The organism is Bradyrhizobium zhengyangense (assembly GCF_022012435.1).
GTDB classification, from domain to species: Bacteria; Pseudomonadota; Alphaproteobacteria; order Rhizobiales; family Xanthobacteraceae; genus Bradyrhizobium; species Bradyrhizobium zhengyangense.
The window spans coordinates 55721-110246 of record NZ_JAKLUA010000012.1 but is presented as its reverse complement, the minus strand read 5'-3'; the positions used below and the strand labels follow the sequence as shown (position 1 = coordinate 110246).

58 protein-coding genes, 2 pseudogenes and 1 riboswitch (1 of these 61 only partly in view) are annotated in these 54526 nt (G+C 64.1%); of the genes and pseudogenes, 34 read left to right on the top strand and 26 right to left on the bottom strand.

The features are described 5' to 3' along the window. Positions 1-199 precede the first annotated feature (199 nt). Positions 200-523 (top strand): DUF1476 domain-containing protein, encoded by a 324-nt coding sequence (locus tag L6637_RS29585; RefSeq protein WP_237865694.1) that lies wholly within the window; start codon positions 200-202, stop codon positions 521-523. 85 nt (positions 524-608) lie between these two features. Then, on the top strand, positions 609-2048 hold the full coding sequence (gene purB, locus L6637_RS29580) for an adenylosuccinate lyase (protein WP_237872695.1): 1440 nt from the start codon (positions 609-611) through the stop codon (positions 2046-2048). A 51-nt stretch (positions 2049-2099) separates the two neighbouring features. On the opposite strand, the gene cynS is transcribed toward purB, so the two are convergent. After that, on the bottom strand, positions 2100-2582 hold the full coding sequence (gene cynS, locus L6637_RS29575; protein WP_237865692.1) for a cyanase: 483 nt from the start codon (positions 2580-2582) through the stop codon (positions 2100-2102). Between the two features lie 73 nt (positions 2583-2655). Continuing rightward, positions 2656-4200, bottom strand: a complete 1545-nt coding sequence (locus tag L6637_RS29570; protein WP_237865691.1) for a bifunctional AfsR/SARP family transcriptional regulator/alpha/beta hydrolase — start codon at positions 4198-4200, stop codon at positions 2656-2658. A 136-nt stretch (positions 4201-4336) separates the two neighbouring features. On the opposite strand from L6637_RS29570, the gene mddA reads away from it, so the two are divergent. Genes mddA through L6637_RS29545 form a run of 5 tightly spaced genes read left to right on the top strand, consistent with a single transcriptional unit; the run spans position 4337 to position 7509 of the window. Then, on the top strand, positions 4337-5104 hold the full coding sequence (gene mddA, locus L6637_RS29565; RefSeq protein WP_237865690.1) for a methanethiol S-methyltransferase: 768 nt from the start codon (positions 4337-4339) through the stop codon (positions 5102-5104). Continuing rightward, positions 5101-5739: a helix-turn-helix transcriptional regulator gene (locus L6637_RS29560; protein ID WP_237865689.1), complete on the top strand. Its 639-nt coding sequence runs from the start codon at positions 5101-5103 to the stop codon at positions 5737-5739. Before mddA ends, L6637_RS29560 begins: the two co-directional genes overlap by 4 nt. Further along, positions 5736-6566, top strand: a complete 831-nt coding sequence (locus L6637_RS29555) for an alcohol dehydrogenase catalytic domain-containing protein (protein WP_237872693.1) — start codon at positions 5736-5738, stop codon at positions 6564-6566. Before L6637_RS29560 ends, L6637_RS29555 begins: the two co-directional genes overlap by 4 nt. Next, positions 6448-6723, top strand: a complete 276-nt coding sequence (locus L6637_RS43045; protein ID WP_477021266.1) for a zinc-binding dehydrogenase — start codon at positions 6448-6450, stop codon at positions 6721-6723. The genes L6637_RS29555 and L6637_RS43045 overlap by 119 nt, the downstream gene beginning before the upstream one ends. Before the next feature lie 33 nt (positions 6724-6756). Continuing rightward, complete coding sequence (locus tag L6637_RS29545) at positions 6757-7509, top strand: PaaI family thioesterase (protein ID WP_237865687.1); 753 nt, start codon at positions 6757-6759, stop codon at positions 7507-7509. A gap of 2 nt (positions 7510-7511) precedes the next feature. Here the strand turns inward: L6637_RS29545 and L6637_RS29540 are convergent, their stop codons facing one another. Beyond that, the gene (locus L6637_RS29540; protein WP_237865686.1) at positions 7512-8405 is read right to left on the bottom strand and encodes a LysR family transcriptional regulator; all 894 of its coding nucleotides are present in this window, start codon (positions 8403-8405) and stop codon (positions 7512-7514) included. A 114-nt stretch (positions 8406-8519) separates the two neighbouring features. Here L6637_RS29540 and L6637_RS29535 point away from each other — a divergent pair, with 114 nt between their 5' ends. Together L6637_RS29535 and L6637_RS29530 are read left to right on the top strand one after the other, a co-directional pair. Further along, positions 8520-9272 carry an SDR family NAD(P)-dependent oxidoreductase gene (locus L6637_RS29535; RefSeq protein WP_237865685.1) on the top strand — a complete coding sequence of 251 codons (753 nt, stop codon included), beginning with the start codon at positions 8520-8522 and terminating at the stop codon, positions 9270-9272. Between the two features lie 70 nt (positions 9273-9342). After that, on the top strand, positions 9343-9726 hold the full coding sequence (locus L6637_RS29530; RefSeq protein ID WP_237865684.1) for a nuclear transport factor 2 family protein: 384 nt from the start codon (positions 9343-9345) through the stop codon (positions 9724-9726). A gap of 49 nt (positions 9727-9775) precedes the next feature. Here the strand turns inward: L6637_RS29530 and L6637_RS29525 are convergent, their stop codons facing one another. Further along, on the bottom strand, positions 9776-11518 hold the full coding sequence (locus L6637_RS29525; RefSeq protein ID WP_237865683.1) for a serine hydrolase: 1743 nt from the start codon (positions 11516-11518) through the stop codon (positions 9776-9778). 289 nt (positions 11519-11807) lie between these two features. After that, the gene (locus L6637_RS29520) at positions 11808-13007 is read right to left on the bottom strand and encodes a TrmJ/YjtD family RNA methyltransferase (RefSeq protein WP_237865682.1); all 1200 of its coding nucleotides are present in this window, start codon (positions 13005-13007) and stop codon (positions 11808-11810) included. Between the two features lie 300 nt (positions 13008-13307). Here L6637_RS29520 and L6637_RS29515 point away from each other — a divergent pair, with 300 nt between their 5' ends. The 3 genes from L6637_RS29515 (at position 13308) to L6637_RS29505 (ending at position 17058) form a co-directional block, all read left to right on the top strand. Continuing rightward, positions 13308-15035 (top strand): alpha/beta hydrolase family protein, encoded by a 1728-nt coding sequence (locus L6637_RS29515; RefSeq protein ID WP_237865681.1) that lies wholly within the window; start codon positions 13308-13310, stop codon positions 15033-15035. 204 nt (positions 15036-15239) lie between these two features. Beyond that, a complete protein-coding gene (locus tag L6637_RS29510; RefSeq protein ID WP_237865680.1) occupies positions 15240-16454 on the top strand; it encodes an NADP-dependent isocitrate dehydrogenase in 1215 nt (404 codons plus the stop codon). A 103-nt stretch (positions 16455-16557) separates the two neighbouring features. Beyond that, positions 16558-17058: a DUF3455 domain-containing protein gene (locus L6637_RS29505; RefSeq protein ID WP_237865679.1), complete on the top strand. Its 501-nt coding sequence runs from the start codon at positions 16558-16560 to the stop codon at positions 17056-17058. A 4-nt stretch (positions 17059-17062) separates the two neighbouring features. On the opposite strand, the gene L6637_RS29500 is transcribed toward L6637_RS29505, so the two are convergent. After that, the gene (locus L6637_RS29500) at positions 17063-18289 is read right to left on the bottom strand and encodes a cyclic nucleotide-gated ion channel (RefSeq protein ID WP_237865678.1); all 1227 of its coding nucleotides are present in this window, start codon (positions 18287-18289) and stop codon (positions 17063-17065) included. A gap of 5 nt (positions 18290-18294) precedes the next feature. Beyond that, positions 18295-20973, bottom strand: a complete 2679-nt coding sequence (gene alaS / locus L6637_RS29495; RefSeq protein ID WP_237865677.1) for an alanine--tRNA ligase — start codon at positions 20971-20973, stop codon at positions 18295-18297. A 234-nt stretch (positions 20974-21207) separates the two neighbouring features. Next, positions 21208-21298: riboswitch (glycine riboswitch) on the top strand. A gap of 146 nt (positions 21299-21444) precedes the next feature. Between alaS and gcvT the strand changes: the two genes are divergently transcribed. The 3 genes from gcvT to gcvP are packed head-to-tail and all read left to right on the top strand — an operon-like array spanning position 21445 to position 25856. Then, positions 21445-22593 carry a glycine cleavage system aminomethyltransferase GcvT gene (gene gcvT, locus L6637_RS29490; protein ID WP_237865793.1) on the top strand — a complete coding sequence of 383 codons (1149 nt, stop codon included), beginning with the start codon at positions 21445-21447 and terminating at the stop codon, positions 22591-22593. 9 nt (positions 22594-22602) lie between these two features. Then, a complete protein-coding gene (gene gcvH, locus L6637_RS29485) occupies positions 22603-22971 on the top strand; it encodes a glycine cleavage system protein GcvH (RefSeq protein WP_237865676.1) in 369 nt (122 codons plus the stop codon). Positions 22972-22988: 17 nt separating this feature from the next. Then, on the top strand, positions 22989-25856 hold the full coding sequence (gene gcvP, locus L6637_RS29480) for an aminomethyl-transferring glycine dehydrogenase (protein WP_237865675.1): 2868 nt from the start codon (positions 22989-22991) through the stop codon (positions 25854-25856). A 107-nt stretch (positions 25857-25963) separates the two neighbouring features. Here the strand turns inward: gcvP and L6637_RS29475 are convergent, their stop codons facing one another. From L6637_RS29475 to L6637_RS29460, 4 genes are all read right to left on the bottom strand, one after another. Next, positions 25964-26596, bottom strand: coding sequence for a hypothetical protein (locus L6637_RS29475; protein WP_237865674.1), 633 nt, complete (start codon positions 26594-26596; stop codon positions 25964-25966). Between the two features lie 82 nt (positions 26597-26678). Continuing rightward, a complete protein-coding gene (locus L6637_RS29470) occupies positions 26679-26978 on the bottom strand; it encodes a hypothetical protein (protein WP_237865673.1) in 300 nt (99 codons plus the stop codon). Positions 26979-27340: 362 nt separating this feature from the next. Further along, positions 27341-28429 (bottom strand): recombinase RecA, encoded by a 1089-nt coding sequence (gene recA / locus L6637_RS29465; RefSeq protein ID WP_237865672.1) that lies wholly within the window; start codon positions 28427-28429, stop codon positions 27341-27343. A gap of 715 nt (positions 28430-29144) precedes the next feature. Continuing rightward, a complete protein-coding gene (locus tag L6637_RS29460; protein WP_237865671.1) occupies positions 29145-29324 on the bottom strand; it encodes a hypothetical protein in 180 nt (59 codons plus the stop codon). A gap of 236 nt (positions 29325-29560) precedes the next feature. On the opposite strand from L6637_RS29460, the gene L6637_RS29455 reads away from it, so the two are divergent. Beyond that, positions 29561-29728 carry a hypothetical protein gene (locus tag L6637_RS29455; RefSeq protein WP_237865670.1) on the top strand — a complete coding sequence of 56 codons (168 nt, stop codon included), beginning with the start codon at positions 29561-29563 and terminating at the stop codon, positions 29726-29728. Positions 29729-30391: 663 nt separating this feature from the next. On the opposite strand, the gene L6637_RS29450 is transcribed toward L6637_RS29455, so the two are convergent. Further along, complete coding sequence (locus tag L6637_RS29450; protein ID WP_237865669.1) at positions 30392-30652, bottom strand: hypothetical protein; 261 nt, start codon at positions 30650-30652, stop codon at positions 30392-30394. A gap of 499 nt (positions 30653-31151) precedes the next feature. Between L6637_RS29450 and L6637_RS29445 the strand changes: the two genes are divergently transcribed. After that, the gene (locus L6637_RS29445; protein WP_148751438.1) at positions 31152-31340 is read left to right on the top strand and encodes a hypothetical protein; all 189 of its coding nucleotides are present in this window, start codon (positions 31152-31154) and stop codon (positions 31338-31340) included. Between the two features lie 29 nt (positions 31341-31369). On the opposite strand, the gene L6637_RS29440 is transcribed toward L6637_RS29445, so the two are convergent. Together L6637_RS29440 and L6637_RS29435 are read right to left on the bottom strand one after the other, a co-directional pair. Next, a complete protein-coding gene (locus tag L6637_RS29440) occupies positions 31370-31624 on the bottom strand; it encodes a hypothetical protein (protein WP_237865668.1) in 255 nt (84 codons plus the stop codon). 97 nt (positions 31625-31721) lie between these two features. After that, on the bottom strand, positions 31722-32018 hold the full coding sequence (locus L6637_RS29435; protein ID WP_237865667.1) for a hypothetical protein: 297 nt from the start codon (positions 32016-32018) through the stop codon (positions 31722-31724). 348 nt (positions 32019-32366) lie between these two features. Here L6637_RS29435 and L6637_RS29430 point away from each other — a divergent pair, with 348 nt between their 5' ends. Continuing rightward, positions 32367-32831, top strand: coding sequence for a PaaI family thioesterase (locus L6637_RS29430; RefSeq protein ID WP_237872689.1), 465 nt, complete (start codon positions 32367-32369; stop codon positions 32829-32831). A 137-nt stretch (positions 32832-32968) separates the two neighbouring features. Here L6637_RS29430 and L6637_RS29425 read toward each other — a convergent pair whose 3' ends face one another. Beyond that, positions 32969-33262: an HdeA family protein gene (locus L6637_RS29425; protein WP_237865665.1), complete on the bottom strand. Its 294-nt coding sequence runs from the start codon at positions 33260-33262 to the stop codon at positions 32969-32971. Between the two features lie 184 nt (positions 33263-33446). On the opposite strand from L6637_RS29425, the gene L6637_RS29420 reads away from it, so the two are divergent. Continuing rightward, a complete protein-coding gene (locus L6637_RS29420; RefSeq protein WP_237865664.1) occupies positions 33447-33689 on the top strand; it encodes a PilZ domain-containing protein in 243 nt (80 codons plus the stop codon). Between the two features lie 44 nt (positions 33690-33733). Here L6637_RS29420 and L6637_RS29415 read toward each other — a convergent pair. Further along, positions 33734-34879: pseudogene (locus L6637_RS29415) on the bottom strand (outer membrane protein assembly factor BamB family protein). After that, positions 34879-35110 (bottom strand): annotated as a pseudogene (locus tag L6637_RS29410) (hypothetical protein). The pseudogenes L6637_RS29415 and L6637_RS29410 overlap by 1 nt, the downstream one beginning before the upstream one ends. Before the next feature lie 153 nt (positions 35111-35263). Here L6637_RS29410 and L6637_RS29405 point away from each other — a divergent pair. Further along, entirely contained in the window at positions 35264-35668 is a 405-nt protein-coding gene (locus L6637_RS29405) for a hypothetical protein (protein ID WP_237865663.1), read from the top strand. Between the two features lie 113 nt (positions 35669-35781). After that, the gene (locus L6637_RS29400) at positions 35782-36114 is read left to right on the top strand and encodes a hypothetical protein (protein ID WP_237865662.1); all 333 of its coding nucleotides are present in this window, start codon (positions 35782-35784) and stop codon (positions 36112-36114) included. A gap of 57 nt (positions 36115-36171) precedes the next feature. On the opposite strand, the gene L6637_RS29395 is transcribed toward L6637_RS29400, so the two are convergent. The 4 genes from L6637_RS29395 to L6637_RS29380 all read right to left on the bottom strand — a co-directional run bounded on the left by L6637_RS29395 (position 36172) and on the right by L6637_RS29380 (position 41209). Next, positions 36172-36528 carry a carboxymuconolactone decarboxylase family protein gene (locus L6637_RS29395; protein WP_237865661.1) on the bottom strand — a complete coding sequence of 119 codons (357 nt, stop codon included), beginning with the start codon at positions 36526-36528 and terminating at the stop codon, positions 36172-36174. Positions 36529-36538: 10 nt separating this feature from the next. Then, positions 36539-39763, bottom strand: a complete 3225-nt coding sequence (locus L6637_RS29390) for an efflux RND transporter permease subunit (RefSeq protein ID WP_237865660.1) — start codon at positions 39761-39763, stop codon at positions 36539-36541. Further along, positions 39760-40764, bottom strand: a complete 1005-nt coding sequence (locus L6637_RS29385; RefSeq protein ID WP_237865792.1) for an efflux RND transporter periplasmic adaptor subunit — start codon at positions 40762-40764, stop codon at positions 39760-39762. The genes L6637_RS29390 and L6637_RS29385 overlap by 4 nt, the downstream gene beginning before the upstream one ends. Positions 40765-40888: 124 nt before the next feature. Continuing rightward, positions 40889-41209, bottom strand: coding sequence for an ArsR/SmtB family transcription factor (locus L6637_RS29380; RefSeq protein ID WP_237865659.1), 321 nt, complete (start codon positions 41207-41209; stop codon positions 40889-40891). A gap of 94 nt (positions 41210-41303) precedes the next feature. Between L6637_RS29380 and L6637_RS29375 the strand changes: the two genes are divergently transcribed. From L6637_RS29375 to L6637_RS29350, 6 genes are all read left to right on the top strand, one after another. Continuing rightward, complete coding sequence (locus L6637_RS29375) at positions 41304-42590, top strand: NAD(P)/FAD-dependent oxidoreductase (RefSeq protein WP_237872687.1); 1287 nt, start codon at positions 41304-41306, stop codon at positions 42588-42590. Then, entirely contained in the window at positions 42587-43027 is a 441-nt protein-coding gene (gene trxC, locus L6637_RS29370; RefSeq protein ID WP_237865657.1) for a thioredoxin TrxC, read from the top strand. The genes L6637_RS29375 and trxC overlap by 4 nt, the downstream gene beginning before the upstream one ends. 17 nt (positions 43028-43044) lie before the next feature. Beyond that, positions 43045-43248 (top strand): YgaP family membrane protein, encoded by a 204-nt coding sequence (locus tag L6637_RS29365; protein ID WP_237865656.1) that lies wholly within the window; start codon positions 43045-43047, stop codon positions 43246-43248. A 36-nt stretch (positions 43249-43284) separates the two neighbouring features. Then, entirely contained in the window at positions 43285-44724 is a 1440-nt protein-coding gene (gene ccoG, locus L6637_RS29360) for a cytochrome c oxidase accessory protein CcoG (protein WP_237872685.1), read from the top strand. 19 nt (positions 44725-44743) lie between these two features. After that, positions 44744-45232 carry a DUF6789 family protein gene (locus L6637_RS29355; RefSeq protein ID WP_237865654.1) on the top strand — a complete coding sequence of 163 codons (489 nt, stop codon included), beginning with the start codon at positions 44744-44746 and terminating at the stop codon, positions 45230-45232. Positions 45233-45337: 105 nt separating this feature from the next. Further along, positions 45338-46531 carry a GNAT family N-acetyltransferase gene (locus L6637_RS29350; RefSeq protein ID WP_237872683.1) on the top strand — a complete coding sequence of 398 codons (1194 nt, stop codon included), beginning with the start codon at positions 45338-45340 and terminating at the stop codon, positions 46529-46531. Here the strand turns inward: L6637_RS29350 and L6637_RS29345 are convergent. Further along, positions 46509-47174: a DsbA family oxidoreductase gene (locus L6637_RS29345; RefSeq protein ID WP_237865652.1), complete on the bottom strand. Its 666-nt coding sequence runs from the start codon at positions 47172-47174 to the stop codon at positions 46509-46511. The genes L6637_RS29350 and L6637_RS29345 overlap by 23 nt on opposite strands. A 79-nt stretch (positions 47175-47253) precedes the next feature. Beyond that, positions 47254-48075, bottom strand: a complete 822-nt coding sequence (locus tag L6637_RS29340; RefSeq protein WP_237865651.1) for a helix-turn-helix domain-containing protein — start codon at positions 48073-48075, stop codon at positions 47254-47256. 101 nt (positions 48076-48176) lie between these two features. Here L6637_RS29340 and L6637_RS29335 point away from each other — a divergent pair, with 101 nt between their 5' ends. Continuing rightward, positions 48177-48407, top strand: coding sequence for a hypothetical protein (locus L6637_RS29335; RefSeq protein ID WP_237865791.1), 231 nt, complete (start codon positions 48177-48179; stop codon positions 48405-48407). Positions 48408-48448: 41 nt separating this feature from the next. Further along, on the top strand, positions 48449-48847 hold the full coding sequence (locus L6637_RS29330) for a hypothetical protein (RefSeq protein ID WP_237872681.1): 399 nt from the start codon (positions 48449-48451) through the stop codon (positions 48845-48847). A gap of 178 nt (positions 48848-49025) precedes the next feature. On the opposite strand, the gene L6637_RS29325 is transcribed toward L6637_RS29330, so the two are convergent. Both L6637_RS29325 and L6637_RS29320 read right to left on the bottom strand, forming a co-directional pair. Further along, positions 49026-49592 (bottom strand): SET domain-containing protein, encoded by a 567-nt coding sequence (locus tag L6637_RS29325; protein ID WP_237865649.1) that lies wholly within the window; start codon positions 49590-49592, stop codon positions 49026-49028. A 167-nt stretch (positions 49593-49759) separates the two neighbouring features. Then, on the bottom strand, positions 49760-50488 hold the full coding sequence (locus L6637_RS29320) for a TetR/AcrR family transcriptional regulator (RefSeq protein ID WP_237865648.1): 729 nt from the start codon (positions 50486-50488) through the stop codon (positions 49760-49762). Positions 50489-50594: 106 nt separating this feature from the next. On the opposite strand from L6637_RS29320, the gene L6637_RS29315 reads away from it, so the two are divergent. The 5 genes from L6637_RS29315 (at position 50595) to L6637_RS29295 (ending at position 54151) form a co-directional block, all read left to right on the top strand. Beyond that, positions 50595-51992: a carotenoid oxygenase family protein gene (locus tag L6637_RS29315; protein ID WP_237872679.1), complete on the top strand. Its 1398-nt coding sequence runs from the start codon at positions 50595-50597 to the stop codon at positions 51990-51992. A 42-nt stretch (positions 51993-52034) separates the two neighbouring features. After that, a complete protein-coding gene (locus L6637_RS29310) occupies positions 52035-52517 on the top strand; it encodes an MAPEG family protein (RefSeq protein WP_237865646.1) in 483 nt (160 codons plus the stop codon). 75 nt (positions 52518-52592) lie between these two features. Beyond that, positions 52593-53165, top strand: coding sequence for a hypothetical protein (locus L6637_RS29305; RefSeq protein ID WP_237865645.1), 573 nt, complete (start codon positions 52593-52595; stop codon positions 53163-53165). A 13-nt stretch (positions 53166-53178) separates the two neighbouring features. Then, on the top strand, positions 53179-53733 hold the full coding sequence (locus L6637_RS29300; RefSeq protein WP_237865644.1) for an inner membrane-spanning protein YciB: 555 nt from the start codon (positions 53179-53181) through the stop codon (positions 53731-53733). A gap of 121 nt (positions 53734-53854) precedes the next feature. Beyond that, on the top strand, positions 53855-54151 hold the full coding sequence (locus L6637_RS29295; RefSeq protein ID WP_237865643.1) for a hypothetical protein: 297 nt from the start codon (positions 53855-53857) through the stop codon (positions 54149-54151). Positions 54152-54307: 156 nt separating this feature from the next. Here the strand turns inward: L6637_RS29295 and L6637_RS29290 are convergent, their stop codons facing one another. Then, positions 54308-54526 carry the 3' portion of a fumarate hydratase gene (locus tag L6637_RS29290; protein WP_237872677.1) on the bottom strand. The gene runs 1437 nt beyond the window's last position, so 219 of the gene's 1656 nt are visible here — the last part of the coding sequence; the start codon falls outside the window, past its right edge; the stop codon is at positions 54308-54310.

Here is a 54526-nt window from a genome sequence, read left to right as displayed (position 1 = left end):
GGGAACCAAGCCTTCAGGCAACCTATCCGATTGGCTGTCCCAGCACAATCGATCCGGCCCATCCGACGCTGACTTATACCGCCTTGCCTGCGGCTTTACGGCTCGTTGTTTCGCCGATCATGCCCTTTATCTAGGCATGCAGAGGGGCCCTCGCAACGAGGAGGGCCCACGTCCATAGCCCTGAGGAATCGGAAGACGCATGAGCGAATTCAACAAGCGCGAAGAAGGCTTTGAGAAGAAGTTTGCCCTCGACGAGGAGCAGAAGTTCAGGGCGGAGGCCCGCCGTAACCGTCTGCTGGGGCTGTGGGCGGCCGAAAAGCTCGGAATCACGGGCGAAGCCGCCACCGCCTATGCCAGGGAGGTGGTCGCAGCCGATTTCGAGGAGGCCGGCGATGGCGACGTCCTGCGCAAGGTCATGGCCGATTTCGCCGCCAGGAACGTGGCCGTCACCGAGCCGACGATTCGGGCCAAGATGAGCGAGCTGATTGCGGTCGCGGCGGCCGAGGTGAAGGGCGGCAAGTAATCCCAACAGCGCGCGGCGGATGGGCCATGGAAGGCCCGTGAGCCGCCCGCCTCCCGGGCTTGCAGCCAGCCCCCGGCAATGCCAAATGGGCGGCATGTCTCAGGATCACATCTCCAACGTCCTCGCCCAACGTTACGCCTCGCCTGCCATGCGCGCCATCTGGAGCGGCGAAGGCAAGGTCCGCCTCGAACGCGACTACTGGATCGCCGTGCTGAAAGGCCAGCGCGATCTCGGTATCCCGGTGCCCGATGGCGTGATCGAGGCTTACGAGCGCGTCAAGGACCGGGTTGACCTCGACTCCATCATGCGGCGCGAGCGCATCACCCGCCACGACGTCAAGGCGAGAATCGAGGAGTTCTGTGACCTCGCCGGTCACGAGCACCTGCACAAGGGCATGACCAGCCGCGACCTCACCGAGAACGTGGAGCAGTTGCAGGTCTATCGCGGCCTCCAGCTGATCGAGACCAAGAGCATCGCCGCGCTCATTCGCTTTGCCAAGCACGCCAAGCAATTGCGCGACATGCCGTTCACGGCGCGCACGCACAATGTGGCCGCGCAGGTCACGACGCTCGGCAAGCGCATCGCCATGTTCGGGGAGGAGATGCTGGTGTCGCACCAGAGCCTCGTCAGCGTGCTCGACAGCTATCCCGCGCGCGGCCTGAAGGGCGCGGTCGGCACGCGGCTCGACCAGATCACCCTGTTCAACGGCGATGCCGGCAAGGCACGCGCGCTCGAACAGCGCATTCTCGTCCATCTCGGCCTGCCCAAGAGCTTCGATGCGGTCGGCCAGGTCTATCCGCGCAGCCTCGACTTCCGCGCCGTCAGCGTGCTCACCGAGCTCGCCAGCGGTCCCGGCAATTTCGCCAAGACGCTGCGGCTGATGGCGGGCCACGAACTCGCCAGCGAAGGCTTTGCCAAGGGCCAGGTCGGCTCGTCCGCGATGCCGCACAAGATGAACAGCCGCTCCTGCGAGCGCATCAACGGCCTGCATGTGGTGTTGAAGGGTTATCTCGCGATGGCCGCTGGCCTTGCCGGCGATCAGTGGAACGAGGGCGACGTCTCCTGCTCCGTCGTGCGCCGCGTCATGCTGCCCGACGCCTTCCTCGCCATGGATGGCCTGCTCGAGACCCTGCTCTCGGTTCTCGACCAGATGGAAATATTTGACGCCGTCGTCGCGACCGAGCTCAACCGCTATCTGCCCTTCCTGCTCACCACCACGGTGATGATGGAGGCGGTGAAGAAGGGTGCGGGCCGCGAAGGCGCGCATGAAGCGATCAAGGAGCATGCGGTCGCCGCCATCAGAGACCTGCGCACCGGCAAGATCGTGCAGAACGATCTGCTCAAGCGCCTCGCCGCCGACCAGCGCCTCGGCCTCAGCGAAGCCGAGCTGAGCCAAGTGCTCGAGCACGGCCGCGCCAATTCCGGCGACGCCGGCGCCCAGGTCGATTATTTCGCCGAGCAGGTCGACGCGCTGGCCAGGGCGAAGCCCGAGGCGGCCAAATACACGCCGGGCGCGATCCTGTAAGCGAATAGCGACGTGCGAGTAGCGAACGGTTCGCTACTCGCCATTCGCCTCTTAGCCCTCCTTGAAGCCGTATTCCGGCACGTTGCCGCTAGCGCCGTAATATTTGTACGGCAGGAATTTGCCTGACATCGTGATCTTGACGCGATCGCCCTTCGGGTTGGGCAAACGCTCCATCACCATGTCGAAATCGATCGCCGACATGATGCCGTCGCCATATTCCTCCTCGATCAGCGCCTTCCAGGCCGGACCGTTGACCATCACCAGTTCGTAGAAGCGATAGATCAGGGGGTCGGTCGGCGGCATCGGCATGCCGCGCATCGGCGTCTCATTCAGCATCGCGGTCTCGGCTTTCGACAAGCCGAACAGCTCGGCGGCGTTGGCGGCCTGCGGCTTCGTCAGCTTCATCTGGCCGAGGATCGCGCCTGTTATCAGCACCTCGGAATAGCCGCCGATTTTTTCGCAGATGTGTTTCCAGCTCCAGCCCTTCTCGCGCTTGATGTCGAGCAGCTTTTCGGTGAGGTCTTCGCGTTTCATGCAGGTCTCCGTTGGTCAGGCATGTGATGGGCCTGCCGCTTTCGGAGGCACGAAACGTGCCAATAAATGAGGCTTATGGCTGCAAAGTTTCCGTAAACCGCCTGACCGCCTCCAGCACCGGCCGGTGATCGCCGGCAAAGAACCAGTGATCGTGACCGTCGAGCTCGACGAACTGCGCACCGGGAATCCGGCTCGCCACGTCACGGCCTGCCGCGATGCGCACGGCCTTGTCGCCCTGCCGGTGCAGCACCAGCGTCGGCACGGTGATTTGCGGCAGCAGGTGCCGCACGTCCGCATCCCGAAACGCTTCCAGCACCGCCGAGATGCCGCCGGGACTAGACGCCGCGCGCAATAGCCCCGCCCACCAGGCGCGCGCCTGCGGATCACCTGCAAGGCTCGGCGCAAAGGCTTCGATCCCGACCGGTCCGCCCCATTGCGCGACGAGTTGCCTGCGCCAGGCATCGTACTGGCTGGCGCGCAGCGCGTGCGGATAGTCCTCCGCCCAGCACCCCTTGGCCAGCGCGCCGAACAGAATAAGCCCGGCGACGCGGCTGGGCTGATCGACAGCAAACTTGACGCAGGCTGGACCGCATTCAGAGGCGCCGAACAGCACGACGCGGCGCGACTCCGCCGCGCGCAGCACGGTGCCGATATCCTCTGCCGTGACGTCGATGCCGGGGGCCGCTCCGACCCGATCTGACAATCCGATGCCGCGACGATCAAACACGATGAGGCGCCCAAGCTTCATCAATGACGCCAGGAACGTCCGGCTTGCAGGATGCTCCCAGACGCGCTCCACATGCGAGACGAAGCCGGGCATGACGAGGATGTCGAGCGCGCCACTGCCGTAAGTCTGATACGCCAGATGCACGCCCGAGCCCTTGACGTAGCGCGTCGTCGGCACCGCCTGCGCTGTAGCAGCAGGGCTCATCAGCGCTTCGGTCTCGGCTTCCGGCACGACGCCGAGCTCATCACGCAGCCGCTGCGTCAGCGCCGCATGGTGCCGTTCCGCCGCGCTGCGATCGCCTGACAGCAGCAGGCTGCGGATCAGATGCCGGCCATAGACTTCGCTGAGCGGATCGAGCTGGACGAGACGCCCCGCATACGCGGTCGCGGCGAAATGGTCGCCGGCCGCATTCTTGTCCTGCACCAGACGCTCGAGTGCATGCACAAGCCGTCCCCGTAGCGCCTCGCGACGAAAGAACGCCCAATCGTCAAACTCGGGAGAGTCCTCCGGCGAGAAGCCAGCGAGGAAGTCGCCGCGATAGATCTGGCAGGCCTCTTCAAACGCAGCACGGTCGCAGGCGGTCTCGAACTGATGCGAGTCAACCGTGAGCGCGACCGCCGGGGACCAACGCATGCTGGTACGGTCGGTCTCGAAAACCGGCTCGCCGAGCGCGAGCTCGATGCGATGAAGCAGCCGCCGCAAGCGCGCCAGCCCGGTCTCGCGGTCGGCCTCGGGCCACAGCCACGTGGCCATGACGTCCCGGCTGACGGCGCCCTTGGCCTCCGCAAGGTAGACCAGCAGCGCAAGCCCCTTGCGCAGGGCCAGCTTGATCGGGCGGCCATCGGCATGGACCTCGGGGAACCCGAACGTCCCAAGCGAGAAAGCCGTCATGGAATCCTTCCTCCGCTCGGGGGACGCACAGGGGACGGTCGAGCGGTAGCCATCGAACCAGATCGAGCCCCTTCGCCAGCGGGCGATCTAGGCTCCTGCATGCGGCACCGCCGTGTCTGGCACAATAGGAAAAAACATGGTCTCGCGCCTTCTGATCCTGCTCTACGCGCTCGTGAGTTACGCCCTGTTCACGGTCTCATTTCTCTATGCGCTCGGTTTCGTCGGCAATTATGTCGTGCCCAATTCAATCGACAAGTCGATCGATGTCGGCAGCACGGCGACCTTGAACGAAGCCATCATCCTCAACCTGTTGCTGATGGGTCTGTTTGCCGTCCAGCACAGCGTCATGGCACGCCCGGCGTTCAAACGATGGTCGGCCCAATTCCTTGCCCCGGCCTGCCAGCGCAGCACCTATGTGCTGCTGTCGAGCCTGATCCTCATTCTGTTGTTCTGGCAGTGGCGTCCGATCCCGACTGTGATCTGGCGGACTGACGGACCTGCGGCCTTCCTGCTGACATCAGTGCATTGGCTCGGCTGGCTGATCGCATTCGCATCCACTCACATGATCGATCATTTCGATCTGTTCGGCGTGCGCCAGGCGTTCGTCGCGTGGCGTGGAGCCAAGATACCAGGTCAATCGTTCCGAACGCCCCTGCTCTACAAGATCGTACGGCATCCGATCATGCTCGGCTTCCTGCTCGCATTCTGGGCCACGCCCGTGATGACTCTTGGCCATCTCCTGTTCGCGCTCGCAAACACCGCCTACATCCTGGTCGCGCTTCAGTTCGAGGAGCGGGATCTGATCGCCGAGTTCGGCGCGACTTACCAGGACTATCGCCGCCGCGTTCCCATGCTGCTGCCGCGCCTGTTCGCGCGCCGCCAGACGAAAGGAGCGCCGCGATGAACGCGATGTTTCCGATCCCTAACATGTCTGCAGAGGCCGCCACATTCGCCGATACGCTCGACGGGCTCGACGTCGGTGTCTATCTCCTCGACGTGGACGGGCGGCTCATTCACACCAATACGGCCGGCCAAGCTCTCCTCGACGCGCGTGACATCCTGCACGAGGCGCGCGGACAGCTCGCGGCCTGCGATCCCGTCGTCAACCACGCGCTGCGGCACGCCTTCACGTCCGCCCTCGACGCCGGCGGCGTAGCCGTGCCGATGACGGGGAGCGATGGGCAGCGCTATGTCGCACATGCCCTGCCGTTGGCCTCCGGCGCGCGGCGACGTGCGGGCGCAGCCTACGCCGCCGTCGCGGCCCTGTTCGTTCGCAAGGTCGCGCTGATGGTCCCGCCCCGATCCGAGGTGATCGGCAAGGCCTTCAGGCTGACGCCGACCGAATTGCGCGTGCTGCTCGCGATCGTCGAGCTCGGCGGCGTTCCGGAAGTGGCCGCGGCATTCGGCGTTGCCAACACGACGATCCGGACGCACGTCAATCGCCTGTTTGAAAAGACCGGCGCAGCGCGGCAGGCCGATTTCGTCAAGCTCGTCGCGGGATATGCGACGCCGCTCCGCGACATGGGAGATGTGCGATGAGGGCCGTGCTGTGCAGCTCCTTCACCGGTCCGCAGGATTTGCGGCTCGGTGAGATCGCCGAGCCGAAGCCGACGGGCGACGAGATCCTGATCGACGTCCATGCGGCCTCCGTCAGCTTCATGGACCAGTTGCTGGTCTCGGGCCTCTACCAGATGCGGCCACCCTTGCCCTTCGTGCCCGGCACGGAAGCCTCAGGTGTTGTCGTCGCTGTCGGCGACAAGGTCACGCGATTCGCGCCCGGCGATCGCGTGGCCTGCAGCAGCTGGACCGGCGGCTACGCCGAACGGATGGTCGCCAAGGAATCGAAGGCCGTGCATCTGCCTGACGGCGTTGCCTTTGACGCGGCAGCAACCGTGCTGCATGTCTACGGCACCGCCCATTATGCGCTGGTCGAGCGCGCGCGGGCGCAACGCGGCGAGACCGTGTTGATCACGGGCGCCGCCGGCGGTGTCGGTCTCGCCGCAGTCGATCTCAGCCGTCATCTGGGCCTGAACGTCATCGCCGGCGTCGGCTCTGACGACAAGGCCACGCTGGTGCGCCGCTACGGCGCCAGCGAGGTGGTCAACTATCGTAGCGAGGATCTGCGTGAGCGGATCAAGTCCATCACATCGGGCCAAGGCACCGATCAGGGCATCGATATCGGATTCGACAACGTCGGCGGTGCGATCCTCGAGCAGATGGCCGCTGATGAACTGGGGCGGCCGTCTCATGCCGATCGGCTTCACCAGCGGCACGATACCCTCGATCCCGATGAACCTGCCGCTCCTCAAGAACTACGCCATCCTCGGCGTCTTCGTCGGCGCCTGGGCCGAAAAGTTTTCCGTTGAGGCCGCGCGCATGAACGACACGCTGATGCAATGGCTGGCCGAGGGACACATCCGCCCGCATATCGACCGCGTCCTCCCTTTGGAGGACGCCAGCGAAGCCATGCGCGCGGTAGCGAACCGCACGGTTCAGGGAAGAATTGTGCTCAGGATCCGATAGAGTGCGCGCGGAACTTCAAGACAGGAAGAAAACTTGACCGAGATCGTCATCGACAAGCGCTTCTGCGGCCCGCCGAACTCCGGCAACGGCGGTTATGTTTGCGGCCGGCTGGCCCAGCACATTCCCGGGGCTGCCGAGGTGACGCTGCGCGCGCCGCCTCCCCTGGATACGCCCCTCGGTGCGATCGCGACCGATGACCGTACATGGGAGCTTCGCGACGGCATCAAGGTTGTCGCGACCGGTCGCGCGGTGAGCGTCGAGCTTCCGCGGCTGGAAACAGCCAGATTCGACGAAGCCTGCGCCGCCGAATTGCTGACGCCCGTCAAACCGCACGAGCATCCGCTACCGACCTGCTTCGTCTGCGGCCCCGCGAGGGCCAAGGGAGACGGCCTGCGCATCTTCGCCGGACCGCTCGGACTTCGTGCGCAGCCTCCCGTTCTCGCGGCGAGCTGGATTCCCGATCAGAACTTGACCGCCGACGACGGCCTCGTCGCCTCAGAATTTCTCTGGTCGGCGCTCGATTGTCCCACCGGCTTCGCCTGCAATTGCGATCCGCAAAGCAACGCCGTCGACAAGACGCCGCTCCTGCTGGGACGAATGTCAGCGCGCATCGAATCCCGCCCGCGTGCCGGCGACCGCTGCATCATCACCGCCTGGCCGACCGGCCGCGACGGCCGCAAGCGCATGGCGGAGGCCGCGCTGCATGATGAGGCCGGGAGGTTGCTGGCGGTGGCCCGCACCACATGGATTGCCGTCGAACGCGACGTGCAGCTCGGACGCGGGTGACGCTACACCAACGTCTTGGAAAATCCCGCCGCGAGATGATCGATCAGCGCGCGAACGGCGCGAGGCAGGCCGCGTCGAGTGGTGAACACGAGATGCACCATGCCGCGATGACCGCGCCATTCCGACACCACATGAACGAGCCTGCCTTGCTCCAGCGCGTCCCGGCAGAGATGATCGGGCAGTAGCGCGACACCGAGGCCCGCAACCGCTGCATCGCGCACCGCGCCAAAGTCGCCGCAGCCCATGCGCGGTTCGTGCTTGTGAATGCGGGCCTGCCCATCGTCGGTCTGCAGATGCCATTCGACCAACGTGTCGTCATCTGACGTTGCCAGTGTCGGAAGCACGGCCAGATCATCCAGCGTGCGCAACCGGCTCGCCAGCTGGGGGCTCGCGACAAGGATGCGCCTGGACGTGCCGAGCGACCGCATCGTGAGCGCTGCATCGCCCGTGAGCTCGGACCGCACGCGCAAGGCCACATCGATCCGCTCCTCGATCAGGTCGATAGGCCGGTCGATGGCGACGAGTTGCAGACGCACCTTGGGATAGCGGATCAGGAAGCTCGAGATCAGCGCGGAGATCTCCGCAACCATGCCGGTCGGGCAGCTGAAACGAACGCGGCCGTGAGGTTCGGCCTGCGCCTGCGTCACCAGCGCCTCGGCCTGCTCGGCTTCAGCAAGGATCGCGCGGCAGCGCTCGTAAAAGGCTTGCCCCACCTCGGTCACGCGGAAACGCCGGCTCGATCGCTCGATCAGGCGCAAGCCCAGGCGCTCCTCCAGCCCGGCAATCCGCCGGCTGAGCTTTGACTTGGGCTCCCGCAAGGCCCGCCCCGCAGCCGCGAACCCGCCATGGCCCACCACCTCGGCAAAATAGGCGAAGTCGTTCAAATCGGCCTTCATCGTTCTTCTCATGGAACGCTAAGTACCATATCAGGCGACTACTCGCATCATCGTTCTGAATACATCTACGTCGGGCAACGGCACTTTCGCCGCAGCTTCCAACGGAGACGGACGATGACGGATAGGTTCAACAACAAGGTCGTGGTGGTAACCGGCGGCACCAGCGGTATCGGCCTCGCCACCGCCAAGGCCTTCGCAGCCGAGGGTGCCTCGGTGTTCATCACCGGCCGTCGCAAGGATGCGCTCGAGGCGGCGATGAAATCGATCGGCGGTCGAGTCACCGGCGTGCAGGGCGACATGGCCAATCTCGCCGACATCGACCGGCTCTACGACGCCGTTCAGAAGAAGCACCAGCAGATCGACGTGATCTTCGCCAATGCCGGCGGCGGCGAGTTCGCGCCGCTCGGCGCGATTACCGAGGAGCACTACCAGCGCACGTTCGACACCAACGTGAAGGGCGTACTGTTCACGGTGCAGAAGGCGCTGCCCCTGCTCCGCGACGGCGCGTCCATCGTGTTGAACGCGTCGACCACCAGCGTCTCCGGCACGCCGGCCTTCAGCGTCTATTCCGCGACAAAGGCCGCCGTGCGCAACTTCGCACGCAACTGGATCCTCGATCTGAAGGACCGGCACATCCGCGTCAACGCAGTCAGCCCCGGCGTCACCGAGACGCACGGACTGAATCATCTGTTCGGCGGCGGTGAGCAAGCGGAGGGCACCAAGACCCAACTCGCCGCGCTCATCCCGGCCGGTCGGGTCGGCCAGCCCGAGGAGATCGCCAAGGCCGTGCTGTTCCTCGCCTCCGATGATGCAAGCTTCGTCAACGGCATCGAGCTCTTCGTCGATGGCGGTCTCGTTCAGATCTGACGCAGTTCGTTGGGTGGGCACGCTATCGCTTTGCCCACCCTACAAGACCAATGCAGTTTGGAGACAACCAATGACCCGAACCAACACATCGACCGATCGCATCCACGAGCTGCTTCACCGCAACCTTCAGGAGGTTTTCGGCGAGGGCGACGCGAAGCGCCGCCGTGCCGCAATCGACGAACTCTGGACCGAGAACGCCGCCCTGTATGTCCCGCCAGGTGTCATTGTCGGCCGCGACGCGATCGACAAGTTCGCCGGCGATCTGCGGGCCACGCATCCCCACTTCGTCTACACGCCGATTGGCGAGCCGCAGGCGCTTCACAACGCCGGACGGCTGGCCTGGTCATCAGGTCCGCGCGGCGAAGCCCCTGATTACACCGGCTGGGACGTCATCATCGTGGAGAACGACAGGATCGCTGCGCTATATGTGTTCCTCGATCCGCCAGGGAAGTGACGGCGCATACGCGGGGTGGATTGCGCCTTCGGCTAGCTGACCAATCACCCTACAGTTTGCGCTTCGCAATGAAGGTGCCGTTCGGCTGATGATAAACGAGTTCCTCGATCGCGCCGGACGGGCCGCGGCGGAATTCGGTGCGGTAGCCGTCGAGCTGGACGATGCTGAACGTCGCGCCCTGATAAGGCCGCAAACGGTAGAGCGGCACGAACGGAATTTTCAGCGTAAGCTCGCCCTCGGCATCCTCTGTGACGACGTGGGTCTGGTCGCCGCGAATATATTCGCCGACGCAGGCCGACCGGAACGCGGGGTCAATGCATTCGCCCGCGGCGGCGCGCGTGAAGACGATGTCCGGCACCAGCACCTCGAGCTGGGCCGAGAGACTCGCAATGCTGCCGTCGCGGTCGGTCGCAAAGGTGATCACGAGATCGTCCGGATTGAGGTCTCCCAACACGTAAGGCAACTGGAACGAATCGTAGTGCCGGTGTGCGAGCTTCGCCTTCGTGCGGCGCCAGGCCCAATGCAGGCTGTCGCCGTCTTGTGTGATGACAACCCGGCCATAGGCCGGGTGCTCATAGGCGCCGCAAAAATCCGCGAGATCATGGCTGGGATTCGTATTCAGCTTGCGCGCCGTCGGCTTCGCCGCATCGTCGCTTTTCTGCTGCGCCAGCGCTTTGCGGCGCATGTCGCGCAGGCGGTCCAGCCACGACACCGGTTCGTTGCCGGCGAGATGATCGTGAATGCGGTTGATCAGGATGCTGTGCACCGGATTGCCGCCGGTGTTGGTGAAGACGGCGATGCCGGTGTTTCGCGCCGGGATGAGGCGCATCAGCGTGCTCCAGCCGAGCCAGCCGCCGGAGTGTCCGACCACGCGCTCGCCGCGGTAGGCGGTGTTGTTGAAGCCCAGCCCGTAGTGCGAATGGCCGAACTCCTGCCACTCCGCAGCGCCTGAGAAGACGCGCGGCGATTGCATCTCCCGGATCAGCGTAGACGACAGCAGGCGTTCGCCGGCAAATTCGCCCTCGGCCAACAGGAATTTCATCCAGTTGGCGAGGGCGGCAACCGAGGTGACGATGGCGCCGGCGCCCGTCGTGGTGATGGGGAAGAACTTGCTGCGCGAGCGCACGTCGCCGCGTTCCACCAGATAGGGAACGGCGGCGTCAGCGGCAGCGGCGTACTCCTCTGCTGAAAAGCCGACCGACATTCGCAGTTTATCGGTCAGCCGGGTGCGGACGAAATCCTCATAGCTCTGACCGCTGATGCGCTCGACGACAAGGCCGGCGACGTTGTAGGCGAGATTGTTGTATTGAAACTCGGTGCGGATGTCCCGGGCCGGCTCGAGGTGACGCAGCGCGCTCATCATCTCGCCGCGCGAGAGATCGGCTGGAATCCATATCCAGTCGTGGCGAGGCAGGCCGGAGTGATGGCTGAGCAGGTCGCGCACGGTGACTCGATCGGTCGCGATCGCGTCATGCAGGCGGAATTCGGGAATGCTGTCGCGGACAGGTTTGGTCCAGTCGAGCCGTCCCTCGTCCACCAGCAGCGCCAACGCCGTGGCGGTGAACGTTTTGGTGATCGAGCAGATCAGGAATTGCGTCTCTGGCGTCGCGGGCAGCCCGGTCTCGACGTCGCGCTGGCCCCACGCCCTGAGCAAGACCGTCTCGCCGTTTTGCACGACGGCGAGCGTCGTGGCCGGCACCTGCCACTCCGCCATCACCTCCGCAGCCAGCGCGTCGAGCTCGGGGATGAGGGCTGTGATGGTCGTGTCGCTTCGGGCAGATCGGCTGGACATGGCACGCTCTTTCTTCCGTTCGCCGCCACAACCGCTGGATGACGACCCGCAATGTTACAAATCGTAGCATTGACAATCCACCGATTGCAAGCCGAGGGCGAAGCGACATGGGTCACCGCTTCCGCCTTTGCGCTTCGAGCTACGGCGGCGCGGATCGTAACCCTCGCTACAAGCGAGGTCTCGGGTGGGCAAAGCGCAAGCGTGCCCACGACTTCTATCTCGGCTTCGCGCGGGGCAATGGTGGGACGTTTCGCTTTGCTCACCCTACGAGACCTGTGCGTGACGAGACCTACGCGCTCTGCTCCACCATCCCCTGCAGCCGCACCAACTCCGCCTCCAGATCCCGCTCCACATCCGCGGCCCGGATCTCCAGCACGCGATAATCGCGCGCCTCCAGCCATGCCCGCCTTGACGCGCGGTCGGCAGCGATGGTCTCGCCCTCGCCCGGGTTGACCAGCTCGATCGCGATCCGATGCGGGAACGAGACGAAGTCCGGGATGTGCCGCCCCACCGGGGTCTGGCGCTTGAACCCACCGGCGAAGCGGCGGTCGCGCGTGAGCGCCTGCCAGAGCAGGCGTTCGGCATCTGTCGGGTTGCGGCGGAGCAGGCGCGCGAGGCCGCGCACGGTCGAGCCGCTGTCGGGCGTGCCGCCGGCCTGCCCATGCTCGGCCAGCAGCGCACGCAGGCGCGTGGCTTGCTCGCCGTCGAGCACGCCGCCCTTTGCCGGGCCCTTGCGTCCCTCCGCGATCGCCATGACGACTCCATGGAGGGTGTGCATGTCCTGCTTGGTCGGCTCCATCCGGCTGAAAATGTTGCGCAGGTTGACCAGCATGGTGTCGCGCTTCTCGGCCGGGCGCAAAAATTCGACGCGGTCGAGCTCGCGGATGAGGTTGTCGAAGAAGGCCTGCATCTGGTGCTGCGAGGCGCGCTCGGAACGTTCAGGCATGGCGTGCGGCAGCTCGCCCGCCGTCGCCTGCTTGAACCATTCGTAGCCGACCAGCAGCACGGCCTGGGCGAGGTTGAGTGAGGCAAAGCCCGGATTGACCGGGAAGGTGATGATGCGGTTGGAGAGTCCGACCTCCTCATTGGTCAGTCCCCAGCGCTCGCGCCCGAATAGGATGCCGGCCTTGCCGCCGGTCGCCACATGCCCGGCGATCTCGCTGGCTGCGGCTTCCGGCCCCACCACCGGCTTGGCCTGGTCATGCGGGCGCGCGGTGGTGGCGAACAACAGGTCGAGATCGGCGACCGCCTGCTCGACCGTGTCGAAGAGTTCGACCTTGTCCAGAATGTGGTCGGCCCCGGCGGCGGCCCGCTGCGCGGCGATGTTCGGCCAGCCGTCGCGCGGATTGACGATGCGCAAAGCGCTCAAGGCAAAATTGCCCATGGCGCGCGCGGCCATGCCGATGTTTTCCCCGAGCTGCGGCTCGACCAGGATCACGATCGGGCCGTCGAGGGCGAGCCCTGCCTTGGTCTTGTCGGTGCCGGACATTCTCAGTTCACTTTCTGGTTCAGCGTTCGTCTCGTTCAGCTTCCGAAGGAGGTTGAACTCCAGTCCGAAGACGCTGATCCAAGCCCTCATCCACGCAGTCGTGCCGCCTTCCGTGCGGCGCAATTTCTTAAGCCGAGATAACAGGGTTAGCGGCGTTTGCGAAACCGCAATCGCACCTCAATTGGGGACGATTTCGCCGCCCGGCTTGCGCGCGCTTTGCTTTCGGATATGGCTATCAACCACAACCAAAGCGAAGCCGAAAGGCCTGAGCTGAAGCAACAATTGAGTGGGGGGATGGCGATGCTGAGCCGATGGAAATTGGCGCTTCTGGGACTGGTCCTGATCGTGGTGGGCGGCCTCATCGCCCATCTGACGCAAACCGCCGGCGGCGTCCGGATCCAGGATGTCAGGTTCAAGGGCGCCAAGGGCAACACCATGAGTGCGCTGCTCTACATCCCCGCGAATGCCACCGCGAAGACCCCGGCACCCGGCATCCTCGCCGTCCACGGCTACATCAATTCGCGCGAGACCCAGGACGGCTTCGCCATCGAATTCGCCCGTCGCGGCTATGTCGTGCTGGCGCTGGACCAGACCGGCCATGGCTATAGCGACCCACCCGCCTTCGCCAACGGTTTTGGCGGCCCCGACGGCCTCGCCTATCTCCGAAGCCTCGACATGGTCGACAAGGCGAATATTGGCCTCGAGGGCCACTCCATGGGTGGCTGGACGGTCCTGGCCGCGGCAGCCGCGATGCCTGATGATTACAAGTCGATGGTGCTGGAAGGCTCCTCGACCGGCAAACCTTTCGCTGCGGACGGCACCACGAGCTGGCCGCGCAATGTGGCGCTCGTGTTCGCCCAGTACGAGGAATTCTCCACTTTGATGTGGGGCGTCGACCTTGCCCGCGATGTCACCAAGAGCCCGAAGCTGTGGGCGATGTTCGGCACGCAGGGGCCGGTCGAGCCAGGCAAGGTCTATGGCGATCCGGCGGCCGGCACCGCCCGGGTGTTGTACACGCCTGCTATCACGCACCCGGCCGAGCACATTTCGCATGAAGCGATCGGCTACAGCCTCGACTGGTTCGCCAAGACGTTGCAAGGCGGCACGCCCCGGCCGGCCGACGACCAGATCTGGTTCCGCAAGGAGTTCGGCACGTTGATCGCGCTCGTCGGTTTCGTCGTGCTGTTGATCGGCACCTTCGACGGCCTGCTGGAGGCGCCGATGTTCTCCCGCCTGCGCCTGCCCGCCGTCCCCGACGGCAGCATGCCGCCCCATCAGGCCGCCGCGGGCCGGCGCTGGACCACGGCGTTCATCCTGTCCGCCTTCATCCCGGCGCTGACCTATTACCCGGCCTTTGCGCTCGGCGGTACCTTCGTGACGCCGTCAGCATTCCTGCCGCAGGGCATCACCAACCAGATCCTGGTCTGGGCCATCATCAACGGCCTGATCACACTGGCGCTGATGGGCTTCGCCCCGAAGCGCAAGAGCCGGGCCGGGCTGCTCGGCCAGTCGCTCGTGATCGCTGTCGTCTCGGTCGCGGTTGGTTATGCCGCGCTGTGGCTCACCGACCTCGCCTTCAAGATCGACTTCCGCTTCTGGATCATCGCGCTGAAGCTGATGAACCCGAAGCAGGTTCTGATCTTCCTGATTTACCTCGCTCCGTTCACGGCATTTTTCGTCGTGGCACTGCACGTGCTGCACCGGAATTTCTCGACCATGGAGGCGCCGCGGCTCGCGCTTTATCTGACCAATATCCTGGCGCTCACGTTCGGCTTCATCGTGCTGCTGGCCCTGCAATACGGCACGCTCTGGCTGACCGGGAAGCTGTTCAACCCGCTGCCCGACCCCGGCTTCGTGCCGCTCTCGACCATCGTCGCCATCCAGTTCGTGCCGCTGCTCGCCATCGTCGCCGTGATCGCGACCTTCACCTGGCGACGGACCGGATCGAGCCTGCCGGGCGCCCTGATCTCGGGCCTGTTCGTGACCTGGTACATCGTAGCAGGCACGGCCACCCAGGCCGCCTTTTAGAGGCGCTCCGGAAGGGCCCCGGATCGCGTGCGGGATGGGTGCCCAAACAAGGTGCTGCATCAGTCATTCCGGCCTCGCCGGAATGACTGATCTCGGCGAAAAGATGGGCTGAAAGTGCATAACCGCTCCGCTTCCGCCCGCCCCCGGGCGGTGCTATAGCGCGGGAGATTTCCACCACCAGTTCCCAAGAAGGCTTCTCCGATCATGGCAAAAATCAAGGTATCCAATCCCGTCGTCGAACTCGATGGCGACGAGATGACCCGGATCATCTGGCAGTACATCAAGGACAAGCTGATCAACCCGTTCCTGGATGTCGAGCTGCAGTATTTCGACCTGGGCATGGAGTACCGCGACCACACCAACGATCAGGTGACCATCGACGCCGCCGAGGCGATCAAGAAGGTCGGCGTCGGCGTCAAGTGCGCCACCATCACCCCTGATGAAGCCCGGGTGAAGGAGTTCAACCTCAAGCAGATGTGGAAGTCGCCGAACGGCACCATCCGCAACATCCTCGGCGGCGTGATCTTCCGCGAGCCGATCATCTGCAAGAATGTGCCGCGCCTGGTTCCCGGCTGGACCAAGCCGATCATCATCGGCCGCCACGCCTATGGTGACCAGTACCGCGCGACCGACTTCAAGTTCCCCGGCAAGGGCACCCTGTCGATGAAGTTCGTCGGCGAGGACGGCACCGTGATCGAGAAGGAAGTGTTCAAGGCTCCGGGCGCCGGCGTGGCCATGGAGATGTACAATCTCGACGACTCCATCATCGACTTCGCCCGCGCTTCACTGAACTACGGCCTGCTGCGCAACTACCCGGTCTATCTGTCGACCAAGAACACGATTCTGAAGGTCTATGACGGCCGCTTCAAGGACATCTTCCAGGACATCTACGACCGCGAGTTCAAGAAGGAATTCGAGGCAAAGGGCCTGACCTACGAGCACCGCCTGATCGACGACATGGTCGCCTCGGCGCTGAAATGGTCCGGCGGCTATGTCTGGGCCTGTAAGAACTACGACGGCGACGTGCAGTCCGATACGGTCGCGCAGGGCTACGGCTCGCTCGGCCTGATGACCTCGGTGCTACTCACCCCGGACGGCAAGACCGTCGAAGCGGAAGCCGCCCACGGCACCGTGACCCGTCACTACCGCGAGCACCAGAAGGGCAAGGAGACCTCGACCAACTCGATCGCGTCGATCTTCGCCTGGACCCGTGGCCTGTCGCACCGCGCCAAGCTCGACAACAATGCCGAGCTAGCGAAGTTCGCAAGCACGCTGGAGAAGGTCTGCGTCGACACCGTCGAAGAGGGCTACATGACCAAGGACCTCGCGCTCCTGGTCGGTGCCGACCAGCGCTGGCTCTCGACCACAGGCTTCCTCGACAAGGTCGCTGACAATCTCGTGAAGGCGCTCGCGGCGTAATTCGCCCGCGCATTATTTTCGCCCGGTCGGGGTTAAACATCATGATGGGCCGCGCGCAGGCGCGGCCCATTCGTTTTTTGAGAGCCCTTTGCGGAGATAGACTATGTTCGTCAAGTTTGCCGTCCCCTGCCTGTTGTCACTTGCGGCCATGATTGGACCAGCAGGGGCTGCGGAGCTTCCCGACGCCATCGCCGCATCGGGCGAGACCACGGTCCTCAGCGTCCACGCCGAGGGCGCGCAGGTCTACGAGTGCAAGGCCGGTGCCGACGGCAAGCTCGCCTGGGCCTTCCGCGAGCCGATCGCGACGCTGCTCTCCGAGGGCAAGACCATCGGCCGTCACTATGCCGGGCCGAACTGGGAGCATGCCGACGGCAGCGCCGTGGTCGGCAAGGCCATCGGCAACGCACCGGGCGCAACGGCTGCCGATATCCCCTTGCTGAAGCTCGAGGTTGCCTCCCGCCGCGGCAGCGGCGTGTTGACGCCTGTGACCACCGTCCAGCGCATCAACACCCATGGCGGCAAGCTAGACGGGGCCTGCGACAAGGCCGGCGAGTTCAGAAGCGCGCCCTACTCGGCTGAATACGTCTTCCTGAAAAAGGGCTGATCGCTCAGCGGTCGCCGCCGTCGCGCTCGGCCTGCGCGAGCTCGGCTGCGGCGAGATCGCCGGTCTCTTCCAGCCGCGCTTTCGCTGTCTGGTGGACATGGGCGGCAAGCATGGGCATGCGCGCGATCAGGGCGTGAAAATCCTGCGCGTCGAGCACCAAGAGGCGCGTCTTGCGCGTCGCCGTCACCGTGCCGCTGCGTTTTGTCTTGTGTAGCAGCGCGATCTCGCCGAAGAAGGTGCCGTCGGTGAGCAGCACATGCTGGCTCGGCAGCGCGATCTCGACCTCGCCTGCGGTGATGAAATACATCGACGAGGCGGGATCCCCTCGCCGCACCAAAATCTCGCCCTGCTCGACGGTGCGTGCGCGCAAGAGCCGCATGATGTCGGCGATCTCCGCGGCCGCCAGATGCGAGAACAGCGGCACCCGGGCCAGCATGCCCCAGGTCACGACGAAGTCGCGCCGCTTCACCTCTTCGGCAAACGCGGTCGAGATGATGGCGACCGGCAGCGCGATCATGGCAAAACCTGAGATGATCGCGAACACCGAGACAAATTTTCCGAGCGCCGTCACCGGCACGACGTCTCCATAGCCGACGGTGCCGAGCGTCACGATCGCCCACCACATCGCCTGCGGGATGGTGCCGAGCTTGTCCGGCTGCACGTCGCGCTCGATGGCGTAGAGCAGCGAGGCGAAGGTCAGCACCACGCCGATCAGGATGACGACGCAGCCGATCAGCGCCCGCCGCTCGGCATGCACAGCCGCCAGCAGCGAGCGCATCGCCGGCGAGTAGCGGATCAGCTTGAAGAACGGCAGCACGCCGAGGGCTGCGAGCGTCGCGTGGCGCCCCGTGGTCAGCACGATCGCAGCCGGCAGGAATGCCATGAGGTCGATGATGCCGAGCGCCGAGAAGGCGTAGCCGAGCCGGTCGGCGAGCGCCGAGCCCTTGCGCGGCGTGTGGCCCGCCACCGTCCACAGCCGTGCCGCATATTCCAGCGCGAACACGATCACGGACAGGATCGTGATCGCCGAGAACAGCGTCCCGAATTGCGCGTCGAGATCCGGCACCGAGGCCAGAACCATCGCGGTCACGTTCAGCACGATGACGCCGATGATGATCTGGATGAAGCGCGATCCGGCCGAATAGGCCAGCGGATCGTGCTCCAGCAATTCGTAGAGGCGATCCCTTAAGTTCGGATCGCGAAGCCCACGTCCTCGCGGAACGAGGCGCATGGCGATTACGCAGCCCCCATCGCTTTCTCGATCGCCGCCAGCGCCTCGGACGCCTTGGCGCCATCGGGGCCGCCGGCCTGCGCCATGTCGGGCCGGCCGCCGCCGCCCTTGCCGCCGAGCGCTTCGGATGCGACGCGCACGAGGTTCACGGCGTTGAAGCGCGCGGTCAGGTCCGCGGTGACGCCGACCACGACGCCCGCCTTGCCGTCCTCGGTGACGCCGATGATGGCGACCACGCCGGAGCCGATCTGCTTCTTAGCCTCGTCCGCGAGGCTCTTGAGATCCTTCATCTCGATGCCCTCGACCGCACGCGCCATCAGCTTGACGCCGCCGACCTCGCGCACGCCAGCAGCTGCGCCGCCACCGGCGGACGCGCCGCCGCCCATCGCCAGCTTCTTGCGGGCGTCGGAGAGCTCGCGCTCGAGCTTCTTGCGCTCCTCCATCAGCGCGGTGATGCGCGCCGGGACGTCGTCGAGCGAGGTGCGCAGCTCGTTCGCCGCGGTCTTCGCCAGCGCCATGGTCTCGTTGGCATGCCGGCGCGCGAAATTGCCGGTCAGCGCCTCGATACGGCGGACGCCGGAGGCCACCGCGCTCTCGCCGGTCAGCGTGATCAGGCCGATATCGCCGGTGCGCCGCACATGCGTCCCGCCGCAGAGCTCGACCGACCAGCCGAGCGCATTGGCGCCGCGCTCGCGCGCGGTCTTGCCCATCGAGACGACACGAACCTCGTCGCCGTACTTCTCGCCGAACAGGGCGCGCGCCCCAGCCTCACGTGCTTCATCGACACCCATCACGCGGGTGGTGACCTCGTCGTTCTCCAGCACCACGTCGTTGGCGATGTCCTCGACGCGGGCAAGCTCCTCCGCCGTGATCGGTTTCGGATGCACGAAGTCGAAGCGCAGGCGATCCGGCGCGACCATCGAGCCGCGCTGGGCAATGTGATCGCCGAGCACCTGGCGCAGCGCCTCGTGAATGAGATGCGTCGCCGAGTGATGCGCACGGATCGACGAGCGCCGCGAATGGTCCACCTCGAGCTGCAGCGCCGTGCCGACCTTCAGCTCGCCGCTCTCGACGGTGCCGACATGCACGAAGAAATCGCCGAGCTTTTTCTGCGTGTCGGTGACGCGGAACTTGATGCCTCCCTCACCCGTGAGCACGCCGGTGTCGCCGACCTGGCCGCCGGATTCCGCGTAGAACGGCGTCTGGTTCAGCAGCAGCGCGCCGGTATCGCCGGCCTTCAGGCTGGCGACTTCAGCGCCGTCCTTTACCAAGGCCGAGACCACGCCTTCGGCGCTCTCGGTCTCATAGCCCAGGAATTCGGTCGCACCGAGCTTCTCGCGCAGCGGGAACCAGATCGCCTCGCTCGCCGCTTCGCCCGATCCCTTCCAGGACTCGCGCGCCTTGGCCTTCTGACGCTCCATCGCATCCGTGAACGACGCTTGATCCACGCCGATGCCGCGCGACTTCAGCGCGTCCTGGGTCAGGTCAAGCGGGAAGCCGTAGGTATCGTACAGCGTGAAGGCGACGTCGCCATCGAACATGTCGCCTTTCTTCAAGGACGCGCTCTTCTCGTCGAGGATGGCGAGGCCGCGCGAAAGCGTCTTGCGGAAGCGGGTCTCTTCCAGCCGCAGCGTTTCCTCGATCAGGTTTTCCGCGCGCATCAAATCGGGATAGGCCTGGCCCATCTCGCGGACCAGCGCCCAGACCAGGCGATGCATCAGCGGCTCCTTGGCGCCGAGCAGCTGCGCATGGCGCATCGCGCGGCGCATGATCCGGCGCAGCACATAGCCGCGGCCTTCGTTCGAAGGCAGCACGCCGTCAGAGACGAGGAAGGCCGAGGAGCGCAGATGATCGGCGATGACGCGGAACGAGGCAACCGTTTGCTCGTTCGGCCCGGCGCCGAGCGCCGACGACGTCGCATCGATCAAATGACGAAACAAGTCGGTCTCGAACACGCTGTCGACGCCCTGCATGATGCAAGCCATGCGCTCGAGGCCCATGCCGGTGTCGATCGAAGGACGCGGCAGATCCACGCGCTCCTCCTTCGTCACCTGCTCATATTGCATGAACACGAGATTCCAGAATTCGAGGAAGCGGTCACCGTCTTCTTCCGGAGAGCCGGGAGGGCCACCCCAGATGTGGTCGCCGCGATCGATGAAGATTTCCGAGCACGGACCGCACGGACCGGTGTCGCCCATCGCCCAGAAATTGTCCGAGGTCGGGATGCGGATGATGCGGTCGTCGGAGAAGCCGGCGATCTTCTTCCAGAGCCCGTGCGCCTCGTCGTCGGTGTGGTAGACAGTGACGAGCAGCTTGTCCTTCTTCAGCCCGAAATCCTTGGTGATGAGCTTCCAGGCGAGCTCGATCGCGCGCTCCTTGAAATAGTCGCCGAACGAGAAGTTGCCGAGCATCTCGAAGAAGGTGAGATGGCGCGCGGTGTAGCCGACATTGTCGAGATCGTTGTGCTTGCCGCCGGCGCGCACGCATTTCTGCGAGGTGGTCGCGCGCTGGTAAGGCCGCTTCTCGACGCCGGTGAAGACGTTCTTGAACTGCACCATGCCGGCATTGGTGAACATCAACGTCGGATCGTTGCGCGGCACCAATGGCGAGGACGACACGATCTCGTGGCCGTTCTCGGCAAAGAAGTTCAGAAAGGTCGACCTGATCTCGTTGACGCCGCTCATGTTCATCCAATCGGGTGTGCTTGGACCCGCCAATTTGCCATCCAAACCTGTCGATTTGGGCTGATATCTGCGGGCCAAAGCGCTTTTAGACAAGGCCAGCTTCGCTGTCCAGAAACTGTGCAAGCAGATCAGAGGGTTGCCGCAGTCGCGTCATCCCCCAGCAATCCCGTTGAAAGCCGCAATCCCTGCGTTGACAGGCTTGGCTGGCCTGTGGTCTGTACCCATCTGTATCGTACGGCCACGTCGGGAGAGACCGGCATCAGCTAGCCGGCGCCGAAGGAGCAACCGCCCCGGAAACTCTCAGGCAAAAGGACCGCGTGGCTTTGACGACATCTGGAAAGAGGCGCTGACGGGCTTAAGACCCGGATAGTGTCCGCCGACGGGATAATACTCTCAGGCACAGCGACAGATGGGGCTTCGACTGGTTTGTCTCGGGGAATCATCCCCGGGGAACCGCCGAGGGCCCCTGTGATGTCCGTGCGTGATGACAAAGACTCCCTGGAACGTACCCCCCTTTACGACCTGCATGTGTCTCTTGGCGGCAAGATGGTGCCGTTCGCGGGCTATGACATGCCCGTGCAGTACCCCGCCGGCGTGCTGAAAGAGCACCTCCATACCCGCACCTCCGCCGGCCTGTTCGACGTCTCCCATATGGGCCAGATCCGCGTCCTGCCGAAGTCCGGCAAGGTCGAGGATGCCGCCCGCGCGCTGGAGCGGTTGGTGCCGCAGGACATCGTGGCGATCGCACCGGGCCGCCAGCGCTACGCCCAGTTCACCAATGAAGCCGGCGGCATCCTCGACGATCTCATGGTCGCCAATTTCGGCGACCACCTGTTCCTGGTCGTCAACGCCGCCTGCAAGGCCGAGGACGAGGCGCATCTGCGCGCGAATCTGTCGGACACCTGCATCATCGATTCGCTTGCCGATCGGGCGCTGATTGCGCTGCAGGGCCCAAAGGCGGAGTCGGCGCTGGCGAAATTATGTGCAGCGGCGCCCACCATGAAGTTCATGGATGCGGGCGCGCATGAGGTCGCCGGCATCAAGTGCTTGGTCTCGCGCTCGGGCTACACCGGCGAGGACGGTTTTGAGATTTCTGTCCCGGCGGCCGACGCCGAACGTCTGGCGAAGATGCTGCTCGAAAATCCGGATGTGATGCCGGTCGGCCTTGGCGCCCGCGACAGCCTGCGGCTCGAGGCCGGGCTCTGCCTCTACGGCCACGATATCGACACCGAGACCACGCCGGTCGAAGCCGCGCTGGAATGGTCGGTGCAGAAGAGCCGCCGCACCGGCGGCGCCCGCGCCGGCGGATGTCCCGGGGCTGAAAAGATCCTCGCGCATTTCGATCACGGCGCGTCCCGCCGCCGCGTCGGCCTGCGTGCCGAGGGCCGCGCGCCGGTGCGCGAGGGCGCATTGCTGTTTGCAGATAGCGAAGGCGGCGAGGCAATCGGAAAGGTCACTTCAGGCGGCTTCGGCCCCAGCCTGAATGCGCCTGTTGCGATGGGCTACGTGCCCACTGCCTTAAGCGCATTCGGCACAAAACTCTTCGCCGAGGTGCGCGGGCAACGTCTGCCGCTCACCGTCGCCGCCATGCCCTTCGTGAAAAACACCTACAAACGCTGAGGATCGAAAATGACCACGACGCTGTACACCTCCGACCATGAATGGCTCGCGATCGACGGCGATGTCGCCACCGTCGGCATAACCGATTACGCGCAGTCGCAGCTCGGCGACGTCGTGTTCGTCGAATTGCCCAAGGTCGGCCGTACCTTGAAGAAGGCGGAAGCCGCCGCCGTCGTGGAATCGGTCAAGGCCGCCTCCGACGTCTACGCACCGATCTCGGGCGAAGTGCTCGAAACCAACGACGCGCTCGCCGCCGAGCCCGCACTGGTGAACTCGGACGCGCAAAGCAAAGCCTGGTTCTTCAAGATGAAAATTGCCGACAAGAGCGAGCTTGGCGGCCTTATGGATGAAGCCGCCTACAAGGCACATACGGCTTAAAGACGATGGAGCAAGCGATGACCGCGCACCGTAAATCCAGCGGCGAGACCGCCGCCAATTTCGCTCGCCGCCACATCGGCCCCTCCGCGCGCGATGTCACCGCAATGTTAGAGACGGTCGGCGCCAAAAGCGTCGACGCGCTGATGGCGGAAACGCTCCCCAGTTCGATCCGGCAGGCCGCCCCGCTCGATCTCGGCAAGCCGCTGAGCGAGACCGAGGCGATCGCGCATATGGCCGAGCTCGCACGGCAGAACCAGGTCTTCACCTCGCTGATCGGCCAAGGCTATTCCGGCACGATTTTGCCCGCGGTGATCCAGCGCAATATCCTGGAGAACCCGGCCTGGTACACGGCCTACACGCCCTACCAGCCCGAGATCAGCCAGGGCCGGCTGGAAGCGCTGTTCAATTTCCAGACCATGATCTGCGATCTCACCGGGCTCGACGTCGCCAACGCCTCGCTGCTTGACGAGGCGACCGCGGCGGCCGAAGCCATGGCGCTCGCCGAGCGGCATTCGAAGGTCGAAGCAAAGGCCTTCTTCGTCGACAAGGACGTGCATCCGCAGACGTTGGCTGTGATGCGCACCCGCGCCGAGCCGCTCGGCTGGACTCTGGTCGTCGGCGATCCGCTCACCGATCTCGACAAGGCGGACGTGCTCGGTGCGCTGCTGCAATATCCTGGAACTTCCGGCGCCTTGCGCGACCTCCGGCCCGCGATCGCGGCGCTGAAGGCCAAGGGCGCGCTTGCGATCGTTGCGGCCGATCTGCTGGCGCTGACGCTGATTGCTTCGCCCGGCGAGCTCGGTGCCGACATCGCTGTTGGTTCGGCGCAGCGCTTTGGCGTGCCGATGGGTTATGGCGGACCGCACGCGGCCTATATGGCGGTGCGCGATGCGCTGAAGCGCTCGCTGCCCGGCCGCATCGTCGGCCTCTCCGTGGATTCCCGCGGTGCCCCCGCCTATCGCCTCGCGCTGCAGACCCGCGAGCAGCACATCCGCCGCGAGAAGGCGACCTCCAACATCTGCACCGCGCAGGTGCTGCTCGCCGTGATCGCCGCGATGTATGCGACCTATCACGGCCCCGAGGGCCTCACGCAGATCGCGCGTACTGTCCATCGCCGCACCGCGGTGCTTGCCGCGGGCTTGCGCAAGCTCGGTTTTGCGCCTGATAGCGATACCTTCTTCGACACGCTCAGCGTCGATGCGGGCGCCAAGCGCACTGAGATCGTCGCGCGCGCAGCTGCCGAGAAGATCAATCTCGGTGTTGGTGACGCGAGCTTGCGCATCGCGCTCGACGAGACCACGACGCCGGCGACGGTCGAAGCCGTCTGGCGCGCCTTCGGCGGCACGCTTGCCTACGCCGAGTTAGATGCCACCACGCGCGAGGCGCTGCCGGACGATCTGAAGCGCACCACGACGTTCCTCACCCATCCGGTGTTCCACGCGCATCGCTCGGAGACCGAGATGCTGCGCTACATGCGCAAGCTCAGTGATCGCGACCTCGCGCTCGACCGCGCCATGATCCCGCTGGGCTCCTGCACGATGAAGCTGAACGCGACCACCGAGATGATGTCGCTGACCTGGCCGGAATTCGGCAACCTTCACCCGTTCGCCCCGCGCGAGCAGGCCGCCGGCTATCACGCGCTGTTCGCGCGGCTGGAAAAATGGCTGTGCGACATCACCGGTTATGACGCGATCTCGCTGCAGCCGAATTCGGGCGCGCAAGGCGAATATGCGGGCCTGCTCGCGATCCGCGCCTATCACGCGGCGCGTGGAGAGAGCCACCGCAAGATCTGCCTGATCCCCTCCTCTGCCCACGGCACCAACCCGGCCTCGGCCGCGATGGTCGGCATGGACGTGGTGGTGGTCGCCTGCGAGAAGAATGGCGACGTCGACGTCAACGATCTCCGTGCCAAGGCGGAACAGCATTCGAACGATCTTGCCGCTGTGATGATCACCTATCCCTCGACCCATGGTGTGTTCGAGGAGCATATCAAGGAGATCTGCGACATCGTCCACGGCCATGGCGGCCAGGTGTATCTCGACGGCGCCAACCTCAACGCACAGGTCGGCCTCAGCAGGCCTGGCGATTACGGCGCCGATGTCAGCCATCTCAACCTGCACAAGACCTTCTGCATCCCGCATGGCGGCGGCGGCCCCGGCATGGGCCCGATCGGCGTGAAGGCGCATCTGGCGCCGTTCCTGCCCGGTCATCCCGCAACTCAGGCTGACGCACCCGTGGGTCCGGTTTCAGCCGCGCCGTTCGGCTCAGCCTCGATCCTCACGATCTCCTACATCTACATCCTGATGATGGGCGGCGAAGGATTGAAGCGCGCCACCGAGATCGCGATCCTCAATGCCAATTACATCGCCGCGCGCCTCGATGCGCATTTCCCGGTGCTTTACAAGAACGAGAAGGGCCGCGTCGCGCATGAGTGCATCGTCGATCCCCGTCCGTTGAAGACGACCTCGGGCGTCACCGTCGACGACATCGCAAAGCGCCTGATCGATTACGGCTTCCATGCGCCCACCATGAGCTTCCCGGTGCCGGGCACGCTGATGATCGAGCCAACCGAGTCGGAATCGAAGGCGGAGTTGGATCGCTTCTGCGATGCCATGATCGCGATCCGGAAAGAAATCGCCGAGGTCGAGGCCGGCCGCTTCAAGATCGAGGCATCGCCGCTGCGTCACGCCCCGCACACCGTGCACGACATCGCAGACGACGATTGGAAGCGCGCCTACGCCCGCAGCGAGGGCTGCTTCCCCGATGGCGTCTCGCGCACCGACAAATATTGGTGCCCCGTCGGCCGCGTCGACAACGTCTATGGCGACCGCAACCTCGTGTGCTCCTGCCCGCCGGTGAGCGATTACGCGGAAGCTGCGGAGTAAGATGCGGCGTAGGTCTCTCAAGGGTCGGCAAAGCGGAGCGTGCCCACGACCTCTAGATTGTTGAAGTATGGTGGGCACGGCGCTTGCGCGCCTTTGCCCACCCGACGCTACGGTCTTGAATGCGCCTCTAAGGCGCAACCAAAACTTCGGCTTTCGCGATCCCACCGCCATAGCCGCTCGTTGGTCAGAAGCGTGCCGCCCCACCAGCGCCTGATCGGGTTGTGACGGCGAAAATCCTCCCGGCCATCCAGAACCGCGCGACCAAACTCCGTCAGCGACAGCCGGCTTCGGCGATAGGCGGCATTGCGACCTCTCGCATCGTGCCGTGGGAGGGTTGCAAGTTTCGGATCGAGACCGGCAATCGCTGGCATCGGGTCAGAGGCGAGCCCTTCAAGCAACGGACCGAGCTCCCACTGGTCGAATACGCGCGTGTCGAGCAGCCCGCCCGGCTCAAATAGCTCCTTGGTGCGATTGTGCCCCTTCGCGATTAAATCGAGCAGTTGCGTTTCCGTCGCGCCCAGCCCGGTGCCTGGAGACGGCAGCTCTGCCAACAATTCTTCCATCGCCGGCTTCAGGAAGGGGAGCGTGGGAAACTCCCGATTGAGCAACCCGAAACAGAGCTCCGGCGTTGGCGCACGGTAGGCCTCCCAGGCGATACGGGCGTCCTCGAAGTCGGGCTCTGCGATGTCCAATTGCCGGATGGTGTGATCGCGAAGCCTGTCGGCGTCTGCTCCGAGCAAATCGAAATCGACCAGTCGCAGCTTTGTACGCTCGGCCGCAGGGCTCGGAACGGAGATAGTCGAGGATCCAGATCAGTTGCAATTAATTGCTCGGGCTGGGATCAAACCACAGCTCGATCTCTTCGACGCCATAGGCCTCGCAGAACCAGACCAGTCCGAGCTCCTTGTGCGCGAGACCGCTCTTGGGCGACCGCGCGACAAGGTCGGACCAACGTACTTCCGGGTCGCCTCTGAAATAGCCTCCTGTGAGGTACTCCCCAAGGTGGTGCGACGTAGGCAGCGGGCCCCAGACAAATCGAAAGATCAGCGGGACGACCATGTCCGCGCGATCCGCGTAGGTGAGACCGACGCCGGACGGACTGGTCAGGATGACGCGTTTCATGGCCCCCGTGACCTACTCCAAAACGAGACGCAATCGCCTCTCAAAATCGATACTTAGAACCTCGAGCAATGCACATTAAGTCGGCGCGACCAACATGCGGCGTTGCGAGTCCCAGCGCCACGGTGGTTCGTTGGCGAGAACGCCTGGAGACGGTAGTGGTCCCCATGCAAAACGGAAGAAGAACGGAATCACGACGTCGGCACGATCTGCCAACATGAGGCAAAGGCCTGCCGAACTGGTCAAGATCAGACGCTTCATCGCACCATCCGACCGCTACATCACAAAACGAAACGGGCACTGACGACGTCGGCAACTCAACGTCCTCAGCGCCCGCTCCTCGCGAAAACTTTTCGGTCTAAGGCTTACTCGTCCGTCGGCTCTTCGCCGTCGGCGTCGCGCTCGGGCGTGCCGGCCAGGATCTGCTCGGCGATCAGGCCGGAGTTCTGGCGGATCGCGGTCTCGATCTTGGCGGTGATGTCGGGGTTGGCCTTCAAAAACGCTTTCGAGTTTTCGCGGCCCTGACCGAGACGCTGGCTGTCATAGGAGAACCAGGCACCGGATTTTTCCACGAGGCCGGCCTTGACGCCGAGGTCGAGAATCTCGCCCATCTTGGAGACGCCTTCGCCGTACATGATGTCGAACTCGACCTGCTTGAACGGCGGCGCCAGCTTGTTCTTCACCACCTTGACGCGGGTGGTGTTGCCAACCACTTCGTCGCGCTCCTTGATCGCGCCGATGCGGCGGATGTCGAGGCGGACGGAGGCATAGAATTTCAGCGCGTTGCCGCCGGTCGTGGTCTCGGGCGAGCCGTACATCACACCGATCTTCATGCGGATCTGGTTGATGAAGATCACCATGGTGTTGGACTTGTTGATCGAGGCCGTCAGCTTGCGCAGCGCCTGGCTCATCAGACGGGCCTGCAGGCCCGGCAGCGCATCGCCCATCTCGCCCTCGAGTTCGGCCTTCGGCACCAGCGCCGCGACCGAATCGATCACCAGCACGTCCACCGCACCCGAGCGCACCAGCGTGTCGCAGATTTCCAGCGCCTGCTCGCCGGTGTCAGGCTGGGAGATCAGCAGCTCGTCGATGTTGACCCCCAGCTTGCGGGCATAGACCGGGTCGAGCGCGTGCTCGGCGTCGATGAAGGCGCAGATGCCGCCCTTCTTCTGGGCTTCCGCCACCGTGTGCAGCGCCAGCGTCGTCTTGCCCGAGGATTCCGGACCGTAGATCTCGACGATACGCCCCTTCGGAAGGCCGCCGATGCCAAGTGCGATATCCAGCCCGAGCGAGCCTGACGACACCGCCTCGATGTCCATGGACCGGTCGTTCTTGCCGAGCTTCATCACCGAGCCCTTGCCGAACTGACGCTCGATCTGGGAGAGCGCGGCAGCCAGAGCTTTACTCTTGTCCATGGAGGATCCTTCGACGATACGCAGGGCAGTGGTGGACATTGGGTCGTGCTCCTTATGGCGAGGATTCGCGTGTGGGACAAACGATTGGCGCGGCGGGTCGTCGATAAAAATACCGTACACTATTTGTTCTCAGTTCGCAATATGTTCTTTTGTGAATCTGGGCGCTGGCCTGTCGGCCAGTACCTGAATCTGGGGCCTGCCCGTATTTGACCCCGGGTATCCGAAGTTAAATCTTGGGCAATGCCTTCCTGTTCACGGCCGGAATTGCGGTTGGCAAAAGCGCCAGCCCAAACGACCAGATCAATCCGCCTCTGCGGGTGTCGGAATCGAAAGGGGCCACCTCGCGGTAGCCCCTTGCCGGTTGCAATAATTGTTCGGGATAAAATGCCAGCCCCGGCCCACGTATTTCTACCGAGAACGCTGAGGATGTGGAGTCCGGGAAAATGCGGTGTTCCACTACCGGAACTTCGAGTGTCCTGATTTCCCGAATGACTGTTCGAATGAGGACAGCACCAGATTTGAGGCGATTTTGACCGCTGGGAATTCCCGGTTTCGGATTTGTGAGTGTTCCCAAGGCGAGACGCGACCCATACTGGGCGCATGGTCATGAACGCGCTGAAGGTAGTCACCTCTGCCGGCCTCGTGTTCGTCACGGGCGGGGCTTGGCCTTATGCCCGTTATGGAGCGGCCATCTCCATTGGCCTGTGCATCGCGGCGGCAGTCGTTCTACACGTCGTTGCGCCCTGACCCTCCCTCAATTGACGGCGGCCGGGCGCTTCGCATCCCCGAGAATCAACAGCAGCAGAGGCGCCAAGGGCCCGACCGCGACGGCAACCAAAAGCCACACCCGCGACGACCTGTTGCGCTCGCGCGCCATCGCGCCTGCGAGCGGGATCGATCCAAGCGAGATGATGATAAAAAGCCAGAAGCCCATGAACCGTCTCCGATGACCATCTCCATGATCGTCGCCGAGGCGACGCGATACGATAGCATGGAAGCAATGAGACGCTCCTGCCCCTCCGCAAAATGTGAGGTCACGCCTCCGCACCCGAGGATGATGCTCATCAAGGACGCAGCGCGGTTCTGCCGTCCGCAATCCTTCGGCACAGAACTTTTCCGTGGCCGCGGGCTTTCCTTGAGAACGGCGCCGCGACAGTTGGGGATCGGATCATGACGGAAGATGCGCACCGCGATGCGAGCAGGCGCAACCCACTGCTCGAGACCGCGCTCGAGGAGATGCTGAAGTTCGAGCGCAGGGAAAGCGAGTTCCGCAAGAAGGACCGCGAGGAACGCGCCGCCGATCTCCATCTGCCCCTGGACGAGATCAGGGTGCACTGAGGAAAGGCCAAGAAGCGGCCAAGCAACGGCCAAGACGAGACAGGCCGCGGCCTACTGTGCATGGGGGTTGTTTTCGCCAGTTCTGGCGACGCGTCCCGGCCGGGCCTCGCTACATCAGCGCCAGCAGCACGATGCCGATCACCAACACCACGAAGCCAGCCGCCGTCGCGGCGGCGAATGACCGCTCAACCTTGTCCATGATGCCACCCCGCTATCGGCGCGCCACGTATCCCCCATGGCTTCGCCGTGCGCGGAGAGTGTCGCCAACGCTTGTGTCTGAAGTTGTGCGCGGAGATGTCTGAATTGGGACGCGCGGGTCCGATCGCAAGGTTCGCGCAAGCCTCGCGTGAGGCAACTGTAAGCCGAATGCTCTAGCGTCGGTTTGCCCGGTGGACCAACACCGGGCCCCCATACCCAGTCGACCCCGCTCGGCCCGAGCGGGGTCTTCGTTTTTGGCGGACGCGTTGCGGTGCCGGCTCATGGCGGAAGTTCGGTGTGTGGAATTCGACTGTGCTCGGGGATGTCAGGCTGTCGTAAGCTGAGCGGGCTACGGTCATTCGGCTATGGTGTTGCAGCCCAGCACCTCAGCCTCCAATAACCTTCTGCCCGCCCGGCTCTCCCCTGGCGGGTTTTTTTTGCATGTGAGTCCATGTCGCGCGCGCTTCAGGCGACGTCGGCGCGGTGCGTTTGCCAGCCACGCCTGTCCTTGGCGGGGGTGCGATCGTCATGGCTTGCCAGGCCTTCGAAACGCCAGAAGGTGACGACGCTGGTCCCGCCACACTGCTCGCAGACGAGGTTCTCGTCACCGAGCTTGAAGCGTCCACGCTTGTACACATCCGAAGAAGCCGGCTGCTGGCATTGCGGACAGACCAAGGGGAGATGTCTTGCACCCCAACGCTGAGCGAGATGTCTGAGCCAGATCACGTCTTCCTCTTGCACGACACGCGGGTCCCGGTCGTCCAGACTCACCAGATCATAATCGCAGCGCACGCAAAAGTGGAAATGTGAGGCGCGTGCGCATTTGCTGCGAAGGTCGTAGACTTACACATTGTGCACAAGAAAGTTCTCACGGGGCCGGCCGCGGCGGTTCCGCGACCGCCTTGGCTCGCCCGCGATGGAACCGCGGATTCGCCGCCAATTCGGCGTCTTTTTCCGTGGTTCTCCTGCCGTGAACAGAGTTCCTGGCTGTAGGGCCGATATCGGCCCTGGTACGCGGGCACCCGGCCGGGACACGGTTCCGCCGTGCCTGCAACGCGATCATCGGCCCCGACTTTCGGAATCTGATTTCGCATGCTTCGAACTGCGCGCGCTTTCGGGATTTTCGTGAATTTTCCTCGACTTAACGGCAAATTTCGCTTGTCGGCGGAATATTCTCACGCCCAACATGTTTGCGGACATGGATGGGTGAATCGTGGAGGTGACCATGAATCACAGGGGCGTAGAGTTCACGGTTGCAAAGACGGCGATCCCGGGTGTCTGGCAATGGCAGTTCCGGATTGGCGACGAAACCAAGACGGGCAAGACCGAGACGAAGATCGACCTCCTGGCCATCCGTCGGGTGCAACTGCGCATCGACCGGGAACTGAAGGCCATCGGGCGGAAGACGGCCTGAACCGATCGGGTTGGCCACAACCGGGACGACTAGTCCGCGCTGGGCAACCGCCGCATGGTGAATTCGATCTCGCCGCCGGGCAATTCGCGCCAAGTCTCGACCTCGCTCATGTAACCGGCCTTCGGATAGCGCGCGAAAAAGGCCTTCGCCTTTGCCCGTGCCGCGTCGCGCGGCAGGGTGAACTTCTCGCGCAGATAGCCGTCGCCGGCCGGGTCGCCCGAGCCGGCCGCCGGTTTGCGCCGGCGCGCCATCCGCTCGGCGAGGTCCCGCGGGCGATCCGCCATATCCTGGCTCCTCAACGCAACACTGCGAAGGAATGTAGGATCCGTATCCGGCGAACGGGAGTCCCGCCGGACGGCCAGCCCGCCGTTGGCGCCAAGATCAATTGGCGGCCGTTCCGGCCTTGGGCTTCTTGGGTGCACCGGTAGCGGCCGCGGCCTTCGGTGCGGGTTGCTTCGGCGGGTCGGCGCGCATTCCGCCCCAGGGATCGCTGGACGCCTTGGCATCCGGAATCTTCCTCAGCGTTTCCTTGTAGGCCTTGTCGCGCGCGGCATCCGCGGCCTTTTCGTCATCGGTCTTGGAGGGGCCATCGGCCATCAGATTGATATGGGGCGCGTCCTGCGCGAAGGCCGGTCCAACCACCAGCGCCAGCACCGCCACCATACGGAAAAGCTTCATCACTCACTCCTTGATCATGGATCGAAGGGGCGGATACCACACCCTGCCCGTCTTCGCAGCTCCGAGCGCCGCTTCAACCCGCTAGAGCCGATCCGATCTGCACGATTTCGGCCCATGGAGCCAGTCGTCCCAAATCGGGCCGCACTTGGTGCAGCCGTTCAGTGCCAGACCAAGCGCGGCCAGGCAGAATATCAGGACACATCGACGCAACATCGTCCACCCGCTCCCAAGCATGGCATCATATCGGGCGAAGTCAGGCATTTTCAAGCCGACCGCCGCAGTGACTTTACCGCGCCCAAGCGCGCAGAGTGGACGAAACATCCGGCAACACAGGAGGGAACGACCGCAATGCCATCACAGCCAGAAGCCGAGTTCGGCATCGCCGAGGCCAGACGCATCCTCGGCGAGGTCTTTGCGCCCTGGGTCCAGGATCTCAACCTCTCCGTCGAGCGCATCGAGCACACGCCGCCAGCGGATGCGCCGGACTGGCAGCCCGGCGCGCTGCTCCGCATGCCGTTCTCGGAGAAGCTGTGCCGCAACGGTGGCGTTGTCTGCGGCCAGGCCTTGATGGCGCTGGCCGACACCGCGGTGGTGATCGCGAATCTCGCGGCCAACAGAGGCTATCGTCCGATGACGACGGTGGACCAGACCACGCATTTCATGCGCGCGGTCGCCTCCTCGGACGTGCTGGCTGATGCGCGCGTAGTGCGGCTCGGACGTACCATGAGCTTCGGCCGCGTCACCCTGCTATCCGCCACCGACAACAAGCAGGTTGCGATGGTGTCGAGCGCGTTCGCGATGCTGCCGGGCTGAGCATCATCCGAAACGAAGAGAGCCGCATGAGCGCGAAGCGTACGGCGGCTCTCGGTGACAGTGATGTCGAAGCGAGATGTCGAAGCGAGAGGCCGAGGTGAGATCGCAATCTTGCCTCGGCCAGCTCGCTTCAAGAACTACTTGCCGAGAATTTCGTCAGCCGCGGTGACGACGCTGACGGTCGGATTCTTTCCGCAATAGGCACCGAACTTCTTGGCGTTCTCGATGAACACGTCGGTGTCGATGATCGCGTTGTCCTCGTCACCCTTGTACCAGCCGTCCATCCAGGTCAGCACGACCCCGATGTTGTCCTCGCCGCTCTCGAGGAACTGCTTGCAGGTCATGGTCGAGAGATCCCACTTGACAGCGTGGGCGGGCATCGATGTCAGCGAGAGCGCTGCGGCGAACAAAAGCGAAAGCGTGGTCTTCATCGGAATCTCCATCGGCGCATAACGCCATAAAAGAAAGGCCTGGGGCAAAACTCGGCGGGAAGTGACTTGCCGCCTCAACGTCGTAAACGAAGTCTGAAGCGTTGTGCAAGTAGCGCCAGTATTGAATTCATATCAACGCAATTTCTATGCGCTATTTCACAATCATCGTTTTGGATTAACGCGGATGATCGAGAAGCGTGCAACTCAACGTCACCGGGTTTTCAAGGGTGGTACGGTCACCTTTGAAGGCAGCGGAGTGGCTTGCACGGTGCGCAACATCTCGGACAGCGGTGCCGCGATCGACCTTGAAAACCCTGGTTTATTGCCGCACGCGTTCACGCTGTCGATTTCATGCGACAATTTCGTGCGGAATTGCCGCGCGGTGTGGCGAAACGACAGGCGCGTCGGCCTCGCCTTCATGCAATAGCGCGCACGATGTGAATGACCGTTCGCACAATACGCACGCAAACATCACGTTGATCGGATACGGCGCCGTCGACGCCAGCGCAAAGCCACGATCGCCAGCGTGACGATCGCGAGCGCGGTCGCCAACGATCCCGAAAAAAATCGCCCGCCAGGGCGATCGATCGTGCGCGACCGCAATGACGGCGCCTCGCCCGGACGCGCCAGACGAAACGCCACGAGGCTGTCGCCGATCGAGGTACCGGCTTCGGAATGGCCGCCGGCGCCAATCGCGACATATTGCTCGCCCTTCCAGACATAGGTCATGGGATTGGCAACGCCGGGCACCGGCAGCCGTCCCTGCCACAGCTCGCATCCGCTGCGCGCATCGAAGGCACACAGATAGGGGTCCATCGCGCCAGTGAAAACAAGGCCAGCTGCAGTCACCGCGAGCCCGTTGACCAGCGGCGCGCCGAACCGCAGCAGCATGCCGAGCGGCGCCAAATCCTCGGTGGTGCCGACGGTCGAACGCCAGACAATCTTGCCGGCCTTCACGTCGACCGCGACCATCTCTCCCCACGGCGGCTTGTTGCAGAGCAACCCAAACGGCGACGTCACCACCGCACGCGACATCGCAAAGGGCGCGCCTTTTTGCTGGCCGAAATCATGATCAGGCGGCGGACTGAATCCGGCGGCCTCCGCGCGCGGGATCAGCTTGATGAGATGAACGGCACGGCTCGTGTTGGCGTAGAGAATCTAGTTGACCGGATCAAACGCAGCGCTGCCCCAGTTGGCAGATCCCTCTGGCGCAGAATCGTCGGCCCAGTGGGTGACACCGCGGCAGACATAGCGATTGGCTGGACGCTGGCTGATGCCGATCTTCGGATCATAGCGCCACTATTGCACGCCTGTGCCGGGACCGAGGGCGATCACCTCATTGAAGGGCGCGCAGAAGATCAGACTGTCCTCGACGAACAGGAGCGTCGCCTCGAACTTGGTTCGCCGCATCACTTCAGGCGGTCGCGCCGCGATATCGCCGGTGTGGAATTCTAAGGCGCGGACGAGTTGGCCGACATTGGCGGTCTCGCGCAAGGGCGAAAAGCGCGAACCGCCGGGATCGCCACCCCAACTCTCCCAGGCGAGACATGGCCGAACCGCAAGGATCAGGACGAGGCCGATCAGATAGCGCAACCGCCCCGCCACCACCCGCCTCACTATTTCGACTTCTTGACGGGTTCGCTCGGACGCGCCCGCTCCAGGGGTCATACTTTTCCTTGGACTGTGGAATGCGCTCGAGCGCGGCCTTGTAGGCATTCTCGTCGACCTTGGGCTTGTTATCGGCCTTCTCGCCGCTTCATTGGAATGGCGCCGGCCGCCGCCCATCTGCGCCTGCGCCGAAGCAGCCATCAGCGCCAGCACCAAGGCCGCCATGATCAAAATCCTCATTGGCGCGATCCCCCTCATCTGGGGTACAAACCAGCCTACAGTCCGATAATAGCCAACGCGGCGAGTGCCAGCCCTTCAGCAAATGTTGATCGGGCAGGACTTCGTCCCGACGAATTCGCGCCTATCTGTTGGCCCGCGGGGGGACCTTCACGAATGTTGCGGATTGTTGCTCATGTGGCGCTGCTGGCCTGCGGGCTCGCGCTCGGTGCGTGCGGCTTTGCTGACAGCCGCGCGCCGGTGCCAGAGTTCATGCGCATCAAGGAGGCCGAACAGCCGCCGCCCGAACCGCCGCCGGATGTCAAGCGCGTGGTCCGCGAGCAGATTGATGTGGTCTTTCTCAACACATCCTATCCGCGCGAGGTACAGGTCGCCCTGCCCCATCACGAGGTCCGCGGATCGGGCTGGACGGCCTGTGTCCGCGCACAACTCACCTCCGCCACCGGCTCGGCACTGGGCACCCAGACCTACGTCGTCACGATATCGGGCGGAAAGGTCATCGACCGGCGGCGCGCGGAAGCAGATGACATCTGCGGGTCGGAAGCCTACCAGCCGATCTAGCGAAGCACCGGGCCACACAACAATTCGGTTCCGGGAAAAACCTGTAATTCAGCCGGAACGATCGCGGCCTCCCATTCTTGTTACCGCCGAGGGCAGTTTCGGAGGAGGACAGGATGAGGTTGTTCACGATTGCACTGCTGGCCGGTGTCGGCGCTCTCGCAGCGGGAAGCGGCGCGAAGGCTGCGGATCTCTACACGACCAGCGAATACGCCAGCCCCGATCTCATGCAGGAAGTGCGGCTCGTCTGCGATGACGCCGGCAATTGCTATCGCACGCATGGCGGTGCGCGCGTGATCGTGCGCGATTCCTATAATGCGATGCCACGCGAGCGCTATTACGAGCGCCGCACTTATCGTCGTGACTGGGACGATGGTCCCCGCGCCGGCGTCGGCATTCGCGCGCCCGGCGTGAGCGTGGGCGTCGGTGTCGGCGACGACCGCTGGTAGTCCAGACAGTGTGGACGGGACCGGACGAGACGACTCGCCCGGTCCCGTTCGTATGCGTCAGGCGGCGACCGCCTGCTGTCGGAACTGCTCGTAGGCCGCGATCGCATCCGCGGCATACATCAGCGATGGCCCGCCGCCCATATAGACGGCCATGCCAAGCGCTTCCTCGACCTCTTCGCGTGTCGCAGCGAGCTTGACCAGCGCCTCGATATGAAAGCCGATGCAGCCGTCGCAATGCGCGGCAACGCCGAGCGCGAGCGCAATCAGCTCCTTGGTCTTCTTGTCCAGCACGCCGTCACGCGTGGCCGCCTGGGCGAGTACGGCAAATCCCTTCATCGTGTCGGGAATGTCATCGCGCAGCTTTCTCAGATTGGCAGAGATACTCTTGGTGATATCGACGTAGTTCTTGTCCATCGGACCCTCGCTAGCTCGGTTTGGCTATGGTCGAAGTCGCCTCGCGCGGCGCGCGCAGGGCGATGTAGATCGCGGGTATCACCAGAACGGTGAGCAGCGTTGACGACGCGAGCCCGAACAGAAGCGAGATCGCCAATCCCTGAAAGATCGGATCGAGCAGGATCGTCGCGGCGCCGATCATGGCCGCAAGGGCGGTGAGCAGGATTGGCTTGAAACGGACTGCGCCGGCCTCCAGCACCACCTCGCGGAGCGACTTGCCGTCTCCCCCGCTATGCCTGATGAAATCGACCAGCAGGATCGAGTTGCGCACGATGATACCCGCCAGCGCAATGAATCCGATCATCGAGGTCGCGGTGAACGGCGCGCCCAACAGCCAATGCCCGATCAGGATGCCGATCAGCGTTAGCGGGATCGGCGTCAGGATCACGAGCGGCAGCCGAAAACTCCTGAACTGGGCAACGACCAGCACGTAGATGCCGAGGATCGCCGCGCCGAACGCTGCCCCCATGTCGCGGAAGGTCACCCAGGTGATTTCCCATTCGCCGTCCCACAGCAGCGTCGGCCGCGACTCGTCAGACGGTTGACCATGCAGGGCGATCGCTGGCTTTGGCAGCACGCCCCAGTCATGGGCATCCACACGATCGGCCACCGCGAGCATACCGTAGAGCGGAGCCTCGAAGCGCCCGGCAAGCTCGGCCATCACCATGTCGGCGAAGCGGCCGTCACGGCGGAAGATCGTCGGTGAGCCCTCTTCCATGGTCGCCTTCACGACTTGACCGAGTTCGACCACCGTCTTGCTACCGGGCAACGTATTGGCCGGCACGGGCGTGGAGGCCAACGCCTCGTCCCAGACCAGGTCGCTCTTCCCGAGACGCACTGCAATCTCGATCGGGTTGCGGTCCTCGCCGCGATGCGAATAGCCGATCGAAATGCCGCCGAACAACGCCTGGATCGTGTCGTAGACGTCGCGTTGCTCGACGCCGAAGAATTCGAGCCGGTCCTGGTCGATCGAGAGTCGCAGCCGTGGCCGTTTCTCACCGATGGAATCGTCGACATCGACGATGAACGGCACTTCCGCGAAAACCTTCTTGAGCTCCGCAGTGACTGCGCGGCGCGTGGCCGCATCGGGACCATAGACCTCAGCAAGCAGCGTCGAAAGCACGGGCGGCCCGGGCGGTACTTCGACCACCTTGACGCTGGTACCCTTGGGAGGATCGAGCGCCTTCAGCTTCTCGCGCAGCTCGAGCGCGATCTCGTGGCTCGCGCGCTTGCGCTCGCCGCGCGCTGTCAGGTTGACCTGTACTTCGCCGAGCTCGGGTCTTTCCCGCAAGTAGTAATGCCGCACCAGGCCGTTGAAGTTGAAGGGAGCCGGCGTGCCGGCGTAGGATTGAAGCGAGGTGACCTCTGGCAATTGCCGCGCGATCTCGGCCGCACCGAACAGGGTGCGCTCAGTCGTTTCCAGGCTCGCTCCTTCCGGCAGGTCGACGACGACCGCGATCTCGGATTTGTTGTCGAACGGCAGAAGCTTGACCGTCACGGACTTCGTCGCGAAGAGTATCATTGACAACAGCGTCGCGATGCCGACGCCGAGCAGAAATATCCAGGCCGACCGCTTGCTCCGCACGATTGGCGTGGCGAAGCGCCTGTAGATTCGACCGAGCCGGCCTTCGTCGTGGATTGCGTGCGTCGACGCAATATCGCCTTCTGGCGCGAGCTTGAGCATCAGCCATGGCGCCACGACCATCGCGACGAAGAAGGAGAACAACATGGCTGCCGAGGCATTGGCCGGGATCGGTGCCATATAGGGACCCATCAGGCCCGACACGAACAGCATCGGCAACAGCGCGGCGACCACCGTCAACGTGGCGACGATGGTTGGATTGCCGACTTCCGCCACCGCCTCGATGGTCGCCTGCAAACGCGGCCTTCCGTCGCGCATGCCCCAGTGCCGCGCGATGTTCTCGACAACGACGATGGCGTCGTCGACGAGAATGCCGATCGAGAAGATCAGCGCGAACAGGCTGACGCGATTGATGGTGTAGCCCATCAGGTTGGCGGCGAACATCGTGAGCAGGATCGTCGTCGGGATCACGACGAGAGTCACCAGAGCCTCGCGCCAACCGATCGCGATCGCAATCAGGACGACGATCGAGACCGTCGCGAGGCCGAGATGGAACAACAACTCGTTGGCCTTCTCGTTCGCCGTCTCACCGTAATCGCGCGTCACCGTCACCTGAACATCATCGGGGATCAGGCGGGCCTTTAGTCCGTCGAGGCGCTTGGCAATATTCTCGGACACGACGACCGCATTGGCACCGGCGCGCTTGGCGAGCGCCAGGCTGACCGCCGGCGTACGCGCCCACTGCCCCCCAGCGTCCCGCGTGTCCGTCCAGACCCGATGTTCGATGGTGCTCGGACCGACGACGACAGAGGCAACGTCCTTGACGTAGACCGGTCGGCCGTCACGGGTCGTGATGAGCAGCAATCCGATGTCGGGGACGCCGGACAGCGTCTGGCCGGCCGCGACGCTCCGCACGATACCCGCATCTCTGACCTGCCCTGCCAGGAATGAGCGGTTGGCGTCCTTCACCTTGGCCACAAGCTGCTGCAGCGTGATGCCGAACAGCGACAGCTTCTCGGGATCGGGCTCGACCCGGATTTGTTGCGCTGCGCCGCCGGAGATGTAGGTCAAGCCGATATCGTCGACCTTCATCAGCTCTGCGCGCAGCTTGTCGGCGAGTTCATAAAGATCCTTCTCGGTCCAGCGACTGGCTGCTTCCGGCTTGGGAGATAGCGTCAGCACCGTCACGGCAACATCATTGATGCCCCTGCCAACGATCAGTGGCTCGGAAATGCCGACGGGAATCCGATCGAGATTGGCGCGGATCTTCTCATGCACCCGCAGGATAGCGTCCTCGAATTTGGTGCCGACGAGGAAGCGCGCGGTGACCATCACGCGGTCGTCCTCGGTCTGGCTGTAGACGTGCTCGACGCCGTCGATACCCTTGACGATCGATTCCAGCGGCTTTGTCACAAGCTCCACTGCATCCGGTCCATGCAAGCCGTCGGCGTTGATGCGGATATCCACCATGGGAACGCTGATCTGCGGTTCCTCCTCGCGCGGGATGACCACGACGGCGATCAGCCCGACAACGAGCGACGCGAGCAGGAACAAGGGCGTCAGCGGCGATGCGATCGTCGCCCTGGTCAACCGTCCTGAAAGTCCGAGATTCACTGTTGCACCAACTGATCGCCGGTCCGAATGCCGGACAGAATCTCTAGCCCGTCGGGGAGTGCCGGCGTCGGCATGTCGCGGCCGCGCTGCACCGGCACGTCGATCGTGTCGTCACCCTTCCGGAGCCGAACATAGTCGATACCGAACCGGGTCGTCACATAGCTCGATGGGACGACGAAAGCCGGCCGCGTGCCGCCGGAAATCCAGACCCGCAGGCGGTCGCCGACGAAATATTCGCCTAAGCCCTCGACGGTCGCGTCCGCGATAACGCGCCCCTCCTCGATCTGCGGGTAGACGAGGTCGATCACGCCCCATTTCGAAGCCTCGCCAGCGAGCTCGGCACCGTCGACGCGCACCTTGTCGCCGGCCTTCAGGAAGCGCGCGTGTCGTTCCGGCACGCGCAGCCGCAGCTTGAAGTTCTGCTGGGCCACGGTCACGATCGGATCGCCCGCCAGCACGACCGACCCCACCGTGATCAGCCGCTTGAGCACGCGCCCGTCCGCCGGCGCGAGAACCTGGCCCTGATTGAGCTGTTCGTTGATCACGGCACGCTCTGCGGTCTTGGCGCGCAAGCCATTGTCGGCGACATTGAGCGCTGTGCGCTGCTCATCGAGCTTGACGCGCGGCAGGATGCCGCGCTCGACCAGCCCCTCCGTTCGGGTGAAATCGAGCTGCGCCTGGTTTGCCTGCGCCTGGAGCGCCTCGATCTGCGCGTCGAGCGACTTCATCTGCAGCACGAGCTTTTCGTCGCCAATCGTGGCAATGGCCTGGCCGGCGGCGACGCGATCACCCTCGCGCACCGAGAGTTGGACGACGGTTCCGCCGATGCGACTGCGTGCGGGGACCACGCTGATGCTCTCGACTGTGGCGAAGACCGCCTTCTCGTCGGTGACCGGCTGCTGCGCAACGGTGAGCGTTCCCGCAGCCGCGGCGTATCCCGGCGCCGCGTCGATCGCCACCAGCGCAGCCAGAAGCACAAGACATTGCGCCAAATATTGCATGGGACGGGTCCCTGTCGTCATCGGCTTGCTCACACCGCGCTGCGGTGTCCTTCTCATTTCATCGACATCGAAGGCAGGCGCGTTGATCTCGCGCAAGGCGCGCCCGTCCGCCATTTCCTAGATTTCATTTCGTCCTTGCGGGCTTCGGCGCGCAGAACACTTGGTAGAGCGTCTTCAGGATTTCGCGCGCCGGCTCGCTGGCGATCGAATAGAAGATCGTCTGCGCATCCCGCCTCGAGGACACCAGGCCATCCTTACGAAGGAGCGCCAGATGCTGGGAGACCGTGGAGTCCCGCAGATTCAGGAACTCCGCCAACTCGCCGACCGATCGCTCGCCGTCGATCAGCTGGCAGATGATGAGGAGGCGGTGACGGTTGGAGAGCGCCTTCAACAATTCGCTCGCCTGATCGGCGGCGCGCTCCATGATCTCGCTATCTATTTTCATACTTGCGTATATACGATAATACGAATATATAGTCAAGCGCTGCAGGACAGCCGGAGCTCAACCGGTGGGGCAGCCTGATCCAACGGAGGAACCCATGGCGGAAGTTGTCGTAGTCGGAGCCGGTCTGAGCGGAACACTGATGGCCTATGAATTGCTGCCCCAGTTGAGAAGCGGTGATCGCCTGACCCTGGTCGCGCAGGGCGCGCTCTATCACTTCGTACCCTCGAATCCATGGGTCGCGGTCGGCTGGCGCAAGCGCGACGAGATTGAGATTGATCTTGCCGGCATCATGTCGCGCAAGGGCGTTCGCCTGCTGACGCAAGGCGCCAAGCGAGTCCATCCCACCGAAAACCGAGTCGAGCTCAGCGACGGATCGTCCATCGACTACGACTATCTGGTCGTCGCGACCGGCCCCGAACTCGCCTTCGACGAAATTCCGGGGCTTGGGCCTCAGGGCTATACGCAGTCCATCTGCCATGTCGACCATGCGGCGCGCGCGAAGGAAGCGTTCGAAATCCTAGCCGCAAACCCCGGGCCTGTCGTGATCGGCGCGGTCCAGGGCGCTTCCTGTTTCGGACCGGCCTACGAATTCCTGTTCATTCTCGAAACCGAGCTGCGCCGGCGAAAGCTGCGCGACCGGGTGCCGATGACGTTCGTCACCTCGGAGCCTTATATCGGGCATCTCGGTCTCGACGGCGTCGGCGACACCAAGGGTCTTCTCGAAAGCGAGATGCGCGAGAAGCATATCAAGTGGATCACGAACGCACGTGTCGACAGCGTCAGTTCCGGCTTGATGTCGGTGGAGGAACTGGCAGACAACGGCACGACACACAAGGCGCACGATCTGCCTTTTGCCTATTCGATGATGCTGCCGGCCTTTCGCGGCGTCGAGGCTGTCCGCGGCATCGAGAAGCTGACCAACCCGCGCGGCTTCGTCATCGTCGACAAACATCAGCAGAACCCAACCTTCCCCAATGTTTTCGCGGTCGGTGTCTGCGTCGCGATTGCGCCCGTCGGCGCGACACCGGTGCCGGTCGGCGTCCCAAAGACCGGCTTCATGATCGAATCCATGGTGACGGCGACAGCGATGAACATCGGCGCCCTGCTTCGCGGCAAGACACCGACCGCGCAGCCGACCTGGAATGCGATCTGCCTCGCCGACTTCGGCGATTCCGGCGTCGCCTTCCTCGCGCAGCCGCAAATTCCGCCACGCAACGTCAATTGGTCGTCCAAGGGCGAGTGGGTGCACTACGCCAAGGTCGCCTTCGAGAAATACTTCCTCCGCAAGATGCGGCGCGGCGAGAGCGAGCCTTTCTACGAGCGCTTCCTGCTCGACAGACTGAACATCGCCAAGATCAAGGAGGTTCGAACGGGCACATGAGCACGACACGCCAGATCGTCTGTGGACATTGCGGGCGCATCAACCGCCTGCCCGTCGAGCGCGCGCCGGAAGGAGCGCGTTGCGGCGCCTGTCACCAGCCGATCTTCACCGGTCACCCAATCGAAGTGAATGAAGCGACCTTTGGTCGCCATGTCGCCGGCAGCGACATTCCAGTGTTGGTCGACGTCTGGGCGCCGTGGTGCGGACCGTGCCGCGCGATGGCGCCGATGTTCGAGCGCGCGGCTCAGGCGCTTGAGCCTGGTGTCCGGCTGTTGAAGCTGAATTCGGACAGCGCACCGGCGCTGTCGTCGCGGCTTAACATCAGCGGCATCCCGACGCTGCTGCTGATGCGTGGCGGCCGTGAGATCGCCCGCCATTCCGGGGCCATGGATACACGCGGCATCGTCGCGTGGACCGAAGCCAATCTGACCAGATAGTAACAAGGGAGCATGCCATGAATGTCGATAAAGCCGTTCTTGCCTTCGCCGGATGCGTCGTCCTGCTCGGGCTCGCACTGGGAACCTATGTGAATGCGTACTGGTACCTGCTGACGGCCTTCGCCGGTCTCAACATGATCCAGGCCTCGTTCACCGGCTTCTGCCCGGCCGCGATGGTCTTCAAGAAGCTCGGCCTGCGGGGCGGCTGCGCCTTCTCGTAAGACACGCCGATCAGCCAGTGATGCGGGGGATTTGCCATGACTGACGACACCTTCATCGAGGGGCCTCTCTACGAGAAGCGCAAGAAGGTCTATCCGCAGTCGGTGCGCGGCCCGTTCCGCCGCATCAAATGGGCGATCCTCTGCGTTACGCTCGGAACTTATTATCTGTTGCCGTTCGTACGCTGGAATCGCGGACCCGGCCTGCCTGACCAGGCCGTGCTGGTCGACCTTCCTCATCGCCGCTTCTATTTCTTCTTCATCGAACTGTGGCCACAGGAGGTCTATTATTTCACCGGCCTCCTCATCATCGCGGCAATGACGCTGTTCCTGATGAACGCCGTCGCCGGCCGGCTATGGTGCGGCTACATGTGCCCGCAGACGGTGTGGACCGACCTGTTCTACGCCGTCGAGCGCTGGGTCGAGGGCGACCGGCGCGAGCGCATGCAGGGCGACAAGCGATACTGGACACTCGCTCACGTCCGGAAGGTCGCGCTGAAGCACTTTCTCTGGATCATGATCGCCTGGTGGACCGGCGGTGCGTGGGTCCTGTATTTCGCCGACGCGCCGACGCTGGTGAAGGACCTCGCCACCTTCCAGGCTCCCCTCGTCGCCTATCTCTGGATCGGCATCCTGACCGCAACGACCTACCTCTTCGCCGGCCACGCCCGCGAGCAGGTCTGCATCTACATGTGCCCCTGGCCGCGCATCCAGGCGGCGCTGACCGACGAGTGGGCCCTCAACGTCACCTATCGTCGCGACCGCGGCGAGCCGCGCATGTCGGTGAAAAAGGCCGACGCTGCCCGCGCCCATGGCGATCTCGCCGGCGACTGCGTCGATTGCCATCAATGCATCAATGTCTGCCCGACCGGCGTCGATATCCGCCACGGCATCCAGCTCGGCTGCATCCAGTGCGGCCTGTGCATCGACGCCTGCGACAACGTGATGCGCGAGATCGGCCGGCCCACGGGCCTGATCGGCTACGACACCGACATCAACATGCAGCGCCGCCGCGACGGCAAGGCGCCGATCTACCGCCTGATCCGCGCGCGCACGCTGATTTATGTCGCGGCCATCGGCCTCGTCGGGAGCATCATGCTTTATACCCTTGCGACACGCAGCACGATGAGCATCAATGTCCTGCACGAGCGCAATCCGCTGTTTGTACAGCTCGCCGATGGTGGGGTACGCAACGACTACACCGTTCGCCTCCTCAACAAAGGCATGGCGCGATCATTCGCGATCGAGGTCTCGGGTTTGCCGGATGCGACCGCGCGCATCGCCGGCATCGAGCGCCAGCCAGACGGCAGGCTGATCGTCGAGGTCGGGCAGGACCAGACCCGAGAGATCAGGATGTCGGTGCAGGTTCCTCCAGGGCAATTGCCGAAATCGGCCGTCAATGTCGAGATCCGGTCGACCGATATTGCGAGCGGACAGACCGAGACCGCCCGCGACCATTTTGTACCGGCCGATCGATGATGGACTTAGCGAAAGGGCCATGCATCAGATAGGAGCCCATAAAGCCTGGAAATCCATCGCGGCCGGCCTGTGTGGCAACGCCGCCCACAGCACTGTCATGTTCTTGAAGCGCTGGATGCACTGGCTTCCGACTTTTCACCCCTACCGGGACCTTCAGCATGGCCTGAGCGATTGGCTCGGCGGCGCCGTCCACCCGACCGTGCCCTGGGCCATGTCCTTCGTTAATGGCACTTTCGTGCTCGGCATCCTTTTCCGGTCCACCTACCACCTGCTGCCCGGCCATAACGCGATCGTGAAGGGATTCGTCTTCGGCATAATTGGCTGGATCGCGATGGGATTACTCTACTTTCCGATTCTGGGAAGAGGACCGTTCGCGGCGCGCCTGGAGCTCGGCGCACTTCCCGCGGCCTTCTCTCTAGCGATGGTGCTCGCCTACAGCGTGTTTATGGGCATCGCCTTCTCCATGCTGCACTCCGAGCCGCGCCGCCTGTGGTCAACGAACGGTTAACACTACCGCTCGAATTGAACGCGCATCCCAACGGTATCTTCCAATCTTTGCGCTAAGCATGCCCCTAACGCCGGCTGATGCCAGCGTGAACGGGGACGACGGGACGTGGTCGATATCGCGCATCAGGCTGCGATCAATCCGGCATCGGCACGGGATGCAACGCCCGCGCTCGTCCCGCTCGCAGCCATCGATCCCGGCCAATGGCGCGCGCTGGCGCAGCGGGCGGCCGAGCCGAACGGCTATTATTTGCCCGCCTGGGAGCTCGCTGTCAGCGCAACCGCGCGCGACCGCATCGGAGCTTCGGCCCTGTTCGTCTGCGCTGGCTCCTCGGCGCGACTGATCGGGCTGATGCCGGTGGTCTCGCTCTGGCAAGCCTGGAAGATCCCCCTGCCCGCATTGGTGAGCGCGCATCCCTATGGCACGCTGTGCAGTCCGCTGATCGACCGCGACGCCTCGCCCGAGGCGGCGACACGCCTGCTGCAGCGGGCGCGCGAAGCTGGCGCGCATGCGCTGGTTCTACGCGACGTCGCGCTTGATGGTGCCGCGATGGGCTCGCTCAAGGAAGCGCTCGGCCGTATCGGCCTGAGGCCGCGCGTGCTCGGCTCCTATGTCCGCGCCAGCCTCGATGCGACACAGGATGGCGACAGGCTGCTGCACGAGGCGCTCGGTGCCAAGAAGCTCAAGGAGCTCCGCCGGCAGCGTCATCGCCTGGCGGAGCATGGCGCGATCAGCTTCGAGGTCGCGCGCAAGGTCGATGAGATCAAGCCTGCGCTTGAAACTTTCCTGCAGCTCGAGGCTAGCGGCTGGAAGGGCAAGCGCGGCACCGCGCTGCTTCAGGACGCAGGCGACGCGACCTTCATCCGCCGCGCCGTCCCTGCGCTTGCCGAGACCGCGCAATGCGAGATCGTCAGCTTGCGCGCCGGCACGACGCCGGTGGCGGCCGGCATCGTGCTGCGCCACCAGGATCGCGCGTTCTTCTTCAAGCTCGGCATCGACGAGCGCTTCGCGAAATATTCACCGGGCGTGCAGCTCACGCTCGATCTGACGCGCCATCTCTGCGCCGATCCCACCATCGCGAGTGCGGATTCCACCGCGAGCGCCGACCACCCCATGATCAACCCGATCTGGCGCAACCGCTTTGCGATTGGTGACGTGCTGATCCCGCTACGACGACATGATCCAATGGTGGCGCTCATCCACGCGGCGCTCATCGCACGTGGCTACGCGCGCAAGGCCGCGCGCCACGCGATCGACCTGCTCCGCAAACAGACCGAGGCTACTCCGCCGCCTGCGCGTTGATCTCCGCCGACACCTGACGGATGGCGCGGGCGAGCAGGTTCGGATCCTGCGCGCCGGAAACGGCATATTTCTGGGCGAAGACATAGGTCGGCACGCCGGAGATGCCCTTGTCGGCGGCCTCCTGCGCATCGGCCGATACCCGCGCGACGTCCTCATCGGTGGCGAGGCGCTTGCGCACGTCGTCGGCATCGAGCCCGACATCGGCGGCGGCCTGGACCAGGACGTTCACATCGGTGAGGTCGCCACCGTCGCGGAAATACAGCTCCATCAGGCGCTGCTTCATCTCGGGCGCCTTGCCGATCGCGTCAGCCCAGAGGATCAGGCGATGGCAGTCGGTCGTGTTAGGTTGGCGTGCGACCAGTTCGGGCTTGTAGACGAGGCCCTCTTCGCTTGCCGCCGCGACGACGCGCCCCGCAATGCCCTTATAGGCCTCGACCGAGCCGAATTTGGTGGTGAGATAATCCTCGCGGCTGATGCCCTCGCGCGGCACCCAGGGATTGAGGAAGAACGGACGGAAGTTCAGCTTGACCGGAACGTCGGGCACAAGCGCGAGCGCGCTCTCGATCCGGTGCTTGCCGATATAGCACCAGGGGCACACCACGTCGGAGACCACGTCGATCTGGAGCAGTTTGAGGGTGCTCATGAGCGCCTCCTTCTGGCGGTGCGGGTTTGCTCCAAGATAAGCCGAACCCGCCCCGAGGCAAGAGGACTGGACGCTTGCGCTAGGCCATGGCTGCGGCCATCTGTCTGAGCCGCTCAGCCGTGCGCTCGTCCGCCGGAAAGAACGTCTCCAGCGCCAGCTCCGACAGCGTGATGTCGACAGGCGTGCCGAACACCATGGTGGTGGAGAAGAAACTTAGTATCTCTCCGTCCTGGCGCAGCTTGAAGGGAATCGCGACATTGTCGCTCGACAGCGGGCCCGATCGCGCCGGAACGGGATAGCTCTTGAGGTCGTGATAGAGCTTGATGAGCTCGGGATCGGCGGTCAGCTCGCATTGCCGGTGCAAACGCTCGAGCAGATGCGCGCACCATTCCGCGAGATTGACCGTGCGGGGCGCCAGTCCCTCGGGATGAAACGCGAGCCGGAGCACGTTGAGCGGCTGCGCCAGCAGCCGCTCCGGAACGCCGGCGAGCAGCGGCGCCACCATGCGGTTGGCGGAGACCAGGTTCCAGTGCCGGTCATAGGCCAGCGCCGGATTGGGCTCATGCGCCCTGAGGACGAGGTCGATCGCCTGGCGGGCTGATTTCAAGGCGGGATCCTCCAGCGCGCGCTGCGGAAAGGCCGGCGCAAAGCCCGCCGCAACCAGCAACACGTTGCGTTCGCGCAAGGGCACATCGAGGCGCTCGGCGAGCCGCAGCACCATGTCGCGCGAGGGCGCGGCGCGGCCGGTCTCGACGAAACTCAGATGCCGCGCCGAAATCTCCGCCTCGCCGGCGAGGTCGAGCTGGCTCATGCGGCGGCGCTGCCGCCACTCGCGCAAATGATCGCCGATATGGATCGGCTGGCTGGGTTCGGCGCGTGCCGTGGATGCATGTGCGTTCATGGTCCAAAACCTATCATGCGTATTTCACCCCTTCCATTACCCGCGAGGTAATCGAATTGGGCACCCGACCAGCGCATCTTCCCGAGCACAGGAGAATGACCATGATCGCGCTGCTGCTCTACCGTACCCTTGCAGACCACCTTCTTCCCTGGGCCATGACGCTCGCGACCCGGATGCTGGCGCGCAGCCTCAACATGCCGGAGCCGCTGGTGCATTCGACCGGCGACTATGTCGTCGCACATGTCACCGCCTTCGAGCACAGCGTCGGCAGGAGCCTCTGCCCGTCCCGGCTCGCCCGCCTGCTCCGCGCCTGGTGGCGCTGGAAGCATTGAGTTCCCTTCGAGCCTACCCAACTCAACCATGGAGACCTCTAATGATCGACGCATCCACCTTCCTGCGCCGTGCCCTGCTCGCCGACGCGGTCTTCAGCGGCGTTTCCGCGCTCGGTTTGACTTTTGGTGCAGCTGCATTCGCCACCCTGTTCAATCTGCCCGAGGCGCTGCTGCGTGAAACCGGCTTGTTCCTGATCGCCTACACCGCGCTGGTCGGCTGGCTCGCCTCGCGCACCGCGGTACTGAGGCCGCTGGTGCTGCTGGTCGTGGTCGGCAACGCCGCCTGGACGGTCGGCAGCATCGCGCTGCTGTTCTCGGGCGCGGTGTCACCGAACCTCGCCGGCGAGCTCATGATCGTGGCGCAGGCGATCGCGACCGGCGTGTTCGCCGAGTTGCAGTATGTGGGCCTGCGGAAGAGCGGGAGAGCGGTGGCGGCGTGAAGCTCTTGCGTCCCGGACGCGCTGCAACGCTCTCGCGTTGCGGCGCAGAGCCGGGGGCACGAGACGTGAGTGAGGTGTCCGCGTTCTCCACAACGTCGGTGCGACCGAAGCGAAGCGCCTAGCAGCCTGACGACCAATCAGGAGACTGACGTGAAAGCCGGCGGCCGTCGAGCGGGAACTACGCCTTCGCGCGGCCGACCTTGCCGGCAAAGTGCTTGCCGTTCAGCTTCTTCTTTTTTGCCGCGGTGGTTTTCGCGCCGGCCTTCTGGGCTTTGCGTTCCGCGCGCGCCTTCACCTTGGCGCGTTCGGCACGGGCCTCGGCCCGCTGCTTCTTGCGCTTGGCTTCGCAGGAGGGGCACTTGCAGCCGATCGGCTTCAAATAAGCCTTAAAATAGTCGGTGCCGTAATCGTAGTTGATCTCGTCGCCAGGCTCGATGTTCCTGATGGCGCGGATGAACACTTTGCGCTCGCGCGGGCGCACGTCGGATTCGGCGTTGGGCCGGCACGAGTGGTTGATATAGCGGGCAAGGTTCTTGCGCACCGAACCGTCGATGGTCCAGCGGCCGTTGAGCTCGAACAGATATTTGTTCTCGATCTCGTCCTGCCCAGGAATCCGGCAGTCCAGGATCGGCCCGAAATAACGGATGATCCTTGTGCCCTTCTTGATCGGCATGGTGGCGAAGAGGCCAAGTCCGGTCTTGGAACGGCCGACGCGGTAGGCTTTGCGGGGAGCGATGGCTGGCATGATCAAGTGTAACGAGGACGCGGACCAGGCTGCTTGAGCCCGAGCGAAGCCGCTCTTCTAGAACGATTCCGCGCCGCTGTCAGGCCTATCGAGACTGCGTTTGCTGCTTGCCCACAGTGAAGAATGTGCAAGGCCCTGAGTTCCTCGGCATCGATCGTTTCGTCCGGTCAGGTGCTTGTTGGCATCCTGGCTGCTACCGTCGACTTCAGGATCGCTTCCAGAAGCTGCTCCGCAGTCGTGCCCGCGGGCAGCCGCTCCAAGATATCCTCGAGCCGTCCGTCCAGCAGCAGCATGGTGAAGCCGTGCACCATCGACCAGGCCCGCGCGATCGCGGCGCCCTGCTCGATGGTCAGCGCGTTGCCGCTGATCGGCTCCTGCCGCATCGCGCTGATGGCATTGGCAAGCCCGGCAAAGGAGGATTCCGCGGCTTCATGCAACGACGGCCTAGAATAGTCGAGCCGCTCGGTGCGGAACATGAGGCCGTACATGCCGGGATGGGCCTGGGCATAGGCGACATAGGCTTTTGGCCGCGCCAGTGCCCGATCCAAAGGCGAGGTGGCCGTATCGCAAGCCGAGGCCATCGCTGCGTTGAACTGGCGGAAGCCGATCGCGGCAAGCTCGCTGACGAGGCCCGTGAGATCGCCGAAATGATGCGTCGGTGCGGCATGCGAGACGCCCGCCTCGCGCGCCACCGCGCGCAGCGTCAGGCCGGCGAGCCCATCGCGCTCCAGCACCCGTTCGGCCGCCCGGAGCAGCGCCTCGCGCAAGGCACCGTGGTGATAGGGCGTCTCGGTCTTCGCAATTGCGGGGCGGCGCGCCGCGCGTGACGCCGGCGATGTCTTTTTCGGGGGGCGCGGGCTTCGCGCCGTTACGCCTTTGGTGTCGGTTCTGGCCATTTGCAAGCTATATGACGCAATATTGACAGTGTAAAGATTTCACTTGACGAAAGCCGCGCATGGTCCTATGCAATCTTTACGATGTAAAGATAGGGAGGCTTATGCCGTGCAGCAGGACGCCATCGCCGAGCGCCGCAACAATATTGCGCCGATCCCGTTCGAGGCGGACGCGCCTTTCCTCAAGATCGTCGGCGAATTGCCGCGCGAGCTGAACGGCACGCTCTATCGCAATGGCCCCAATCCACAATTCGATTCGCCCGGCGCGCACTGGTTCGTCGGCGACGGCATGCTGCACGCCTTTCATCTCGAAGAGGGACGCGCCTCCTACCGCAATCGCTGGGTCCGGACCCCAAAATGGCTCGCCGAGCACGATGCAGGCCGCGCGCTGTTCGGCGTCTTCGGACGCAAGCTGCCGGATGCGCCCACGAACCTGACCGACGGCGGCGTCGCCAACACCAACATCGTCTTTCATGCCGGCAAGCTGCTCGCGCTCGAGGAAGGACATCTGCCGACCGAGATCGAGCCGGGCACGCTGGCAACGCGCGGCTATTGCGATTACCAGAGCCGCATCGTCGGTGCCTTCACCGCGCATCCGAAGGTCGATCCTGTTACGGGCGAGCTAGTGTTCTTCGGCTACAATGCGGCGGGCCCTCTGACGCCTGTCCTCTCCTACGGATCGATCGATGCGGGCGGCAAGGTGACGCGCTTCGAGCGTTTCGAAACGCCCTATGCCAGCATGGTGCACGACTTCATCGTCACCGAAAATCACGTGCTGTTTCCCATCCTCCCCCTCACCGGCAGCATGGAGCGCGCGATGAGCGGCAAGCCGCCCTATGCCTGGGAGCCCGAGAAAGGTGCCTATGTCGGCGTGATGAAGCGCAACGGCACGGCAAAGGACATCGTCTGGTTCCGCGCTGAGGCCTGCTACGTCTTCCACGTCATGAATGCCTGGGAGGACGGCGACCGCATCATCGCCGACGTCATGCAGTTCGAGCAAGCCCCGCTGTTTCCGCATCCCGACGGCCGGCCGACCGATCCGGAGAAATCGCGCGCCCGTCACTGCCGCTGGACCTTCGACCTCTCCGGCAATACCGACCGCTTCCAGCAGACTTATCTGGACGATCTCACCGGCGAATTCCCGCGCATCGACGATCGCCGCGCCGGCCTGAAGAGCCGTCACGGCTGGTACGCCTGCGCCAATCCGCGGCTGCCGATGTTCGGCGCGTTGTCAGGCATCGTTCATGTCGACGGCACGGGAAAGCGGCTCGGCCAGTATCTGCTGCCGGCAGGCGACACGATCTCCGAGCCTGTCTTCGTCGAGCGATCGAAAGATGCCGCAGAGGGCGATGGCTGGCTGCTGGCGGTGGTCTGGCGCGCGCGGGAGAACCGCAGCGACCTCGCCGTGTTCAACGCCACCGACATCGAAGCCGGCCCCGCCGCGCTGGTGCAGCTCGGCCATCGCGTGCCTGACGGCTTCCACGGCAATTGGGTGGGAGCGCAGTAGCTCTCCCCTGCTCCTTCGCTGATGTCATCAGGGAGACTTCACATGCACGTCCCCGCGATCACGGCGAACTACCTCGCCATCCTCGCGCTGATCTACGTCGCGCTCGCGTTGCAGGTCATCCGGCTGCGACGAAGCAGCAAGGCGCCCTTCAGCGACGGCGGCAACGAGAACCTGCGCAGTGCGATCCGGGCCCATGGCAACTTCATGGAATACGTCCCGATCATCGCGCTGATGGTGGCGCTTCTGGAGATGTCGGGCGCATCGCCCTTGCGCATTCACCTGCTGATGGGCGCGCTCCTGCTGTCGCGGCTGCTGCATCCGCTCGGCATGTATGCGACGCCGGGCTCGCTCCGATTCACGATCTGCCGCGTCGGCGGCATTGTCCTGACCATCGGCCTTCTGGTGTCCTGCGCGCTGACCATCCTGTCGCGCCTGCCCTGGGCCGCCATGGCCGGCGAGATATCGGATCAAGCCGTTGCAACAATTGAATTTTTACAGGTCATTCACGTCATTTTGACACTGTAAAGATTTCGCTTGACCCGGCGGCGGTACTGAACTATCGATCTTGACATCGTAAAGATTAGTGCGACCGAGGCGACCATGACGATCTTCCTGATCCTTGCCCCCTACGGCGTTTACACCTTCCTGATGTTCATGACGTCGGCGACGGTCAGCGTGTTCGCGGGATCCGCGATCTGTATCGCGACGATCGCGATCGATGTTGCACGCGGCCGCTCGGTGAAGATTCTCGCCGCGGGCTCGGCGATCCTGTTCGCGGGCATCGGCCTCTTCCTCGCGCTGCACCCCACGCTCAGCACGCTCGGCGTCAAACTCTCGGTTGATATCGGCATCTTCGTCATCTCGCTCGGCTCGATGCTGGCGCGCCGGCCCTTCACGCTGCAATACGCGATCGAGTCCGTTCCGGCCGAGACCGCGGCAATGCCCGGCTTCCTCACCGCCAACTACATCATCACCGCGGCATGGACCGTCGCCGCCCTGCTGATGATGGCCGCCAACATCGTGCTACTCTACTTCCCTGGTCTGCCGGTCTGGTCGGGCCTCGCGGTCGCCTTCGCCGCCCGCAACAGCGCGATCTATTTCACCAAATGGTATCCCGAATATCGCCAGATCAAGTATGGTGCGCCTGATGGCGCGCTGCCGGAAGCACAGTGAGACAGGACCGACAATGAAGGACGTATTCGCCCGCCTCGCCTCCGACTTCCTCTCGGCCATCGTCTTCCTGGTGATCTATCTGGCGACCGACAACGTCATCCTCGCGACGTCGGTGGCGATAGCGGGTGCGCTCGCGCAGGTGATCTATGCCCGCGTCAAGGGGCACAAGCTCGGCTACATGACCTATGCGAGCGTCGCGCTCGTCATCGTGCTTGGGACGGTGACGCTGCTGACCAACGATCCCCGTTTCATGCTGGCCAAGCCTGCGATCGCGCATTTCGCGATCGGCGCGATCATGCTCAAGCGCGGCTGGATGCTGCGCTACATGCCGCCGATGGTGGTCGAGACGGCGCCGGAATATGTCACCGCTGCGGGCTATGCCTGGGCCGCACTGATGTTCGTGCTCGGTGCCGGTACGATCGCAGTCGCCGCCACCGGCGATCTGAAGCTGTGGGCGTTCTACATCTCCGCCGTCGCGGGCGGCGCCAAGGCCCTCGCTTTTGCCGTGCAGTACGTGGTGTTCAGACTCGTCGTCACCAGCCGCCGGCGCGCCGCCGCGCGCGCCTGACTGCCGCCAAAGACGCGTTAAATGGCCGCGTTAGGCAGCGGCCTCAAGTTGCGCTATAGCCTCGCCCCAGGACTGGTTGCGGATCGTCGCAACCCGCCGGGACAATGTTCGGGAGACGCGAATGGCCGTTGACGGCAATTGGAATTTGACCATGACGACGCCGATGGGCGAGCGCCAGGCGACGCTGAGCCTGAAGGAAGCCGGCGGCACGCTCACGGGCACGCAGGGCGCGGACGGCAATACCGCCGAAATTTTCGACGGCACCGTCAACGGTGACAGCGTCTCCTGGAAAGTCTCGATCACCAACCCGATGCCGCTGACGCTCGAATTTACCGGCACGGTGTCCGGTAACAACATCAACGGCGAGATGGGTATCGGCCCGATGGGTAGCTTCCCGTTCACCGGCGCAAGGGCTTAAGAAGTCTCCTCTCCCTGCTCGCGGGGAGAGGGTTAGGGTGAGGGGGAGTCTCCGCGAGGACGGTGACAGTCGGACTCGTGGAGAGTCCACCTCACCCGGATTGCATCTTCGATGCAATCCGACCTCTCCCCGCAAGCGGGGAGAGGTGAAAACAAATCAGCCCAGATTCAACTCCTTGAAGAAGTCGTTGCCCTTGTCGTCGATGATGATGAACGCCGGGAAGTCGACCACTTCGATGCGCCAGATCGCTTCCATGCCGAGCTCGGGATATTCGAGCACTTCGACTTTCTTGATGCAGTGCTCGGCAAGGTTCGCCGCCGCACCGCCGATCGAGCCGAGATAGAAGCCGCCATACTTCTTGCAGGCCTCGCGCAC

Bases quoted from the DNA above. Each gene is read 5' to 3' on its own strand.
- L6637_RS29585 (WP_237865694.1), top strand. From the start codon at position 200: ATGAGCGAATTCAACAAGCGCGAAGAAGGCTTTGAGAAGAAGTTTGCC.
- purB (WP_237872695.1), top strand. From the start codon at position 609: ATGGGCGGCATGTCTCAGGATCACATCTCCAACGTCCTCGCCCAACGT.
- cynS (WP_237865692.1), bottom strand. From the start codon at position 2,582: ATGAAACGCGAAGACCTCACCGAAAAGCTGCTCGACATCAAGCGCGAG.
- L6637_RS29570 (WP_237865691.1), bottom strand. From the start codon at position 4,200: ATGACGGCTTTCTCGCTTGGGACGTTCGGGTTCCCCGAGGTCCATGCC.
- mddA (WP_237865690.1), top strand. From the start codon at position 4,337: ATGGTCTCGCGCCTTCTGATCCTGCTCTACGCGCTCGTGAGTTACGCC.
- L6637_RS29560 (WP_237865689.1), top strand. From the start codon at position 5,101: ATGAACGCGATGTTTCCGATCCCTAACATGTCTGCAGAGGCCGCCACA.
- L6637_RS29555 (WP_237872693.1), top strand. From the start codon at position 5,736: ATGAGGGCCGTGCTGTGCAGCTCCTTCACCGGTCCGCAGGATTTGCGG.
- L6637_RS43045 (WP_477021266.1), top strand. From the start codon at position 6,448: ATGCCGATCGGCTTCACCAGCGGCACGATACCCTCGATCCCGATGAAC.
- L6637_RS29540 (WP_237865686.1), bottom strand. From the start codon at position 8,405: ATGAAGGCCGATTTGAACGACTTCGCCTATTTTGCCGAGGTGGTGGGC.
- L6637_RS29535 (WP_237865685.1), top strand. From the start codon at position 8,520: ATGACGGATAGGTTCAACAACAAGGTCGTGGTGGTAACCGGCGGCACC.
- L6637_RS29530 (WP_237865684.1), top strand. From the start codon at position 9,343: ATGACCCGAACCAACACATCGACCGATCGCATCCACGAGCTGCTTCAC.
- L6637_RS29525 (WP_237865683.1), bottom strand. From the start codon at position 11,518: ATGTCCAGCCGATCTGCCCGAAGCGACACGACCATCACAGCCCTCATC.
- L6637_RS29520 (WP_237865682.1), bottom strand. From the start codon at position 13,007: ATGTCCGGCACCGACAAGACCAAGGCAGGGCTCGCCCTCGACGGCCCG.
- L6637_RS29515 (WP_237865681.1), top strand. From the start codon at position 13,308: ATGCTGAGCCGATGGAAATTGGCGCTTCTGGGACTGGTCCTGATCGTG.
- L6637_RS29510 (WP_237865680.1), top strand. From the start codon at position 15,240: ATGGCAAAAATCAAGGTATCCAATCCCGTCGTCGAACTCGATGGCGAC.
- L6637_RS29505 (WP_237865679.1), top strand. From the start codon at position 16,558: ATGTTCGTCAAGTTTGCCGTCCCCTGCCTGTTGTCACTTGCGGCCATG.
- L6637_RS29500 (WP_237865678.1), bottom strand. From the start codon at position 18,289: ATGCGCCTCGTTCCGCGAGGACGTGGGCTTCGCGATCCGAACTTAAGG.
- alaS (WP_237865677.1), bottom strand. From the start codon at position 20,973: ATGAGCGGCGTCAACGAGATCAGGTCGACCTTTCTGAACTTCTTTGCC.
- gcvT (WP_237865793.1), top strand. From the start codon at position 21,445: ATGTCCGTGCGTGATGACAAAGACTCCCTGGAACGTACCCCCCTTTAC.
- gcvH (WP_237865676.1), top strand. From the start codon at position 22,603: ATGACCACGACGCTGTACACCTCCGACCATGAATGGCTCGCGATCGAC.
- gcvP (WP_237865675.1), top strand. From the start codon at position 22,989: ATGACCGCGCACCGTAAATCCAGCGGCGAGACCGCCGCCAATTTCGCT.
- L6637_RS29470 (WP_237865673.1), bottom strand. From the start codon at position 26,978: ATGAAACGCGTCATCCTGACCAGTCCGTCCGGCGTCGGTCTCACCTAC.
- recA (WP_237865672.1), bottom strand. From the start codon at position 28,429: ATGTCCACCACTGCCCTGCGTATCGTCGAAGGATCCTCCATGGACAAG.
- L6637_RS29460 (WP_237865671.1), bottom strand. From the start codon at position 29,324: ATGGGCTTCTGGCTTTTTATCATCATCTCGCTTGGATCGATCCCGCTC.
- L6637_RS29455 (WP_237865670.1), top strand. From the start codon at position 29,561: ATGACGGAAGATGCGCACCGCGATGCGAGCAGGCGCAACCCACTGCTC.
- L6637_RS29445 (WP_148751438.1), top strand. From the start codon at position 31,152: ATGAATCACAGGGGCGTAGAGTTCACGGTTGCAAAGACGGCGATCCCG.
- L6637_RS29440 (WP_237865668.1), bottom strand. From the start codon at position 31,624: ATGGCGGATCGCCCGCGGGACCTCGCCGAGCGGATGGCGCGCCGGCGC.
- L6637_RS29435 (WP_237865667.1), bottom strand. From the start codon at position 32,018: ATGAAGCTTTTCCGTATGGTGGCGGTGCTGGCGCTGGTGGTTGGACCG.
- L6637_RS29430 (WP_237872689.1), top strand. From the start codon at position 32,367: ATGCCATCACAGCCAGAAGCCGAGTTCGGCATCGCCGAGGCCAGACGC.
- L6637_RS29425 (WP_237865665.1), bottom strand. From the start codon at position 33,262: ATGAAGACCACGCTTTCGCTTTTGTTCGCCGCAGCGCTCTCGCTGACA.
- L6637_RS29420 (WP_237865664.1), top strand. From the start codon at position 33,447: ATGATCGAGAAGCGTGCAACTCAACGTCACCGGGTTTTCAAGGGTGGT.
- L6637_RS29405 (WP_237865663.1), top strand. From the start codon at position 35,264: ATGTTGCGGATTGTTGCTCATGTGGCGCTGCTGGCCTGCGGGCTCGCG.
- L6637_RS29400 (WP_237865662.1), top strand. From the start codon at position 35,782: ATGAGGTTGTTCACGATTGCACTGCTGGCCGGTGTCGGCGCTCTCGCA.
- L6637_RS29395 (WP_237865661.1), bottom strand. From the start codon at position 36,528: ATGGACAAGAACTACGTCGATATCACCAAGAGTATCTCTGCCAATCTG.
- L6637_RS29385 (WP_237865792.1), bottom strand. From the start codon at position 40,764: ATGCAATATTTGGCGCAATGTCTTGTGCTTCTGGCTGCGCTGGTGGCG.
- L6637_RS29380 (WP_237865659.1), bottom strand. From the start codon at position 41,209: ATGAAAATAGATAGCGAGATCATGGAGCGCGCCGCCGATCAGGCGAGC.
- L6637_RS29375 (WP_237872687.1), top strand. From the start codon at position 41,304: ATGGCGGAAGTTGTCGTAGTCGGAGCCGGTCTGAGCGGAACACTGATG.
- trxC (WP_237865657.1), top strand. From the start codon at position 42,587: ATGAGCACGACACGCCAGATCGTCTGTGGACATTGCGGGCGCATCAAC.
- L6637_RS29365 (WP_237865656.1), top strand. From the start codon at position 43,045: ATGAATGTCGATAAAGCCGTTCTTGCCTTCGCCGGATGCGTCGTCCTG.
- ccoG (WP_237872685.1), top strand. From the start codon at position 43,285: ATGACTGACGACACCTTCATCGAGGGGCCTCTCTACGAGAAGCGCAAG.
- L6637_RS29355 (WP_237865654.1), top strand. From the start codon at position 44,744: ATGCATCAGATAGGAGCCCATAAAGCCTGGAAATCCATCGCGGCCGGC.
- L6637_RS29345 (WP_237865652.1), bottom strand. From the start codon at position 47,174: ATGAGCACCCTCAAACTGCTCCAGATCGACGTGGTCTCCGACGTGGTG.
- L6637_RS29340 (WP_237865651.1), bottom strand. From the start codon at position 48,075: ATGAACGCACATGCATCCACGGCACGCGCCGAACCCAGCCAGCCGATC.
- L6637_RS29335 (WP_237865791.1), top strand. From the start codon at position 48,177: ATGATCGCGCTGCTGCTCTACCGTACCCTTGCAGACCACCTTCTTCCC.
- L6637_RS29330 (WP_237872681.1), top strand. From the start codon at position 48,449: ATGATCGACGCATCCACCTTCCTGCGCCGTGCCCTGCTCGCCGACGCG.
- L6637_RS29325 (WP_237865649.1), bottom strand. From the start codon at position 49,592: ATGCCAGCCATCGCTCCCCGCAAAGCCTACCGCGTCGGCCGTTCCAAG.
- L6637_RS29320 (WP_237865648.1), bottom strand. From the start codon at position 50,488: ATGGCCAGAACCGACACCAAAGGCGTAACGGCGCGAAGCCCGCGCCCC.
- L6637_RS29310 (WP_237865646.1), top strand. From the start codon at position 52,035: ATGCACGTCCCCGCGATCACGGCGAACTACCTCGCCATCCTCGCGCTG.
- L6637_RS29305 (WP_237865645.1), top strand. From the start codon at position 52,593: ATGACGATCTTCCTGATCCTTGCCCCCTACGGCGTTTACACCTTCCTG.
- L6637_RS29300 (WP_237865644.1), top strand. From the start codon at position 53,179: ATGAAGGACGTATTCGCCCGCCTCGCCTCCGACTTCCTCTCGGCCATC.
- L6637_RS29295 (WP_237865643.1), top strand. From the start codon at position 53,855: ATGGCCGTTGACGGCAATTGGAATTTGACCATGACGACGCCGATGGGC.